Source organism: Micromonospora sp. NPDC049171 (genome assembly GCF_040648275.1).
In the GTDB taxonomy this organism is placed as follows: domain Bacteria; phylum Actinomycetota; class Actinomycetes; order Mycobacteriales; family Micromonosporaceae; genus Micromonospora.
Window position 1 is genome coordinate 1 of record NZ_JBEZDJ010000028.1, and the last position, 56,257, is coordinate 56,257.

51 protein-coding genes, 1 tRNA gene and 2 pseudogenes (1 of these 54 cut by a window edge) are annotated in these 56,257 nt (G+C 71.8%); 32 read left to right on the forward strand and 22 right to left on the reverse strand.

What is annotated here, in order from left to right:
* Positions 1–198 precede the first annotated feature (198 nt).
* A complete protein-coding gene (locus tag AB0B14_RS29290; RefSeq protein WP_357067059.1) occupies positions 199–1,224 on the forward strand; it encodes an aspartate-semialdehyde dehydrogenase in 1,026 nt (341 codons plus the stop codon).
* A 188-nt stretch (positions 1,225–1,412) separates the two neighbouring features.
* Positions 1,413–1,853, forward strand: a complete 441-nt coding sequence (locus AB0B14_RS29295) for a PPOX class F420-dependent oxidoreductase (RefSeq protein ID WP_357067061.1) — start codon at positions 1,413–1,415, stop codon at positions 1,851–1,853.
* A gap of 18 nt (positions 1,854–1,871) precedes the next feature.
* Here the strand turns inward: AB0B14_RS29295 and AB0B14_RS29300 are convergent, their stop codons facing one another.
* Positions 1,872–2,453: a nucleotidyltransferase family protein gene (locus AB0B14_RS29300; RefSeq protein ID WP_357525338.1), complete on the reverse strand. Its 582-nt coding sequence runs from the start codon at positions 2,451–2,453 to the stop codon at positions 1,872–1,874.
* Between the two features lie 362 nt (positions 2,454–2,815).
* On the opposite strand from AB0B14_RS29300, the gene AB0B14_RS29305 reads away from it, so the two are divergent.
* From AB0B14_RS29305 to AB0B14_RS29325, 5 genes are all read left to right on the forward strand, one after another.
* The gene (locus AB0B14_RS29305) at positions 2,816–3,532 is read left to right on the forward strand and encodes a TMEM175 family protein (RefSeq protein ID WP_357525340.1); all 717 of its coding nucleotides are present in this window, start codon (positions 2,816–2,818) and stop codon (positions 3,530–3,532) included.
* 73 nt (positions 3,533–3,605) lie between these two features.
* Positions 3,606–4,022: a CBS domain-containing protein gene (locus tag AB0B14_RS29310; protein ID WP_357525342.1), complete on the forward strand. Its 417-nt coding sequence runs from the start codon at positions 3,606–3,608 to the stop codon at positions 4,020–4,022.
* Between the two features lie 204 nt (positions 4,023–4,226).
* Positions 4,227–4,598: an SCP2 sterol-binding domain-containing protein gene (locus AB0B14_RS29315; protein ID WP_357067069.1), complete on the forward strand. Its 372-nt coding sequence runs from the start codon at positions 4,227–4,229 to the stop codon at positions 4,596–4,598.
* Positions 4,598–6,658 carry a glycogen debranching N-terminal domain-containing protein gene (locus tag AB0B14_RS29320; RefSeq protein WP_357067071.1) on the forward strand — a complete coding sequence of 687 codons (2,061 nt, stop codon included), beginning with the start codon at positions 4,598–4,600 and terminating at the stop codon, positions 6,656–6,658. Before AB0B14_RS29315 ends, AB0B14_RS29320 begins: the two co-directional genes overlap by 1 nt.
* A gap of 78 nt (positions 6,659–6,736) precedes the next feature.
* Positions 6,737–7,489 carry a lysophospholipid acyltransferase family protein gene (locus tag AB0B14_RS29325; RefSeq protein ID WP_357067073.1) on the forward strand — a complete coding sequence of 251 codons (753 nt, stop codon included), beginning with the start codon at positions 6,737–6,739 and terminating at the stop codon, positions 7,487–7,489.
* A gap of 56 nt (positions 7,490–7,545) precedes the next feature.
* Here the strand turns inward: AB0B14_RS29325 and AB0B14_RS29330 are convergent, their stop codons facing one another.
* The 4 genes from AB0B14_RS29330 to AB0B14_RS29345 form a co-directional block, all read right to left on the reverse strand.
* Positions 7,546–8,268 (reverse strand): hypothetical protein, encoded by a 723-nt coding sequence (locus AB0B14_RS29330; protein WP_357525344.1) that lies wholly within the window; start codon positions 8,266–8,268, stop codon positions 7,546–7,548.
* Between the two features lie 72 nt (positions 8,269–8,340).
* On the reverse strand, positions 8,341–9,054 hold the full coding sequence (locus tag AB0B14_RS29335; RefSeq protein ID WP_357067077.1) for a response regulator transcription factor: 714 nt from the start codon (positions 9,052–9,054) through the stop codon (positions 8,341–8,343).
* The gene (locus tag AB0B14_RS29340; RefSeq protein WP_357525447.1) at positions 9,027–10,169 is read right to left on the reverse strand and encodes a hypothetical protein; all 1,143 of its coding nucleotides are present in this window, start codon (positions 10,167–10,169) and stop codon (positions 9,027–9,029) included. Before AB0B14_RS29340 ends, AB0B14_RS29335 begins: the two co-directional genes overlap by 28 nt.
* Positions 10,170–10,224: 55 nt before the next feature.
* Positions 10,225–11,403: an ATP-binding protein gene (locus tag AB0B14_RS29345; RefSeq protein WP_357525346.1), complete on the reverse strand. Its 1,179-nt coding sequence runs from the start codon at positions 11,401–11,403 to the stop codon at positions 10,225–10,227.
* 336 nt (positions 11,404–11,739) lie between these two features.
* Between AB0B14_RS29345 and AB0B14_RS29350 the strand changes: the two genes are divergently transcribed.
* The gene (locus AB0B14_RS29350; protein ID WP_357525348.1) at positions 11,740–12,750 is read left to right on the forward strand and encodes a hypothetical protein; all 1,011 of its coding nucleotides are present in this window, start codon (positions 11,740–11,742) and stop codon (positions 12,748–12,750) included.
* Positions 12,751–12,839: 89 nt separating this feature from the next.
* Positions 12,840–13,247, forward strand: a complete 408-nt coding sequence (locus AB0B14_RS29355; protein WP_357525350.1) for a four-helix bundle copper-binding protein — start codon at positions 12,840–12,842, stop codon at positions 13,245–13,247.
* Positions 13,248–13,307: 60 nt separating this feature from the next.
* On the opposite strand, the gene AB0B14_RS29360 is transcribed toward AB0B14_RS29355, so the two are convergent.
* Positions 13,308–14,246, reverse strand: coding sequence for an oxidoreductase (locus AB0B14_RS29360; protein ID WP_357525352.1), 939 nt, complete (start codon positions 14,244–14,246; stop codon positions 13,308–13,310).
* A 96-nt stretch (positions 14,247–14,342) separates the two neighbouring features.
* Between AB0B14_RS29360 and AB0B14_RS29365 the strand changes: the two genes are divergently transcribed.
* Positions 14,343–14,912, forward strand: coding sequence for a helix-turn-helix domain-containing protein (locus AB0B14_RS29365; RefSeq protein ID WP_357525354.1), 570 nt, complete (start codon positions 14,343–14,345; stop codon positions 14,910–14,912).
* Between the two features lie 684 nt (positions 14,913–15,596).
* The gene (locus AB0B14_RS29370; protein ID WP_357067091.1) at positions 15,597–15,899 is read left to right on the forward strand and encodes a MerR family transcriptional regulator; all 303 of its coding nucleotides are present in this window, start codon (positions 15,597–15,599) and stop codon (positions 15,897–15,899) included.
* 128 nt (positions 15,900–16,027) lie between these two features.
* On the opposite strand, the gene AB0B14_RS29375 is transcribed toward AB0B14_RS29370, so the two are convergent.
* From AB0B14_RS29375 to AB0B14_RS29385, 3 genes are all read right to left on the reverse strand, one after another.
* On the reverse strand, positions 16,028–16,183 hold the full coding sequence (locus AB0B14_RS29375; protein ID WP_357525357.1) for a hypothetical protein: 156 nt from the start codon (positions 16,181–16,183) through the stop codon (positions 16,028–16,030).
* A 295-nt stretch (positions 16,184–16,478) separates the two neighbouring features.
* Positions 16,479–16,859, reverse strand: coding sequence for a VOC family protein (locus AB0B14_RS29380; RefSeq protein ID WP_357525449.1), 381 nt, complete (start codon positions 16,857–16,859; stop codon positions 16,479–16,481).
* Between the two features lie 73 nt (positions 16,860–16,932).
* Positions 16,933–17,973 (reverse strand): GTPase, encoded by a 1,041-nt coding sequence (locus AB0B14_RS29385; RefSeq protein WP_357525359.1) that lies wholly within the window; start codon positions 17,971–17,973, stop codon positions 16,933–16,935.
* 249 nt (positions 17,974–18,222) lie between these two features.
* On the opposite strand from AB0B14_RS29385, the gene AB0B14_RS29390 reads away from it, so the two are divergent.
* Both AB0B14_RS29390 and AB0B14_RS29395 read left to right on the forward strand, forming a co-directional pair.
* Complete coding sequence (locus AB0B14_RS29390; protein WP_357525451.1) at positions 18,223–18,681, forward strand: DUF4304 domain-containing protein; 459 nt, start codon at positions 18,223–18,225, stop codon at positions 18,679–18,681.
* 4 nt (positions 18,682–18,685) lie between these two features.
* A complete protein-coding gene (locus AB0B14_RS29395; protein ID WP_357525361.1) occupies positions 18,686–19,264 on the forward strand; it encodes a hypothetical protein in 579 nt (192 codons plus the stop codon).
* A gap of 10 nt (positions 19,265–19,274) precedes the next feature.
* Here AB0B14_RS29395 and AB0B14_RS29400 read toward each other — a convergent pair whose 3' ends face one another.
* A complete protein-coding gene (locus AB0B14_RS29400) occupies positions 19,275–19,499 on the reverse strand; it encodes a winged helix-turn-helix domain-containing protein (protein WP_053653030.1) in 225 nt (74 codons plus the stop codon).
* 513 nt (positions 19,500–20,012) lie between these two features.
* Here AB0B14_RS29400 and AB0B14_RS29405 point away from each other — a divergent pair.
* Positions 20,013–20,375, forward strand: a complete 363-nt coding sequence (locus AB0B14_RS29405) for a hypothetical protein (protein ID WP_357525363.1) — start codon at positions 20,013–20,015, stop codon at positions 20,373–20,375.
* A 74-nt stretch (positions 20,376–20,449) separates the two neighbouring features.
* Here AB0B14_RS29405 and AB0B14_RS29410 read toward each other — a convergent pair.
* A tRNA-Arg gene (locus AB0B14_RS29410) sits at positions 20,450–20,522 on the reverse strand.
* A 160-nt stretch (positions 20,523–20,682) separates the two neighbouring features.
* Here AB0B14_RS29410 and AB0B14_RS29415 point away from each other — a divergent pair.
* The gene (locus tag AB0B14_RS29415; protein ID WP_357525365.1) at positions 20,683–21,378 is read left to right on the forward strand and encodes a hypothetical protein; all 696 of its coding nucleotides are present in this window, start codon (positions 20,683–20,685) and stop codon (positions 21,376–21,378) included.
* Between the two features lie 298 nt (positions 21,379–21,676).
* Here AB0B14_RS29415 and AB0B14_RS29420 read toward each other — a convergent pair.
* Together AB0B14_RS29420 and AB0B14_RS29425 are read right to left on the reverse strand one after the other, a co-directional pair.
* Positions 21,677–22,615 (reverse strand): annotated as a pseudogene (locus AB0B14_RS29420) (alpha/beta hydrolase); the annotation flags it as partial.
* A 463-nt stretch (positions 22,616–23,078) separates the two neighbouring features.
* Complete coding sequence (locus tag AB0B14_RS29425) at positions 23,079–23,501, reverse strand: HPF/RaiA family ribosome-associated protein (RefSeq protein WP_357067109.1); 423 nt, start codon at positions 23,499–23,501, stop codon at positions 23,079–23,081.
* Positions 23,502–24,023: 522 nt separating this feature from the next.
* On the opposite strand from AB0B14_RS29425, the gene AB0B14_RS29430 reads away from it, so the two are divergent.
* The 3 genes and pseudogenes from AB0B14_RS29430 to AB0B14_RS29440 all read left to right on the forward strand — a co-directional run bounded on the left by AB0B14_RS29430 (position 24,024) and on the right by AB0B14_RS29440 (position 27,886).
* On the forward strand, positions 24,024–24,857 hold the full coding sequence (locus AB0B14_RS29430) for a single-stranded DNA-binding protein (RefSeq protein WP_357067233.1): 834 nt from the start codon (positions 24,024–24,026) through the stop codon (positions 24,855–24,857).
* A 357-nt stretch (positions 24,858–25,214) separates the two neighbouring features.
* Positions 25,215–26,180 (forward strand): annotated as a pseudogene (locus tag AB0B14_RS29435) (cobalamin biosynthesis protein); the annotation flags it as partial.
* A 161-nt stretch (positions 26,181–26,341) separates the two neighbouring features.
* Positions 26,342–27,886 (forward strand): cobyric acid synthase, encoded by a 1,545-nt coding sequence (locus tag AB0B14_RS29440; protein ID WP_357525367.1) that lies wholly within the window; start codon positions 26,342–26,344, stop codon positions 27,884–27,886.
* A gap of 546 nt (positions 27,887–28,432) precedes the next feature.
* On the opposite strand, the gene AB0B14_RS29445 is transcribed toward AB0B14_RS29440, so the two are convergent.
* On the reverse strand, positions 28,433–28,834 hold the full coding sequence (locus tag AB0B14_RS29445) for a rhodanese-like domain-containing protein (RefSeq protein WP_357067235.1): 402 nt from the start codon (positions 28,832–28,834) through the stop codon (positions 28,433–28,435).
* A gap of 275 nt (positions 28,835–29,109) precedes the next feature.
* Here AB0B14_RS29445 and AB0B14_RS29450 point away from each other — a divergent pair, with 275 nt between their 5' ends.
* The 5 genes from AB0B14_RS29450 to AB0B14_RS29470 all read left to right on the forward strand — a co-directional run bounded on the left by AB0B14_RS29450 (position 29,110) and on the right by AB0B14_RS29470 (position 34,404).
* On the forward strand, positions 29,110–29,733 hold the full coding sequence (locus AB0B14_RS29450; RefSeq protein ID WP_357525369.1) for a hypothetical protein: 624 nt from the start codon (positions 29,110–29,112) through the stop codon (positions 29,731–29,733).
* 175 nt (positions 29,734–29,908) lie between these two features.
* Positions 29,909–31,054, forward strand: coding sequence for a M48 family metallopeptidase (locus AB0B14_RS29455; RefSeq protein ID WP_357525371.1), 1,146 nt, complete (start codon positions 29,909–29,911; stop codon positions 31,052–31,054).
* Between the two features lie 36 nt (positions 31,055–31,090).
* Positions 31,091–32,434, forward strand: a complete 1,344-nt coding sequence (locus AB0B14_RS29460; RefSeq protein WP_357525453.1) for a dipeptidase — start codon at positions 31,091–31,093, stop codon at positions 32,432–32,434.
* Between the two features lie 78 nt (positions 32,435–32,512).
* A complete protein-coding gene (locus tag AB0B14_RS29465) occupies positions 32,513–32,719 on the forward strand; it encodes a hypothetical protein (RefSeq protein ID WP_357067117.1) in 207 nt (68 codons plus the stop codon).
* A 92-nt stretch (positions 32,720–32,811) separates the two neighbouring features.
* Positions 32,812–34,404, forward strand: a complete 1,593-nt coding sequence (locus AB0B14_RS29470; protein WP_357525373.1) for an ATP-dependent DNA ligase — start codon at positions 32,812–32,814, stop codon at positions 34,402–34,404.
* A gap of 93 nt (positions 34,405–34,497) precedes the next feature.
* On the opposite strand, the gene AB0B14_RS29475 is transcribed toward AB0B14_RS29470, so the two are convergent.
* Both AB0B14_RS29475 and AB0B14_RS29480 read right to left on the reverse strand, forming a co-directional pair.
* Entirely contained in the window at positions 34,498–34,908 is a 411-nt protein-coding gene (locus AB0B14_RS29475; RefSeq protein ID WP_357525375.1) for a hypothetical protein, read from the reverse strand.
* Between the two features lie 545 nt (positions 34,909–35,453).
* Complete coding sequence (locus AB0B14_RS29480) at positions 35,454–36,275, reverse strand: SURF1 family protein (protein WP_357067123.1); 822 nt, start codon at positions 36,273–36,275, stop codon at positions 35,454–35,456.
* Between the two features lie 182 nt (positions 36,276–36,457).
* Here AB0B14_RS29480 and AB0B14_RS29485 point away from each other — a divergent pair, with 182 nt between their 5' ends.
* A complete protein-coding gene (locus AB0B14_RS29485) occupies positions 36,458–37,861 on the forward strand; it encodes a cobyrinate a,c-diamide synthase (protein ID WP_357525377.1) in 1,404 nt (467 codons plus the stop codon).
* Between the two features lie 33 nt (positions 37,862–37,894).
* On the opposite strand, the gene AB0B14_RS29490 is transcribed toward AB0B14_RS29485, so the two are convergent.
* A complete protein-coding gene (locus AB0B14_RS29490) occupies positions 37,895–40,024 on the reverse strand; it encodes a transglycosylase domain-containing protein (RefSeq protein ID WP_357067127.1) in 2,130 nt (709 codons plus the stop codon).
* 121 nt (positions 40,025–40,145) lie between these two features.
* Between AB0B14_RS29490 and cobC the strand changes: the two genes are divergently transcribed.
* The 4 genes from cobC (at position 40,146) to AB0B14_RS29510 (ending at position 45,229) form a co-directional block, all read left to right on the forward strand.
* Entirely contained in the window at positions 40,146–41,213 is a 1,068-nt protein-coding gene (gene cobC, locus AB0B14_RS29495) for an Rv2231c family pyridoxal phosphate-dependent protein CobC (protein WP_357067129.1), read from the forward strand.
* Positions 41,213–42,349 (forward strand): nicotinate-nucleotide--dimethylbenzimidazole phosphoribosyltransferase, encoded by a 1,137-nt coding sequence (locus AB0B14_RS29500; protein WP_357067239.1) that lies wholly within the window; start codon positions 41,213–41,215, stop codon positions 42,347–42,349. Before cobC ends, AB0B14_RS29500 begins: the two co-directional genes overlap by 1 nt.
* A 40-nt stretch (positions 42,350–42,389) precedes the next feature.
* Positions 42,390–43,682, forward strand: a complete 1,293-nt coding sequence (gene cobA, locus AB0B14_RS29505; protein ID WP_357525379.1) for a uroporphyrinogen-III C-methyltransferase — start codon at positions 42,390–42,392, stop codon at positions 43,680–43,682.
* Between the two features lie 260 nt (positions 43,683–43,942).
* Entirely contained in the window at positions 43,943–45,229 is a 1,287-nt protein-coding gene (locus AB0B14_RS29510) for a hypothetical protein (RefSeq protein WP_357525381.1), read from the forward strand.
* Between the two features lie 51 nt (positions 45,230–45,280).
* On the opposite strand, the gene otsB is transcribed toward AB0B14_RS29510, so the two are convergent.
* Positions 45,281–47,845 carry a trehalose-phosphatase gene (gene otsB, locus AB0B14_RS29515; protein ID WP_357067241.1) on the reverse strand — a complete coding sequence of 855 codons (2,565 nt, stop codon included), beginning with the start codon at positions 47,843–47,845 and terminating at the stop codon, positions 45,281–45,283.
* 41 nt (positions 47,846–47,886) lie between these two features.
* Positions 47,887–49,287: a trehalose-6-phosphate synthase gene (locus tag AB0B14_RS29520; RefSeq protein WP_030488230.1), complete on the reverse strand. Its 1,401-nt coding sequence runs from the start codon at positions 49,285–49,287 to the stop codon at positions 47,887–47,889.
* Between the two features lie 431 nt (positions 49,288–49,718).
* Here AB0B14_RS29520 and ettA point away from each other — a divergent pair, with 431 nt between their 5' ends.
* From ettA to AB0B14_RS29540, 4 genes are all read left to right on the forward strand, one after another.
* On the forward strand, positions 49,719–51,395 hold the full coding sequence (gene ettA / locus AB0B14_RS29525) for an energy-dependent translational throttle protein EttA (protein ID WP_357067136.1): 1,677 nt from the start codon (positions 49,719–49,721) through the stop codon (positions 51,393–51,395).
* 12 nt (positions 51,396–51,407) lie between these two features.
* On the forward strand, positions 51,408–51,854 hold the full coding sequence (locus tag AB0B14_RS29530) for a thioesterase family protein (protein WP_357067139.1): 447 nt from the start codon (positions 51,408–51,410) through the stop codon (positions 51,852–51,854).
* On the forward strand, positions 51,851–52,582 hold the full coding sequence (locus AB0B14_RS29535; RefSeq protein WP_357525383.1) for a hypothetical protein: 732 nt from the start codon (positions 51,851–51,853) through the stop codon (positions 52,580–52,582). Before AB0B14_RS29530 ends, AB0B14_RS29535 begins: the two co-directional genes overlap by 4 nt.
* 132 nt (positions 52,583–52,714) lie before the next feature.
* Complete coding sequence (locus tag AB0B14_RS29540) at positions 52,715–53,299, forward strand: YbjN domain-containing protein (protein ID WP_357067143.1); 585 nt, start codon at positions 52,715–52,717, stop codon at positions 53,297–53,299.
* A gap of 22 nt (positions 53,300–53,321) precedes the next feature.
* Here the strand turns inward: AB0B14_RS29540 and AB0B14_RS29545 are convergent, their stop codons facing one another.
* The 3 genes from AB0B14_RS29545 to AB0B14_RS29555 form a co-directional block, all read right to left on the reverse strand.
* Positions 53,322–53,750: a globin gene (locus AB0B14_RS29545; RefSeq protein WP_357525384.1), complete on the reverse strand. Its 429-nt coding sequence runs from the start codon at positions 53,748–53,750 to the stop codon at positions 53,322–53,324.
* A gap of 166 nt (positions 53,751–53,916) precedes the next feature.
* Positions 53,917–55,296: an MFS transporter gene (locus AB0B14_RS29550; RefSeq protein WP_357525455.1), complete on the reverse strand. Its 1,380-nt coding sequence runs from the start codon at positions 55,294–55,296 to the stop codon at positions 53,917–53,919.
* Positions 55,297–55,530: 234 nt separating this feature from the next.
* A protein-coding gene (locus AB0B14_RS29555; protein ID WP_357067244.1) for a mechanosensitive ion channel family protein crosses the window boundary here: on the reverse strand, positions 55,531–56,257 show its 3' portion. The gene runs 284 nt beyond the window's last position; the window shows 727 of its 1,011 coding nt (coding positions 285–1,011); its start codon lies off the right edge, out of view; it ends in the stop codon at positions 55,531–55,533.

The window sequence follows — 56,257 nt, forward strand, 5'->3', positions numbered from 1 at the left end:
CCCGGTTGATCATGGAGTTATTGCCCGTCCGACCGGCGTGTCGCGGCAATAACTCCATGATCAACGGAGGGTTTGGGGGTGGGAGGGGGTGGGACGGGTTGGGGGTTGGGGGGTTCGGGGTGGGTGTGGGTGTGATGCCGGACCCGGGCGTGGGAAAGGGGTGCCGGGTTCGGGGGTGGGGTCGGTAGCCTCCGGGGCATGAGGATCGGCATTGTGGGGGCCACCGGCCAGGTCGGTGGCGTGATGCGGCAGGTGCTGGCGGAGCGGGAGTTCCCGGCGGAGCAGGTGCGGTTGTTCGCCTCGGCGCGGTCCGCCGGGCGTGCGCTGCCGTGGCGCGACGGCGAGGTGACCGTCGAGGACGCCGCGACCGCGGACTATTCCGGGCTGGACATCGTGCTCTTCTCGGCAGGTAAGGGCACTGCCCGGGAGTTGGCGCCCCGGGTCGCCGAGGCCGGGGCCGTGGTGATCGACAACTCCTCGGCGTTCCGGATGGACCCGCAGGTGCCGCTGGTGGTCGCCGAGGTCAACCCACACGCGGCCCTCGACCGCCCGAAGGGCATCATCGCCAACCCCAACTGCACCACGATGGCCGCGATGCCGGTGCTCCGCCCACTGCACGCCGAGGCAGGGCTGATCGGTCTGGTCGTCTCCACGTACCAGGCGGTCTCCGGTGCCGGCCTGGCCGGCGTTGCCGAGCTGGACGAGCAGGTCCGCAAGGTCGCGGAGCACGCCGCAGGGCTGGCCTTCGACGGGTCGGCCGTGGAGTTTCCCGCGCCGCGCTCGTTCGCCCAGCCGATCGCCTTCAACGTCCTCCCGCTCGCGGGTTCGATCGTCGACGACGGCTCGTTCGAGACCGACGAGGAGCAGAAGCTCCGCAACGAGAGCCGCAAGATCCTGGAGATTCCCGATCTCAGGGTCTCCGGCACCTGCGTCCGGGTGCCGGTCTTCACCGGCCACTCGCTCCAGATCAACGCCCGGTTCGCCCGGCCGCTCACGCCGCAGCGCGCCCACGAGCTGCTGGCCGACGCGCCCGGGGTGGCGCTGACCGACGTGCCGACGCCGTTGCAGGCCGCCGGGCAGGACCCGACCTACGTCGGCCGGATCCGCGCCGACGAAACCGTGGAGTACGGGCTGGCCCTGTTCTGCTCCAACGACAACCTGCGCAAGGGCGCCGCACTCAATGCGGTACAACTTGCCGAGTTGGTTGCCGCCGAACGACGCTGACCGGCACGGTCACTCCGAGCCCTCGCCGACGACCGGCGAGGGCTCGGTCGTGTCCCGGCGAGGCGGCGGTCGGCGGGGGCTCGGCCACGTCCGGGCGAGGCGGTCGGCGAGGCTGGGGTCGTGTTCGGGCGAGGCGGTGGCCGGCCGGGCGTGCTTGGATGGGATGAAGCCGACCCCTGGAGGAAACCGTGCCGGATGACCGCACGCAGCAGGCGCTGACCGACCTGATCTCTGCCCGTCCGATGGGCGTGCTGGCGACGATCAGGCGGGACGGGCGGCCACAACTGTCCACGGTGGTCCACGCCTTCGACCGAGACGCGGGCCTGATCCGGGTGTCGGTCACCGACGGGCGGGCCAAGACCGCCAACCTTCGCCGGGACCCGCGGGCCACCTTCCACGTCAGCAGCGAGGACGGCTGGGCGTACGCGGTGGTCGACGGGCGCGCCGAGCTGACCCCGCCCGCCGTCGAGCCCGGAGACGCGACGGTCGAGGAGTTGGTGGCGCTCTACCGGGGGCTGCGCGGCGAACACCCGAACTGGGACGAGTACCGCCAGGCCATGGTCGACGACAGGCGGCTGGTGTTGCGCCTGCACGTGGAGCGGATCTACGGAATGTCGCCCCAGAGCTGACGCGCCCGGCTCTGCTGGTCAGCCTGGTTCGATCACGGTCACCCCGGGCCAGCGCCGGGTCGGGCGCAGGCGGGCCAACCGTTGTCGAGACGCGGCAACGTCCACCCGGGCCGGGTTGTGCCGCCAGATCCCGCCCAGCAGATCCGTCAGACCGTACGGGGCGCAGACCTCCAGCCGATCGGCCGAGTCCAGGCGGACGGCCACCGCGGTCGCGTACTCCGGCCAGGTGGCGATCGCCTCGGCCACGCTGCGGTACGGGCTGATCGGGTCACCGCCGAACTTCGCCGCGTACCAGGTGTGTACCGCCGCCTGGTTGCGTGCCTCCCACGGTGGTTGCGGCCACGCCCGCGCGAGGAGGGCGGTGGCCTCCTGGTCGTCGTCGCGGGTCAGCCTCGTCGGGTCGAAGAAGACCACGTCCACGTCCCGGACCGTCGTCGGGTCGAACCCGTCGCCGTAGCGCTCGCCCCAGACCAGGTCGCGCAGTGCGCCCGCGCCGATCCAGGCGTCCGGCAGCCCGGGGTCACGCACCACGCCCAGCGCCCGGGTCAGCCAACGGCTGCCGATGACCAGTTCCCGCAAGTCCTCCTCGCCCGGCATCATCCGCCCACGGTAGGCAGCGGAGCCGAGGCTATCGCCCACGGGTGGGTGTGCCGGCCGGCGACGGGTATAACGCGCTGCCGCGCCGACCCGCCAACCCGGCGGCCGGGGGAGGGGGAGGCCGTGAACCCGGCGGCCGGGGGACGGGGCGGCCGTGAACCCGGCGGCCAGGGCACGGGGCGGCCGTGAACCCGGCGGCCACGGGACGCGGGGGCCAGGACCGTAGGAAGGCAGGTCCGTAGGAGGCCAGGACCGCAGGAAGGCAGGACCGCAGGAAGGCAGGACCGCAGGAAGGCAGGACCGCAGGAAGGCAGGACCGCAGGAAGGCAGGACCGCAGGAAGGCGGGAACGCGGGGAGGAGCGGGATGGGTGCCGACACGAGCAGCGACGAGGCCCGCCCAGGCGGCCCGCCCCTGCGCCGGGAAACGTCCCGTCTGCTGTCGTTCAGCGACGGTGTCTTCGCCATCATCATCACGCTGCTGGTGCTCGACCTCCAGCCACCTCGGGTCGGACGCGGTCAGCTGCTGGCCGCGTTGATCGAGCAGTGGCCGGCGTACCTCGCCTACGTGACGTCGTACGTGTTCGTGGCGGTCAGTTGGATCAACCACCGGGCCACCTTCAACCGGGTGACCAGCAGCGGTAAGGGCCTTCAGTGGTACAACCTCGGGGTGCTGTTCAGCACCGCGCTGCTGCCGTTCGCCACCTCGGTGCTCTCGCAGGCGCTGCGGGAGGGGGACCGGGCGGACCAGCGGGCCGGCGTGGTCCTCTACGGCCTGGCCGGCGGGTTTCTCTCGCTGACCTGGCTGGGGCTGTACCACTACCTGGCCCGAAACCGTGATCTGTTGGACGAGGCCGTCGCGGATTCGTTCTTTCCCAGCGAACGGGCGCGGGCCGCGGCCGGTGTCCTGGGGTACGGGCTGGCGGTTCTCGTCGGATACCTGGCCAACCCGCTGCTCGCACTGGTGATCTTCCTGCTGCTGCCGATCTTCTTCTCGCTGACCAGCAGCGGCCTGTACGAGTTGCGGCACCTGCGGCACCCACGGCACCTGCGGCACCCACGGCACCCGCACTCGCGCGGATAGCCACCGGCGGTCGGCGTTACCCCCTCCCGGGCGGCGGGTAGACGGGTCGTGCCGACACCGAGAGGGGAGCACCATGACAACGGTCGGAGAGTTCATGACGACCCGGTTGGTGACGATGGACGGCAACGAGACGCTCATCGCCGCCGCGCAGGAGATGCGCGACAGTGCGATTGGTGACGTAGTGGTGACCGATGGCGACAACGTGGTCGGCATCGTGACGGACCGGGACATCACGGTCCGGGGTGTCGCGGAGAACATGGAGCCGGGCGCGACCCGGCTGGGCCAGATCACCACCCGCGACGTGATCACCGTGAGTCAGTACGACGACGTGGTGGCCGCCGCGGACCTGATGCGCACGTACGCCGTACGCCGGCTTCCGGTGATCGACGATGGGCGCCTTGTCGGTCTGATCTCGATGGGTGACCTCGCGGTCGAGCGTGAACCGCAGTCGGTGCTCGCGGACATCAGCGCCGACGACCCGAACAACTAGTTCTGCGCCACCCGGTGCGCCGGCTCTCCCCTCTGGGGAGGGCCGGCGCTGCCGTGCCGGGACGACGCCGCCGCTCACCCGATCCGGGCGAGGTTGACCGGGGGACCGGCGGGGACCCGTGCGGGGACGTGCCACGCCGGCCGTCCGCGCGACGTGAGCGCGGTGCGGAATCCCGGGGCCTGGCAACTGGGAGGAGTGGACCCGATGGTGGACGCGACCACGAGGTTCTTCGAGGACCTGGACCGGCGGGGGTACGAACCCCTGCTGGCGAAGGCCTCCGGGACACTGCGGATAGACCTGCACGAGGGGGCGCAGACCCGGCACTGGCTGCTGAGGATCGACCACGGTCGGCTGAACGTGAGCCAGGAGGACCGGGAGGCCGACACGGTCATCAACGCCAGCCCGATGCTCTTCGACGACATCGCCGCGGGCCGCGAGCACGGCCTGGCCGCGCTGTTGCGTGGCGACATGACGGTGACCGGTGACGCCCGGCTCGTGGTGCAGGTGGAGCGGATCTTTCCGAGTTCGCCGGACGCCCGCGGGCCCCGTCGACGCTTCGCGGGGGAGGGGTACTGATGGGGCAGAGCAACACGGTCCGGATCCTGGACGGCAACACGTTCGTCGTCTGCGAGGACACCGGCGACATCGAGGCGACTCCGAGCGAACCGACCGGGCTGTTCTCCCTGGACACCCGGTTTCTGTCCACCTGGGTGCTGACCGTCAACGGCGAGCGGCTCAACTCGCTCTCCTACGACGACCTGCAGTACTTCGAGTCGCGGTTCTTCCTCGTCCCGGGGGTGGCCACCCACTACGTGGACGCGAAGTTGTCGATCATTCGGGAGCGCACGGTGGGTGGCAGCTTCCGGGAGCAGCTCACCATTCTCAACCACGACGAGAAGCCTGTCGATCTGGAAATCCGGATGGAAGCGGCGTCGGACTTCGCCGACCTGTTCCAGGTCAAGGACGAGGTGCTCAACAAGAAGGGCGAGATCTACACCGAGGTCGAGTCGGACCGACTTCGACTGGGTTATCGGCGCGGCAACTTCCAGCGCGAGACGAGCATCTCCTCGTCGATCCTGGCCCGGTACGACAACCGGGGTTTCGCGTACACCGTCCACCTGGAACCCAACGAGCAGTGGGAAACCGCGATCGACGTCGAGACGCACGCGGTCGGGCCGGGCGGTCGCGACCTGCGGTTCGGGCTGCGGATGCACGGCACCGAGCGGCTCGCCCTCCAACATGACCTGGAGCGGTGGATCGCGGACGCGCCGAAGGTCAACAGCCAGCACGGTCGGGTGGCCAGCACCTACCGGCGCTCGCTGATCGACCTGGCCGCGCTGCGCTTCTCGCCGCTGTCGCTGGGCGGCGCCACCCTGCCGGCCGCCGGCCTGCCCTGGTTCATGACCATGTTCGGTCGCGACAGCATCCTCACCTGCCTGCAGACGCTGCCGTTCACCCCGCAGTTGTCGAAGACGACGCTGCGCATCCTCGCCTCGCTCCAGGGCAGCCGGTTCGACGACTTCCGGGACGAGGACCCGGGGCGCATCCTGCACGAGATGCGGTACGGCGAGACTGCGGCCTTCGAGGAACAGCCGCACTCGCCGTACTACGGCTCGGTGGACGCGACGCCGCTGTTCGTCGTGCTGCTCGACGAGTACGAGCGGTGGACCGGGGACGTCGCGCTGGTCAAGGAGTTGGAGCAGGAGGCCCGCGCGGCGCTGCGGTGGATCGACAACTACGCCGACCTGGTCGGCAACGGCTACATCTGGTACGAGCGGCGCAACACCGACACCGGCCTGGAGAACCAGTGCTGGAAGGACTCCTGGGACTCGATCTCCTACTCCGACGGCACGCTGCCGCCGTTCCCGCGAGCCACCTGCGAGGTGCAGGGGTACGCGTACGACGCGAAGGTCCGCGCCGCCCGGATGGCCCGCCTGTTCTGGGGTGACCCGGAGTTCGCCGACCAGTTGGAGCGGGAGGCCGCCGAGCTGAAGGAGCGGTTCAACCGGGACTGGTGGGTGGCCGACGGCGAGTTCTACGCCCTGGCCCTGGACCCGGACGGCCGGCAGTGCGACATCCTCAGCTCCAACATCGGCCACCTGCTGTGGAGTGGGATCGTCGAACCGGAGCGGGCGGAGAAGGTCGCCCAGCACCTGGTGGGGCCGAGGCTCTTCTCCGGCTGGGGGGTGCGGACGCTCGCCGAGGGGGAGGCCCGGTACAACCCGATCGGCTACCACAACGGCACGATCTGGCCGTTCGACAACTCGTTCATCGCCTGGGGTCTGCGCCGGTACGGCTTCGCCGAGGAGGCCGCGACCATCGCCAGCGGCATCCTGGACGCGGCCACCTACTTCGACGGCCGGTTGCCGGAGGCGTTCGGCGGCTACCCGCGGGAGTTGACCAAGTTCCCGGTGGAGTACCCGACGGCGTGCAGCCCGCAGGCCTGGTCGACAGGTACGCCGCTGCTGCTGCTGCGTACCATGCTCGGCCTGGAGCCGCACGACGGCCACCTGGCGGTCGAGCCACGGCTGCCGGTGGGGATGGGCCGCATCGAGGTGCTGGACATCCCGGGTCGCTGGGGCCGGGTGGACGCGTTCGCCCGGGGCCGACTGGACCTGGACAAGTCCGCGGACTGACCCGCTCGACTCCGGCGGCGGCGCGCGAGCCGCGCCGCCGCCGGCCCGTCACGCAGCCTGACAGGGTAGATTCTGCGGATGCCGGAGCTCGTGTACCCGCCCGTTATCGCCGCCGCCAAGACGATGTTTCGAGTCCTCGATCTGAAGATCACCATCGAGGGCGCCCATCACGTCCCTCGGACCGGCGGGGCGGTGTTGGCCGGCAACCACGTCAGCTACCTCGATTTCATCTTCGCCGGCCTGGGCGCGAACGCGTCGGGCCGGCTGGTGCGGTTCATGGCCAAGGAGTCGGTCTTCACGCACCGGATCTCCGGCCCGCTGATGCGCGGGATGCGGCACATCTCGGTGGACCGGGATGCCGGCGCGGCCTCGTTCCGCGCCGCCGTCACCGCCCTCAAGCGCGGCGAGATCGTCGGTGTCTTTCCCGAGGCGACGATCAGCCGGTCGTTCACCGTCAAGGAGCTGAAGAGCGGCACCGTCCGGATGGCCCGCTCGGCGAAGGTCCCGGTGTTGCCGGTGGCGCTCTGGGGGACCCAGCGGCTCTGGACCAAGGGCCGTCCGCGCACGCTCACCCGCCGACACACGCCGATCACCATCCTGATCGGTGAGCCGATCGACCCGGCGGACTTTTCGGACCCGAACATGCTGGCCACCGAGCTGACCACCAGGCTCAGCGCGCTCGTCGAGCGGGCCCAGCGGGAATATCCGGACGCGCCGGCCGGCCCGGACGACACCTGGTGGCTGCCGGCGCACCTGGGCGGCAGCGCCCCCACGCCGGAGGAGGCCGCCGCCCTGGACGCCTCCGACGAGCAACGCGCGCCCAGCGTCTGACGTCGACACGACCGGGTGCGGCGCCACCAGGCACGCAGTGGCGTGGGTCGTCGGGCTTAGCGATGCCCGGATGCTGCTCCGCCCGCGAGCCCATCCCAGGGGGCCGGTTCCGGCCCCGACCGGTAGTAGTCGTCCCGGGAGTGGAACTCCACCGGCAGCGAGCCGGGCAGCGTGACCCGGGTGTCCCCGGCGAGCAGGCCGGGGCCGGCCCGCAGTAGCAGCACGTCGCGCTCCTGGGCCGAGAGGTCGACAAGCTGGGGGCGGGTGAGCCGGAACATGGCCACCGCCCGGCGGACCTGCCGGGCCAACTCCACCACCGCGGCGGAGGCTCCGCCCAGGGCCAGCGCCGGCTGCTGGATGGTGCGCAACGCGTCGCAGACGATCAGCAACTGCGCCGGCGCGCCCTGCTCGACGGCGGGCAACTCCAAGCGGGACGGCCACTGCCAGCGGATCTGCCCGCTCATCAGGCCGTTCAGTCGAGCGGGTGGCCGTGCCCGGGGCGCGTCGTCGACCACAAGCGACAGTTGCGCGCCGCTGCCCACCCAGCAGATCCGTTGGTCGGTGACGGTCACCGAGACCGGCCCGGGCAACTGCCAGCGGTGCCGCGCCTCGCTCGGCCCGAGCAGGTAGCCCGCGACGAACAGTTGGTGCCGCCCGAGCACCCGCTCACCGGGCGAAGGGCGCAGGTTGTAGCGGCGATCCAGGGCCGGCCCCACGTCGTCGTCCGGAGCGTCGAACCGGTGGGGACCGATGAAGAAGGGGGACGTGTCGGCGTGCATCGTCACGACCTTCCGGTCAGCTGGCTTGTGGATGAAGCCTGTCGGATCGGAGGGCCGCTGTCATGACGCCTGTTAGGGGGTCGTCCGGTCGTGTGTCGCCTGTGACCGGTAGATGCCGATCTCCTCCGGGCGAACGAGTCCGTCCTCGATCGCGCGGGCGAGTAATGCCGCCTTTGTGGCGGCTGGCCGCCCCGCCCGGGTGTACTTGATCCGCGCACGGTCGACGTACTGCTTCACCGTGTGCTCGCTGATCTGCATCCGGCGGGCCACCGACGCCTTCGACATCGACTGGAACCAGAGCAGCAGCGCCTCACGCTCCTTGTCGGACAGCATGGGCCGGTCCGGTCGTGGGTCGCCGACCATCGCCCCGGCCAGTGCGGGTGGGACGTACGGGCGGTCGCTCGCGGCGGCCAGCACAGTCGCCACGCAGTGCTCCCGACCCTCGTGCTTGGCCAGGAAGGCCACCGCCCCGGCGTCCAGCGCGGCGAGCATGGTCTGCGGGTCGGTGTGCTCCGAATAGACCACCACCCGCCGCCCGGTGGCGCTCAACTCGGCCAGCTTGTCCAGTGCCATCCGACCGTGCAGCCGCAGGTCGAGCAGGACGACGTCGGCGTCCGGTGCCGCCCGCAGCACCTCGTCCGGGTCGTCCCCGGTGGCCAGTACGGTCAGCCGCGGCTCGCTGGCCAGCCAGGCGCGCACACCCTCGACCACCACCGGGTGATCATCGACGATCGCCACCCCGATCGGCCGGTCACCGGTCACCGCCGCCACTGGGTCTGCGCCCATCTGATGCTTCCGTCCCGTTCGTAGAGGTGCTCTACCTGCCCGTCGTCGTACTCCCCGGAGGGCGGGCCGGTGCCGTCCGGCCCCTCCCGGTCCGGTGTGACCAGGCTGACCACCACCCCCTCCGGGCCGGAGACCACGGTCAGCCGGGCCCAGCCCTGGGCGTCGGCGAGGACGCCGGTGAGCGGCTCGGCCAGCCGACGTCGGATCTCCACCGGCAGCGGCGGCGGGGTGCCGATGGTGACCAGGTCGATCGGCAGGCCGTTGCGTTCGGCGAGGTCGGCGCCCGCCCGCAACTCGTGCAGCAGCGGGTCGGGCACGTCGTCGGACTCGGCGATCAGTCGACGCAGCCGGGCGGCGGCCAACACGCAGCGGCGCTGGACCTCCGGGTCGTCCGGGTCGACCTGGCCGGCGGCCAGCTCCCCGAGCACGTGCCCGGCTGCCGAGCTGACCAGGGCGAGCCGGTCCCGGCGTTCCCGAAGGCCACGCTCGGCGGCAGCGCGCTCCGCCGCCATCGCGTGGGCGGCAGCGGAGACGGCGGCCCGCTTCCGAGCCAGGCTCACAATCGTCGCGCTGCCCACGAACACCGCCACCGGGAGTGAGAACGTGCCGTAGACGTACATCACGTAGCGGGCCACGTCGGCCGGGTCGGGGCCGTGGCCGAGCACCGCGACCAGCGCGATTGTCGCGTGCGTGCTCAGCAGCACGAGCAGCCCCACGACCCGGCGACCCCACAGCGCCAGCACGAAGAACCAGCCGAGCGTGCCCCACACCCAGTTGGCCGCGGTGAACAACTGCTCCTCGCCGACCGCGGCGAACACCGCCACGTCGACGGCCAGCAGCAGCCCGGCCAGCAGCCACGGCGGTAGCGGCGAGCCGCGCAGCAGTTGCACCCCGGCGACCGCGCCGGCCACCGCGACAAGCGCCCAGCCACCGAGCACCACGGTCGGCGCGGTGAACTGCGCCCGGGCGGCCAACACCGCCGGCAGCCCGATCGCGACGTGCCAGGCCAGTGCGATGGCCACGGCGACGATCCGGGCACCCCGGTCGGACGCGTGCGCCACCGCGGCCGGCGCGGCGAGCCCCGCCGTGGACGCCGGCTCCCGGGGGACGGGCACGCCGACCCCCTCCGGTGCCTCCGTCGTGACGGTGTGCGGCGCCGGAGCGCCGAGATCAGCCGACACCGGGCCACTCCAGTCGGATCCGGGTGCCGGCCCCGATCGCCGATCGCACGTCGGCCCGCCCGCCGACAGTTGCCATCCGGCCGTGGATCGACTCGCGCAACCCGTACCGGTGGGGTGGGACGGTGGCCGGGTCGAAGCCGGGGCCGTCGTCGGCGACCTCGACCACGACGCCGACCGCGTGCCGGCTCAGCCGCAGCGTGACCTGCGCGCCCGGCGCGTGCCGGACCACGTTGGACAGCGCCGCGTAGGTGCTCTCGCCAATCGCGTCGGCCACCCCGGCGGGAACCGCGCACGGCGCCAGAGCCAGCTCCGCCGACAGCTCGGGCAGTCGGCCCGCCACGGCCCGCAACCGACCATCGAGCGGCACCGGGCCGTCGCCGGCCACCGGGCCGACGTCGGTGAGTGCGACGAGGGTACGCAGGTCGGCGCCGCACCTGTCGCGAAAGGTGGTCGAGGACCCCTGCACCGCACCGAGCCCCACCATCGTGAGGGTGCCGAGCAGCGTGTCATGCAGGTCGCGGTTCTGCTGGCGTTCGGCGTCGCGGGCGGCCCGCGCGACAAGTGCCTGCCGGGTCAGCCGCTGATGTTCGACGAACGCCCGGTCGGCGCGACCGATGCGTCGGCGCATCACCGCCGCCATCATCGCCGTGCAGGCGGTCTGCACCAGCAGGGTGGTCGCGTGTGCCCGCGCCTCGGTGGGGTTGCCGGCCGTCTGCGCGCCGGTCGCGTACGTGACGGTGACGAGCAGCCCGGCCGGGATCGACCAGCGCGCCGGGGCGGTGGCCTGTGCGTTGATCACCGTGGTGCTGGCCAGCACGGCGATCCAACTGCCCTCGCCGGGCAGCACCCCGGGTGCGACAAGCACGGGGATGAGCAGACAGGCCAACGCGGTGACCGTGACGTCGGCGGCGACCAGGATCGGGGTGATCCCGTGGCGTATCGCGCGGTACGCATACCAGACCGACCAGCCGGTGAGCGCTGCCACGCCGGGCAGCAGCACGGCTGGGTCGACCGGCGGGGCCTGCACCGACAGGGCCACCGCCCCACCGATCACACCGCAGGTGAGGCGCAGCAGTGCCGGGATCGTGGTGAAGATGAGGACGAGCGCACCACCGGCGGGATTGTCCAGCGTGGGCGGCGGCCCGGCGGGAGCGGCAACGGCCGGCATCGGAGGTGTCCTTCCGACAACGACCCGGAAGGGGTCCGCGCGGCAGAGATCGACATCGGAGAATAGCATGGGTGATGCCGAGCGTAACCCAATGTGCGCACGGTGTCGCTAATGCGTCACGGTGTGCTGCGCGGCGCGACGTTCGGGCCGGCGGCCGGCGGCCGGCGGCCGGCGGCCGGCGCATGATCCACTCGGGTTCGCGGAGGTCGGGGTGTCCGGGGCGGTCTGACACCGCGACATCACGAAAGCCGAGTCGATCACCGGGTTTGGGTGCCGGGACCGCCCGGCCGGAACCGGGCGCGCCCGCCGTTCGTCCCATCCTCGGATGGAGAGGTGGTGAGCCGGATGCGCTCGGGTCGAACGGCACTGGCGGTGGCACTGCTCGGCGTGGCGCTGGGCGGCTGCGGTGGCACGGGCAGCGGTCCGGGCGGGGCAAAGGATCCCGGCCCGGCCGAGATCGTCGACGCGTGGACCTCCTGCGCCAAGGCCGCGCCGCAGGCCGGGGCGATCCTGTCGGTGCCGAACCCGGGGGCGCCGACACCGGCCGGGGTCGAACCGAAGATCGGCCGCATCGACCCCGCCTTCACCCCGGTCGCCGCCGTGCTCTGCGGGCGGACCATCACTCCGGGCCCCAACGGAGGGCAGGAGCAGGTCGCCACCGAGCGACGCGCCGAGCAGATCGCGCCGCTGCTCACCGCGCTACGCCTGCCCGACCAGGAATCGGACGGGGACGTCGCCTGCACACTCGACCTGGTCGTCCCGCCGTGGTTGGCCCTGCTCGACGACCGGGGGCGCTGGCTGCGGCCGTACGTGCCGACGGACTCCTGCGGCAAACCCCGCCCCGAGGTGCTGACGGCGCTCGCCGAGCTGCCGATGACCACCGTGGACACCCGTACCATCGGGCAGGTCGAAGCCCCGGCGGCCGAGGCCGCCGGATGCTCGCAACGGTGGACGGACATGGTGGCGGTGGAGACCACCATCGGCCGCGCCGGGCCGCCCGCGCCGCCCACGTCGGCGACCGCCGAGCCGCTGCGCCTGTGCGTCTACCAGGTGCCCGCGACAGAGCGGGGCAGCGGCAAACCGGCGGGTGATTTCGTGTACGGCGGACCGCTCCCGGCCGAGCGCCAGGCGGGCGTGCTCCGGGCGTTCGCCAACCGTCGGGCGGTGGCCGACTGTGCCACGCCGGCCTCCCGCTTCGCGGTGCTGCGGCCGCTGGACGGCACCGGCGGCCCCGACCGGTACGTGGAACTCGACGGCTGCCGACGCTTCCTGGTCGCGCCGCCGAGCGGCGGGGCGCAGCTCGGCCAGGGCGACGACGCGCTGGCCGCCCTGCTGGGGCCGGTCTGAGCCGGTGACCGGGGGATCACCGCGCGGGGCGAGGTGTGCGGGGCGAGACTTCGGGTAGGGCCGGGGGGACCCGACGAGAGGACTCCCCGATGCCGAGCACCACGATGTCGATGCTGGAGACGTACCCGAAGTCGATCAACCTGGACCGCGCGAAGCTGGCGGCGACGATCGACGCCCTCAACGACTGCGCCCAGGCCTGCACCGCGTGCGCGGACGCCTGCCTCAGCGAGGACATGGTCGCCGACCTGACCAAGTGCATCCGGACAGATCTGGACTGCGCGGACATCTGCGCCACCACGGCCCGGGTGCTGTCCCGACACACCGGTTACGACGCGAACCTCAGCCGGAGCCTGCTGGAGACGTGCGCCACCGCGTGCAGGTCGTGTGGTGACGAGTGCGCCCGGCACGCCGACCAGCACGAACACTGCCGGATCTGCGCGGACGCCTGCCGGGCCTGCGAGCGGGCCTGTCGGGACCTGCTGGCCACGATGAGCTGACCGCTGCCCTACTTCGACAGGGCCCGCTCCAGCTCCGCCTTCGCCGGCCGGCGGGGGTCATCAGGCGGCGGTGTCCGTGTCGGGCCGGCTGGTGAACGAGTACGTGACTCCGGTCAGCCGCTCGGACTCCGTCCACAGCCAGCGCTGGGTGTCGACGTCGTGTGACGCGGAACTCGAACGAGCCGGGACCGGGTGACCCGAGGCGTTCAGCAGCCGACCGTCCGGGGCGTAGTAGTCGGCGCCCCTGACCGTGGGATCGGTGGCGGCGCGCAGGGTCGCGAGCGCGCCGGCCGCCGGAGTGGATTGGCCGATCAGCTTCCCGACGACCGCGATGCCGGCGGCCAGCGCGCCAGTGACGTGGCGTTGGAGGCCGGTCGAGATGATGCCGGGTTCGAGTGCGACAGCGATGGGCTCCGCACCCGCCGCGCTGAGGCGACGCTGGAGTTCGTACGTGAACAGGATGTTGGCGAGTTTCGACTGACCGTAGGCGGTTGTCGGCCGGTAGGTGCGGCGCTGGAACTGGAGGTCGTCGACGTCGATCGCGCCCTGGCGGTGCGCCGAGCTGCTGACGGTCACGATGCGGGAGCCGGGGGTGGCCAGCAGTCGGTCGAGGATCAGCCCGGTCAGGGCGAAGTGGCCCAGGTGGTTGATGCCGATCTGCAGCTCGAAGCCGTCCTCGGTGCGACCCAGCGGGGGCATCATCAGGCCCGCGTTGTTGATGAGCAGGTCCAGCCGAGCGTGGCGCGCTCGCAGCTCCTGCGCCGCGCGGCGGACCGAGGCGAGCGAGCCCAGGTCGAGGTCGACGATGGTGACGCGCCCGCCGGGCAGGGCGGCGGCCGCTGCCGTGGCCTTGTCGCGGTCGCGGCAGGCCAGGACGACCGAGGCTCCCCGGGCCGCGAGCACCCTGGCCGTCTCGAAGCCGATGCCACTGTTGCCGCCGGTGATGACGACGGTGCGGCCGTGCTGGTCACCGACGTCGGCGGCGGTCCACGTAGCCATGGTGTTCCCCCTGATCCCTACAATCGGGACCAGTGTCCCGGATGGAGCGAATATACGGGACGGTCATCCCGTTTGAATAGAAGGAGATGACCCGCGATGACGGGAAAGCCCGTGCGGGCACCACGCGCCGACGCCCGACGCAACCGGGCGGCGGTGCTGCGGGCGGCGGCCGAGACGTTCGCCACCGAAGGGCTCTCCGTGCCCGTACACGAGATCGCGCGACGTGCGGGGGTGGGCACCGGCACCGTCAGTCGCCATTTTCCGACGAAGGAGGCCCTGTTCGCGGCGGTTCTGCTCGATCGCATGGCGTTGCTGACCACGCGGGCGGATTCCCTGGCGGCCACCGAGGACCCGGGGACGGCCTTCTTCACCTTCTTCGCCGCGCTCATCCACGAGGGCGCCGATCACCGGGGGCTGGCGGAGTCGCTGGCCGGTGGCGGATTCGACATCGAGTCGGCCGCCATCGAGGCCGGCAGTGACGTGTCAGGTCGACTGCACACCATGCTGAAGGCCGCCCAGCAAGCGGGCGCGGTTCGGGGCGACATCACTTTCGCCGACGTCAAGGCCCTGATGAGCGGCTGCCTCGCCCGGGAGGTCGACCCGGCCGACACTGGCGCCCGCGACCGGGTCATCGCCGTCGTCCGCGACGGTCTTCGCGCCAGCTAGGCGGCGGTGCCACGGCCCTGACGGCCGGCACGCCCGCCGGGTGTTTCTGTGGGCTGCACAGCGTCCGCCCGGCTCGCCGGCGTCGCTCTCCGCCGCACGGCCGGCGGGGTTGCTCCGGCTGGCAGAGAAAATCTCTGTGCGAAAAGCTAGATATCCTTGCCGCCGTGAGCTAACGTTCCTGAGGTCAAAGACGGAGCAAGTAAAGACGCTGACGTGACCGCCCCACCCGAGGGCGAGGGAGTCGGGCCGGGAAGCTCTCGGGCCCACTCGGTTCTGTCGCAGTTGGTATTACGCACGAGAAGTTGCGGGTGAGGCCGAGGCTCGTTCAGGGCTTCACCCGAGGTAAGCAAGGTTCGTCGCCGTGTCAGGGCCATGAAGTCGCGTGGGGCTCGGACACCGACGGACAGCACGAGGAATGGCAGAGGAAATCAGAGGCAAGGGAGGGCACTACACCGTTGGATCGCCCGCTGCCAGCCGCAGTCGTGGGCTGGGCGCGGACACCGCAGTATCCATCGAGCGAGAGGTGGTCTCCGGTCACGCTTATGCGATCCTCGCACCCGATGCCGTCGTTGACGGCCGGTGCGGACAAGACAAGCCGACGTTCCGTCGGCAGATGGTGTTCCTGACCCACAACCCTTGGGCCCCGGTGCTTCCGAGCACCGGGGCCCTCGTGATGGAGGTTTCATGACCCAATCCGACGACATGCTCGACGACGAGGACTACCCCGCCTACACCATGGGCCGTGCCGCCGAAATCCTCGGCTGCTCACAGGACTTCCTCCGTCGGCTCGGCGACGCCAAACTGATCGACCCGCAGCGTTCCAGTGGTGGGCACCGCCGCTACTCCCGCTATCAGCTGCGCCTGGCCGCGCGAGCCCGGGAGATGTGCGACCAGGGCACCGACATCGCCTCGGCCTGCCGGATCATCATTCTCGAGGACCAACTCGAAGAGGCCCTTCGACGCAACGAGCGCTACCAGCAGGGCTGAACTCACCCCACGCGTCGGCCCCCGCACCTGTGACGCCGAGCGCCACACGGTCCCTCCCGCCAGGGCAGGGACCGTTCGTCATCTACCGGGCTGGACCTCGTTGGCATCAGGAGGCGTGCAACCCGCCTCTAATTACTGCCGGGAAGGACACCTCTCGGGGTGTACCGCTCGCCGTCGTCGCCCTGAAGGTGTGCCTGAAAGTCCTCGGCGAGGCTCCCGAATTCCCGGTAGGCGTCGCCGTCGAAGTGGCCCTTGATGTCGATGGCACCCTCGAACCAGGTCAAGGAGACAACGCTTCCATCGGCGCAGGTGAACACATAGAAGGGGTGGCGGTCCTCGTCCCACCAGATCCTCCACCCTGGGTGAGCGTCGGACTGCGTTCGGCGTAGGAGAGCCATTCGTCCAGAGCGATCGGGTGCTCTTCACTCTCGTAGTACTCCGCAGCCCGGGTGACGTGCAGTTCGTACCCCATGTTTCCTCCCACGCAGTCGGCTCGCGTCCCTGGCGGAGCGTCGCCTCGGGCCGATTCTCAGACGGAGGTACGTCGGTGGCGGAGGGCGTGGCTCGATGATGGATGCGTCAGAGCCGTTGGACGATCTGGATCGGGTTGCCGTCCGGGTCGGCGGTCCACGCGATCAGCAGGTGGTCGAGCCACCGGTGCGGTGCGGCCAGGGCGGGGGCACCGCTCGCCGTGAGGTCGGCGTACGCGCCGGCGGTGTCGTCGGTCCAGAGGATTACCGCGGCTCGCTGCCCCTGGGGTACGGGGTCGAGCCCGTGATCGGCGCGGCTGGAGGCCGCCGAGGCGATGCCGATCTTGTAGCCATCGAGCACGAGATCGATGTGGATCGGCTCACCCTCGACCGGCACCCGGAAGGTCTCGGTGAAGCCGAGGCCGGTGTAGAACTCGGCGGCGCGTGGCACGTCCTCGCTGAACAGAATCACCTGAGGGCTGCGGAACATCGACACGGCGCGACCTTATCAACGCGGCAGCCTGCGTCGGGGCGGCACAGCGGCGCGGGGCTCGGGCGGACCGCTACTGTCCCAGGATCTTGATGACTCCGGCCACGATTCCAGAAACAATCCAGGAGCCGGCCGCCTTCAGTTTGTCCAACAGGCCCGTCGACGCTCTCGTGGCGATCACGGCCTCAGTCTTGGCGCTCTGCTGAGTGGTCACGGTGATGTTGGCGACGCCAGACCCGACGTTGATCGTCGTCTGGTGAACGGGCACCCCGTCGGAGACATACGAATGGGTCGTCGTGCGTGGGGTGGACGTCGGGCGCCGATCGACGGGCCGGACAACGGCAGCCGGCGTCGCGGCACCCGGCGTGGTCGCCCGCCGCGGAGTTGGAGCCGGAGCGGGCGTCGGCGCCGGGGAGACGGCGGTGCCCTTGCGGCGCCGGGGTGCGGGGGGTGTCGGGGTGGCCTGTCGTGGCGGGTCAGGGTCGCCCTCCTCGGAGTCGGTCTCGCTGGTGACCCGGGAGATGGTCGACAGCACGAACGCGTCGAACCCAGGCGCGCTCACCCGCTCCAACATGGCGAGCCACAGCCTCGCCATCCACCGTGACCGATCAGGGTTGCGTTCCCGGGTGTTCGTCACCGGGACGAAGGGGATCCGGTGGGCGCGGTCGCCGATCACCTTCACCATTTCTTCGCGCAGCGCCGCGCTTCGCTGGGCCAGTTCTTCGGGGTAGTCGCGGCGGGTGAACTTGTCCGCGCGGGTGAGCACAACGACGGCACGGTCCCACAGCTCGTGGCCGAATTGCTTCGTGAGCGCCCCGAGCGTGTCGTATTCGCTGCGCTCGACCCGGGTGTCGTCGAGCTTGGTGACGAACAGGACAAGATCGATTTCGCCGGCCTCCTGCTCGATCAGCGCCAGATAGCGCTCGTCGTTGGACCGGTCCCACCCGGCGTCACCGAACCCGGGCGTGTCGATGAGGACCATTGTCGACTCGCGATACTTGGCGTCGTACCGCTCGATCTTGGCGGTCGTCGGTCGGTATTTTCCCGTCTCGGCGACCGTGGTGCCGACCACCGAGTTGATGATGCTCGACTTGCCCACGCCGGTCCGGCCCACCACCAGGATCCGGGTCGAGCGCTGCTTGGGGGCTTTTGGGCTCACCAGGCTCCTGTCTGTGCAACGGGATCCCTACTGATGGTGAGCGTCCCACACCCCGTCAAGCGCGACAGGCCGATCTTGGGCGCCAACCGATGTGCCGAATGCCGCACCGTCCGAGACGTCGTACCGCCCTGCTCTTGCCAGGTCGTTCATGCTTGGCGTCAGGTTCCGGCTCTCCGACCACGAGCGGGTGAGGACTTGGGCGTCGTGCAGGCCACCTATCGAGCGATGCTGCGCGACGATGTCGCTCCCGCGCTACGCGCCCTCGGCTGCACCGGGTCGGGCTCGCGGTACACCCTGCCGGACCCGGAGTCCTGGGCACTGCTGGGTTTCCAGTCCTCGCGGTTCAACACCAGAGAGCACCTGACGTTCACGGTCAACCTCTGCGCCGTACCACGGATCGTCTGGGAGTCCCGCAGGCGTGCGCAGAGCCAGCTACCCCTGAAGCCCTCGCCGGGCACCTACTACGGTGACTTCGTGTGGTCCTGGCGGCTCGGCCACCTGATGCCGGTGGACCAGGACGTCTGGTGGGACCTGAACGAGGACGTCGAGGCCACGGACGTCGCGAGCGAGGTCGTCGCCGCCATCGGCGCGTACGGCCTTCCCGCTCTCCGCGAGCACCTTCGAACAGGGGCGGCCGGCCGGCCCCGGAGAGCCCTAGGCTGACGCGATGTCGGCCGAGCACCACGTGATTGACCTCGTCGAGAACGACCCCCAGCCTGCCCGCCTTGCGGCCAGCCGGACGTGGAACGTACGGCTGGTGGCCGCCTTCGCGGTCGGCATCGTGCTCGGCGGTGCCGGTGTCGGTGTGTTGCGTTCGTCGCGGGAGGAGCGGCAGCGCAACGCGGCAGTCTCCCTTGTGGCCTTTCCGGTATCCAGCGGCAGTTTGGGCGCGGACACCGACGTCGTCCAGATGGACGGGCAACTGGCGGTCATCAACGCCGGCCCCGCGCCCATCACGGTAAAGTCGGCCACCGGTCAACGACCTGGGGTCCAGGTCCAGGACACCGGCCAGTCTCGACTGGTACGCCCCGGCGGCACCACCTGGATCAGTGTCAAGGTGCGCATCGAGTGCGCACTCGCCTTCGGGAGCGAGCCGCTGTCGCTACGGTTCTCCGTCGAGACCGCCGACCGGCAGGTCAGGGAGGTCAGCTATCCCGTGGCGGTAGCGGGAAGTGCCTGGCACCAGGGGGCCGAGCGTCCCTGCACGATCCTCGCCGAACTGGCGAGGCGTCACGGCCAGCGCTGACACCGCGAGCCTATTTCTCCCCTGCGACATAGACCCCGCGCCCCGGCTGTCCCACGACAAGATCCCGGTCGTGGAGGAGCGAGACGGCACGGTACGCGGTGGCCACACTGACGTCGAACTGGTCGGCAAGCTCGCTTGTGCTGGGCAGCTTCGTCCCCGGCGTGAGCTCGCCGCTCTTGATCTTCGCGGTCAGTTCGTCGGCAATGCGTCGATATTCGGCAGGTGCGGAGGGCATTGTTCGTTCCCCTTGGTTCGGCCCTGCCATCTGAACACGCACCAACCATCGTCAGCAAGTGATGCAAGAGGATCACGCGCCGTGGCCTTACCTACGTCAGATAGTGACGTATGTTGCTCATGGCTGCCCTTGGTTCGGCAAACGAAGGTCAGCCCCGTCAGGGCGGCGTGGATCCCGTCGCCCTGACGGTCCACAGTGGTCTGACCGCCTGGAGCGCTGATGAACCGGATCTGCTATGACGACTACCTGATGGCCACCGCGCTGACGCTAGCCCGCCGGCACCGACCGGTCTGGAGTTGGAAGCGCTGGCGCAGGGTGTGCCGCTGCGGCGGGGAACTGCCCTGCCGGGCCCGCCATCGCATCCCGATCAATCGTGGCATTGGCCCGGCGGTGAGTCGTGATCGATGACCACCACGTGAAGCCCTGCCACCGCTGCCACCCGGACGGCTGGTGCCCACGTCATGCGGCAGTGCGTGCCGGGTTGATGGCTTGGCGGCTGGCCGGTGATCCCCGATGAGCCCGCAGCTACCGAAGGCCGGCGACCTGGTGCACGTGACCCGCTCGGCCAGCGTGCAGTTCATCAAGCCGATCATGTTCCGAGTCATCCGGGTGCTCGATGACTGGACCAAGACCACCTATGACGAGTGGTGTTGGCTCGACGGATACGAACTGGACGCCAAGGGTGACGCGGTGGCCCGCCGGTCGATCTTCGTGCAGCCGGCCGGACTGCAGATACAGGGCCCCGCTCCCGCGCCCCGCAAGCCGACACGGTCGGCTGCCATCCCCAACGTGCGCCAAGATCGCCGCTCCGCTGGGGTGCCGGCCACCCCGAAGCGCCAGGCCACGCAGGCTCGGCATACGGGTGGCCACGGGTGACGTGGTGGGGTCGAGGTGGGTCCGGGACGGGTCGGAGATCAGAGGCTGGGGGTGATTCCCCTGGCAGATATAGGTGCGCCCGGCAGGATTCGAACCTGCGGCCTTGGGATTAGAAGTCCCCTGCTCTATCCGCTGAGCTACGGGCGCGTGTGGCGTGGATGTCGCGCCCAGAGGGTACCGCCGCCCCACTGCCCGGCGGCGAAAAGGGTGCCCGCGTCCACGTTGCCGAGCAGGGTCTCACGTTGGCCCCGTGGCGGGCATCTGGGTTCCCGCGGACCGGCGTGGCCTCGGACCGTACCTTTGGCTGGTGCTGCTGGATCCCGACGCCGAGAGCGACGTCGCCTACGAGCTGTGCCAGGTCGTCGGTCGCGCCATCCTGCCGTACCGGTCGGACGACGACTGTGGCACCGCGTTCTTCTTCCAGGGCGGCGGCGACCCGGTGGGGGAGTCGCTGCTGACGGCGGCCGACCTGGTCGGCGCGTCGGGTGGTGAGCTGGGGCTGCGGACGAGCGTCACCGAGCCGGCGGGGGTCGCGCCGGCCGCCGTCTCCGCGGCCGAGATCGTGCCCGGCTGGGCACAATTTCCGGGCGACGGGGTTGCGGTGTTGCCGACCGCCGGCCTGCACCGGTACGCCGGCGACGGCGGCTGGCGGTGGCGGGTCCAGCCGGTGCCGGCGGGGATCGCCGCCGGGCCCGAGGTGGTCGCCCGCCTCACCGCCGACGCCGGTTCCGCTTTCGTGCTGGCCCATGGGGTACGCGAAGACGGGTCGCGTCCGCTGGAGGTCGCGGTCGAGCGGGTGGTCCGCGACGGGGACGCCGTGCGGATCACCACCGAACTGCCGCAGGGGTACGTCGGCGCACCGATCTTCGTCGTCCAGCCCGACGCCACCGGGGAGCTGTCGCCGTACTGCCTGGGCCTGGTGCTGCCCGGCGTCGGCGAGCACCCGGTAGCGACCTTCGACCGGATCCGAGCCGTCCTTCTGGCGACGCCCGGCGACGTCTGAACGCGCCCGGCGACGCCCTCCGGAATGGTCAGCCGCCGGCTGTCGCCGCACCCGCCGTGTCGGTCGCGGAACGTCGGCTCTCCGGTAGGCCAGCCTCGACAACTGTCGAGTCGCCGCCGGTCGAGGCCCCGGCAACCGTCGGCACGTCGGCTGGTGCGAGGTCGGGCGGAACTCCTTCGGTGGCAGCCCGTGCGGCCGGCACCGCGCCTGCCGGGGCTGTGTCGGTCAGCGCGGAATCGGCGCTGACGGTGTCGACCGGCGCGGGATCGGCGCTGGCCGGGGCGGTGGGGCCGGCGGCGAGGAACGCCTCGGCCCAGCGGCCGACCTCGTCGAAGACCTTCTTGCGTACGGCGGGGCCGGAGAGCGTGAGGTCGTGCATCCCGCCGTCGAAGCGAGCCAGGGTGACGTGGCGGCCCAGGCGGGGTGCGTAACGGACCATGTGCTCGACGTCCAGCACGGCGTCAGCCAGGGTCGCGTTGTCGTGCCACCTGGTGCCCCGGAAGGAACGGGTCGAGCAGGCCAACAGCACGGGCACCTGGATGTTCAGACCGGCGCGTAGCCGGCGTTGACCGGTGCGGATCGCGTTCAGCCAGCCGGCCCGAACCGGGAACCCGGCCAGCGGCTTCCACGCCAGGTCATACGTCCACTCGCCGCGGTGGTCGGCGTGGAGGCTCTCGCCGTACACCGTGCCCAGCCCGAGCGGCAGGACGCGGTGCGGCGCCCTGCGGCCCAGCCGGGCGACGGCGGCCGCGAGGGGTCGGCGCACCGCCCAGGGGGCGTTCAGGTCGAAGAACGGGCTGTTGAGCACGAGACCGTCGACGGTGCCGGTGTCGCGGCGGGCGTCCGCCCAGAGCGAGATGATCAGGCCGCCGGTGGAGTGGCCCATCGTCAGGAGGGTGTCGTGCCCGTCGTCCTGACGGATGATCGCGGCGGCGGCGTCCAGCTCGGGGAAGTAGTCGCTGATGTCGCGGCAGAAGTTCGGGGTCTGACCCGGAAGCAGGCTGCGACCATATTTGCGCAGGTCGAGCGCGTAGAAATCCCAGCCGCGCTCGGCGAAGAAGTCGGCCAGGTGGGTCTGGAAGAAGTAGTCGACGAACCCGTGCACGTAGAGCACGGCCCGCCCGGTGGGACGCGCGGCCCGCCGCCGAACCAGGGTCGCGACGACGGGGCCTTCATCGTCGGTGCCCAGGTCGATCGTCTGCCGCTCGTACGGCGGCCCCAACACGTCCGGTTCCACGAACGCGACGCTACGCCGGCAACCTACCCAACGGTAGCCCCGGCCCTTGTCCTCGTCCTGGTCCCTGGTCCCTGGTCCCTGGTCCCTGGTCCCTGGTCCCTGGTCCCTGGTCCCTGGTCCCTGGTCCCTGGTCCCTGGTCCTGGTCGCTGGTCCGTGGCCCCTGATCCTCGTCCTCGTCCCTGGCCGGTGGGCCTCGTCCTCGGCCCTCGCCCGTGGTCCTGTTCCGCCCTGCCACGTCCTGGCCTGCCACGTCCTGGCCTGCCACGTGCTGGCCTGCCACGTGCTGGCCTGCCACGTGCTGGCCTGGCCCCGCCCCTACCCTGCGCCCGCGTCGCCCTTGCCCCGCGATCTTGCACCTTCTGTCGCGGCAATAACGTGCAATAGCCGTGTTTCAGGGACAGAAAGTGCAGGATCGCGGGGCCAAATCGGGTCGGGACGGGTCGGGGGCGGGCGGCGCGTGGGTCAGGCTGTTTCCGCGTCCGCTCGCGTGGGGTCCTGGTCGTCGGTGGGGTCCAGGTCGGCCTGGGGCTGCGGGATGTCGCGCAGGTGCTTGTTGTGCCGGGGCTCCTGGCGGGTCTTGGCGTCGTTGAGCCGGCGGCGCAGGTCGTCGCGGACGTCGTTGAGCGCGGCGTGCAGGTCCTCCTCGGCGGAGGTGGTGACGATCTTCTGCCGGCCAGCGATCCAGCACTCGAGGGTGACCTTCTGGCCACGCGCTTCGCGATCCTTCACCGACACCTCCAGCTCGGTGGCGTCGGCGTGGAAACCGGCCAACCGGGCGTCGAGGGTGGCGAACTGCTCGGCGATCCAGTTGCGGTCGCCCTGCGAGAACCCGGCGCCCACCCGCAGGCATTCGGCGACGGTGGCCGGGTTCGCCGCGGCGCTCATCGCCGCGCCTCGGAAGCGATCGCGGAGCCGATTCTGGTGATCATCATGACGCTGACCTCTCATCGACGTGGAGCTGTCGGTGGTGCGTTGATCAAGTGCTTACCCAATCTGGTCGGCCTCGGAAACCGCCGACGCCCAGCCGGGCGGGTCGGCCGTACCACAGCAACGCCGTTGCGTTAGGTGGAACGGCTGTTCGTCAACCAGCACTGCCTCGCCGATCATGGAGTTGTGGTGGGTAACAAAACGCCCGTAAACCCCCAAAATCGGCACCACAACTCCATGATCGCCAAGCCGAGCCCAACCCGCTCCCCGATCGGGCACTTCCTGTCCCGGGGTTGACCCGCCGGCTACAGCCCTAACGCAACGGTGTTGCGTACCACATCGGGGCTTGATCAGGGCGTTGTCCACAGGTGGGTTCGTTGTCCACAGGTTCGGGGGTGGGCGCTGGCGGTGCTCAGGCGCAGCGCCGAGGCTCGGTGTCGAGTCGACTCGCGTTGGCAGGCCCGATCCCCTGGAGGGACGATGTTCGATACGTACGTAACAATTGTCGGCAATGTGCTGACTTCACCCGAGTGGCGGCGCACCACCCAGAGCAACACGCTGGTGGCCAACTTCAAGGTCGCCTCCACCGCCCGCCGACTCGACCGGGACAGCGGCCGGTGGGTCGATGGCAACTCGCTCCGCGTTCGCGTCAACTGCTGGCGCAAGCTCGCCGAAGGCGTGGCGGCCTCCGTGATGGTGGGCGATCCGGTGGTGGTCTGCGGTCGGCTCTACACCCGCGACTGGACCGACGACGCCGGCAACCACCGCACCCTCTACGAGCTGGAGGCGGTCGCCGTCGGCCACGACCTGTCCCGGGGCCGGGCCCGCTTCCTGCGTAACCGGCCGAGCATGACGACCAGCACCGTGGAGGACGCGGAGGCCGAGAGCCGGGTGCACGGCGAGCCCACCGAGCCGGTGCCGGCGGGGGACGAGCCCGTGCTGCCCGACGACCGGCCGCTGGACGACGACTTCGAGCTGCCCGACTACGGCGCACTGCGCACCAGCCCGTTCATCGAGGATCCGATTGGCGACGCTGTCTCCCCGGTCGGCGGGGTTCCCCTTCCCGGCGGAGTCTTCCCGGCCGGCGGAGCCGCCGTGGCCAGCGGGGTTTCCCCGGCGAGTGGGCAGATCGGGCAGGCCACCGTTCCGCCGGGTCTCGACGACGAGCTGGCGCTCTCGCCCGAGGCGACCGACGACAGCACCGACCGCGACCCGGACGACGAGTTGGGGCCCGTGCCGGACGAGGGGCAGCCGGAGCCGACGCAGTCCGGTCGGGGACGGCGCGGTCGAGGCCGGATCCCGCAGCCAGCCTGACCGATCGGCTCGGCGAGCGTGCCGGTTCGGCGAGCCTGTCGGCTTGGTGAGCGTGCGGGTCCGGCGCTGGTGCCGGCTCGTCGATCGTGTCGGTTCGGCGATCGCGGATCGGGCGGCGGTCGAGCGGTACGAGGTCCTGTGCTGGTCGCCAGTGCTGCGGCGGCACGGCACACGTGGCCTGGCACGACGGGGGTGGGGTGGCGTCGCGACCAGCGTCGTCACCCCGCGTGCCAGCAGCGGCGGAATTGGGGGACAGTGGTGGCTGCGGCCTTCCACGAGGCCCTGACTGCCGGAGCACCGTGGGTCGGGCTGGTTCCCGGGATGCTCGTCTAGGCTGGCCGGCCGGAGGTGGTGCGGGTGCGACGGACAGCGCCGGTGGCGAATGCGGTGGGCTTGCTGGCCGGGTACGCGCTGGACCGGCTGCTCGGTGATCCGCGCCGGTGGCATCCGGTGGCTGGTTTCGGGCAGGCCGCGGGTGCGTTGGAGCGACGCCTCTACCGGCCGGACCGGACGGCGGGAACGACGTTCACCGCGCTGGCCGTGGGCGGGCCGGTGCTGCTCGGGGCGGTCGCCGCAGCGGCTACCCGGCATCGGCCGGTGACCCGGGCGGTGCTGGTGGCCGCCGGCACGTGGGCCGTGTTGGGCGGCCGCACGCTGCGCCACGAAGCCACCGTGATGGGCCGTACGCTGCGTGCCGGTGACCTGCCCGCCGCCCGCCGACGCCTCGGCCACCTCTGCGGGCGGGACCCGTCGACGTTGGGTGAGCTGGAGTTGGCCCGCGCCACCGTCGAGTCGGTCGCCGAGAACACCTCCGACGCGGTCGTCGCCCCGCTGGTCTGGGGAGCGATAGCCGGCCTGCCCGGCCTGTTGGGCTACCGGGCGGCGAACACCCTGGACGCGATGGTCGGCCACCGGTCGGAGCGGTACGCCCGGTTCGGCACGCCGGCCGCGCGGCTGGACGACCTGCTCAACCTGGTGCCGTCGAGGGTGACCGGGCTGCTCACCATCGCCGTCGCGCCGGTGGCCAACGGGGATCGGCACCGGGCCTGGCGGGTGTGGCGGCGTGACCGCAACGACCATCCGAGCCCCAACGCCGGCCAGTGCGAGGCGGCGATGGCTGGCGCGCTCGGCGTTCGCCTCGGCGGCCGTAACGTCTACTACGGGCGCTCCGAGGTACGGTCGTTCCTCGGCGACGGCCCCCGCCCGGAGGCACGGCACCTCAAGCGGGCCGCCCGGATCTCCGGCGCGGTCGGGCTGGCCGCGGTCGGGTTGACCGCCGCCTACCCGGTGACCCTGGGCCGCCTGGTCGGTGCCCTTGGTCGCCATGGGCTCGGTGCCGTGGGTCGCCTCGGGCTCGGTGTGGTTGGTCGCGGTGGGTCCGCAGCCGTGGATCGTGGGCTCGACGTTGTTGGGCGCCGTGGGTCCGCTGGCGCGGACCACCGTGGGCTCGGCGTTGCTGAACGGGTGCGGCGGGGGAGCGGGCGGTGAGCGGCGGCGGGCTGCTGGTCGCCGGCACGACCTCCGACGCCGGCAAGAGCGTGCTCACCGCTGGCATCTGCCGCTGGCTGCACCGGCAGGGCGTGAAGGTGGCGCCGTACAAGGCGCAGAACATGTCGAACAACTCGGCGGTGGTCGTCGGGCCGGACGGGCGTGGCGGCGAGATCGGGCGGGCCCAGGCCATGCAGGCCGCTGCCTGTGGGCTCGCACCCGACCTGCGGTTCAATCCGGTGCTCCTCAAGCCGGGCAGTGACCTGGCCAGTCAGGTGGTCCTGCTCGGCGAAGCGGTCGACACGATCACCGCGGGCACGTTCCGGCACCTGCGACCCCGGCTCGCCGAGACCGCGTACGCGGCGCTCGCTGAGCTGCGCGACACGTACGACGTGGTGATCTGCGAGGGTGCCGGCAGCCCCGCGGAGATCAACCTGCGGGCTGGCGACTACGTCAACATGGGGCTGGCCCGGCACGCCAACCTGCCCACCATCGTGGTCGGCGACATCGACCGGGGTGGCGTCTTCGCCTCGATGTTCGGCACCGTGGCCCTGCTCGACCCGGCCGACCAGGCGCTGATCGCCGGCTTCGTGATCAACAAGTTCCGGGGTGACCTCGGGCTGCTCCAGCCGGGGCTGGACATGCTGCGTCACGTCACGGGTCGTCCCACGTACGGGGTGCTGCCCTGGGCACTGGACCTGTGGCTCGACGCGGAGGACTCCCTCGCCTACGGCCGGGTGCTCGGCCGCCCCGCCGCCCCGCACGGCACCGAGTGGTTGGACGTGGCCGTCGTCCGCCTACCCCGGATCAGCAACGCCACAGATGTGGAGGCGCTGGCCACCGAGCCGGGCGTTCGCGTACGCCTCACCATCGAACCGGCCGAGTTGGCCGCCGCCGACCTGGTCGTCCTGCCCGGCTCCAAGTCCACAGTCGCCGACCTCGCCTGGCTGCGCGAGACGGGCCTCGCCGACGCGGTGGCCACCCATGTGGCGACCGGTAAGCCACTGCTCGGCCTCTGCGGCGGTTTCCAGATGCTCGGCCGCGCCATCCACGACACGGTGGAGAGCCGACGGGGCAGCGTACCGGGGCTCGGCCTGCTGCCCATCGAGATCACCTTCGATCCCCGCAAGACCGTCCGGCAGTCGGTGGGCACCGCCCACGGCGGCGTCGCGGTGCGCGGCTACGAGATCCACCACGGGTACGTCTCGCAGACCGACCCCGGTCTGAGCCCACTGTTGACCGGCGACGACGGTGCCGGCGAGGGGGCCGTGCTCGGCGCGGTGCACGGCACGCACTGGCATGGGGCGTTCGAGTCCGACGGGTTCCGCCGGTGGTTTCTGACCGAGGCGGCTCGTCTGGCCGGCCGCACCGGGTTCCGGGTCGCGCCGACGACCAGCTTCGCCGCCGCTCGGGAACGTTCACTCGACCTGCTCGGCGACCTGGTCGAGGAACACCTGGACACCGACGCCCTCTGGCGTCTCATCGAAGCCGGCCCGCCCGCCGGTCTGCCGTTCATCCCACCCGGCCCCCCACCGTCCTGACCCTCGTGGCCGGCCCGCTGGGCGGCGCTGCGTCGTGGCCTGTTCACCGTCGTGGCCGGCCCACTTGGGCGGCGCTGCGTCGTGGCCGGCCCACCTTCCTAGCCGGGCACCGTCCCATGCGGAGCTTGCGGGCGGGGCAGCGAGGCGTCTTCTTGATCCGGCCGCGTGCCGGGGACCCGCCGGGGGTCACTACCTCCCGCGTGATCGTGCTCGATCCTTGTTGTCAACGCCGTTGCGTTAGGTGGAACGGCTGTTCGTCGACCAGCACTGCCTCGCCGATCATGGAGTTGTGGTGGGTCACAGAACGCCCGTAAAACCCCCAAAGTCGGCACCACAACTCCATGATCGCCAAGCCGGGTCCAATCCGCTCCCGATCGGGCACTTCCTGTCCCGGGTTGACCCGCCGGCTACAGCCCTAACGCAACGGTGTTGTCCTTGTTGTGGTGGCCTCGTCCGCGCGAGGAGGGGCCTATCTCCTGGATCGAGCGCGATCTTGAGGCGGCCGGCCGGCCGGGCGGGGTGGCGGCGGGGCGGGGTGGTGCGGGATCAGGGGCGGATGTCGGCGGGGCGGTCGCTTGTGGGGAGGCCGGCGGCCAGCCAGGCGTCGACGCCGCCGATCATGTCGGTGGCCCGGCGCAGACCGAGGGTTTGCAGGCTGGCGGCGGCGAGGCTGGAGCTGTAGCCCTGCCGGCACACCAGCACGATCTCCCGGTCGTACCCGGTGGCTTCCGGGATCCGCCAGGCGCTGGCCGGATCGAGCCGCCATTCCAGCACGGTCCGGTCGATGACGACCGCGCCTGGCAGATCGCCCTGTTCACGGCGCTGCAGGTCGGTACGGGTATCGACAAGCAGCGCGCCGCCGCGGACCGCCTCGACGGTCTGCTGCGGAGTCAGTCGGTGCAGCCCGGCGCGGGCCTGTTCGAGGAGGGCGTCGATGCCGGGGCTCATCACGTCTCGGAGCACCACCCGATCATGCCGACTTGGCAGCACGACGGGCGGCGAACGGGCTGCCCGTCACCCGTCACCGCCCCAATTCCCTCGGACGTGACGGTGCCCGGCCGGGGCGGTCAGCCGGACGGGTCAGCGTGGCCCACGTCGACCGCGGTAGCCGGGTGATCGACTCGGTTTTGCTGATGTCGCGGTGTCCCGCTGGCAGGGATAGCGCGACATCAATGATCTGGAGTCGATCACGCCTGGACTGCGGTCGGCGGCATACTTTGGTCATGCCCGTGGCGGTCGTCGAGGCGTACGCCGAATTGGCTCGTCGGGTGCTCGCGGGCCCGGCGCGGTTGGGGCGGACCCGGCTGGTCGCGGTCGACGGGCCGAGTGGCGCGGGTAAGAGCCGGTTCGCCGCGCACCTCGCGGATGCCCTGGGGGCGCTGCTCGACGGTGACCGGCCGCCGGTGGTGCACACCGACGACCTGCTCGACGGTTGGGACGACCAGCTCAGCTTCTGGACACGCCTCGACGAGTGGGTGCTCAGCCCGCTGCGGGAGGGGAAGGCCGGCTCCTATCGGCGTTACAGCTGGGTGCGGCGACGCTTCCTGGTCCGGCCGGTGCCGGTGCCGGTGACGCCGGTGCTGGTGGTGGAGGGAGTCAGCGCCGCTCGCGCGGTCGTCCGGCCGGAGTTGACCCTGGCGGTGTTCGTCACCGCGCCCGCGTCGTTGCGGCTGGCCCGCGCGGTCGCCCGGGACGGGCCGGAGATCCTGCCCGAGCTGCGTCGCTGGCACGCCGGGGAGCGGGCGCACTTCGCCGCCGACGATACGGCCGCCCGCGTGGATCTGCTGGTCGATGGCGCGCCCGCACTGCCGTACGACGCGGACCGGTACTACGTGCGCGTCCGCTGAGCGTGCCCGGCCAGTGGACGAGCGTCACCGGCTCCGGCACGATGCGTGCAGGGAGCAACGCGAGCAAGCACGACGCGAGCAAGCACGACGCGAGAACGACGACGCCAGCAGCACGACGATGCGAGCAAGCACGACGCGACAGCGCTCAGGGCGCGCGGCGAACGGGGGACTCTTCATGTCGGCATCGGACGCGCCCGCGCGGCGCCGGATCACGCTCACCGGCATCAGCTCGCGGGCCTGGGAGCATCCGGCCGACCGGGGTGCGCTGGTCGCGCTGCGGGAGCTGCGCGGTTTCGACGACGTGGTGCGGTCGTTCTTCGGGATGTGGAACGAGCGCGGGTTCCGGCTGTCCGTGCTGGCCTCCGGCATCCGCGTCGACCACCGGCAGTATCCGGCGGTGTGGCAGCGCTACACCGAGGCCGGGGCGGCGCTCGACGTGGCCGACCTGCCCGAGCTGTACGTGACCCAGTCGCCGTGGCTGGGCGCCGAGGCGGTCGGGCTGGAGCGGCCGTTCATCGTGCTGAACTCGGGCTGCGTGCAGCAGCTCGACGAGGACGAGCTGCGCTGCCTGCTCGGCCACGAGTTGGGGCACGTGGGCAGCGGGCACGCGGTCTACAAGACCATGCTCATGATCCTCACCCGGTGGGCGGCCAACCTGAGCTGGTTGCCGGTGGGCGCGATCGCGCTGCGGGCCATCATCGCGGCGATGCTGGAGTGGTGGCGCAAGGCGGAGCTGTCCGCCGACCGGGCCGGCCTGCTCGCCGGGCAGGACCCGGCCGCCGCGTTGCGGCTGCTGATGAAGCTCGCCGGCGGGGGTGACCTGTCGCAGATCGACACGACCGCGTTCCTGGAGCAGGCCGCTGAGTACGCCGGCGGCGGCGACCTGCGCGACAGCCTGCACAAGATCCGGATGACGGCGTGGAGCACCCACCCCACCCCGGTGGCGCGGGCGGCGCAGCTGCGCCAGTGGATCGACTCCGGGGCGTACGGGCGGGTGCTGGCCGGGGACTATCCGCGTCGGGACGACGACAGCTCGACAAGCATCTCGGAGGAGATCAAGGCGGCTGCCGACTCGTACCGGGAGGAGTTCGGCCGCTCCACCGATCCGCTGGTCGGGTTGCTGCGCCGCCTCGGCGACGGCGCGAGCGACGTCGGCGAGTGGGTCGGCGGCACCGCCGGTCGGGCCCGCTCCTGGATGGATGCCGCCACCGAGGCCGCCGGCCGCGCACAGCGTGCCGGCCGGTCGGCCCCCGGCGCGCGGGCGGGCGCCGGCCCGGCGGGCGACGGTGACGGTACGGGCTCCGCCGGCACGCCCCGGTAAGGCCGGCATACGATGCCGGTCATGACCTCACCGATCATGTCCGAGTCCGAGGTGCGGGCCGCAGTCGAGCGGGAGATGCCCGGCGTGCGGGCCGACCTGGAACGCCTCGTCCGCATCCCCGGCATCGCCTTCGATGGCTTCGACCACTCGCACGTGGAACGCTCCGCCGAGGCGGTCGCCGAGTTGCTGCGCGGGTGTGGCCTGGACGTCGACATCGTGCGTTCCGGTGGCCAGCCGGCGGTGATCGGCCGTCGGGCAGCCCCGCCCGGTGCGCCCACCGTGCTGCTCTACGCCCACCACGACGTCCAGCCGGTCGGCGACCTGTCGCTCTGGGAGTCCGACCCGTTCGAGCCGGTGGAACGCGACGGTCGGCTCTACGCCCGGGGTGCCGCCGACGACAAGGCCGGCATCATGGCGCACGTCGCGGCGCTGCGGGCGTACGGGGACGCGCTGCCGGTGGGCGTGGTGCTCTTCATCGAGGGTGAGGAGGAGTACGGCTCCGACTCGCTGGAGCAACTGCTGATCGAGCACCGCGACGAGATCACCTCGGACGTCATCGTGATCGCCGACTCCGGCAACTGGGACATCGGCGTACCGGCGTTGACCACCTCGCTGCGTGGCATCGTCAACTGCTTCGTCGAGGTGCGCACGCTGGACCACGCGGTGCACAGCGGCATGTTCGGTGGTGCCGTGCCGGACGCGCTCACCGCGCTGGTCCGACTGTTGGCGACGCTGCACGACGATGCCGGCGACGTGGCGGTGGCCGGGCTGGTCGGTCGGGAGGGCGCCACCGTCGACTACCCGGAGGACCGGGTCCGCGCCGAGGCCGGGCTGGCCGACGGCGTGCGGTTCATCGGCACCGGCCGGATCACCGACCGGCTCTGGACCAAGCCGGCGCTGGCGGTCCTCGGCATCGACGCCCCGGCCACCGGTGAGGCGCCGAACGCGCTGGTCCCGGCCGCGAAGGCGAAGCTCAGCATCCGGCTCGCCCCGGGCGACGACCCCAAGCGGGCGTACGCGGCGGTGCGCGCCCACCTGGAGCAGCACGCGCCGTGGGGCGCCCAGGTGGCGGTCAGCTTCGAGCACGACGGCTTTCCGTGCGTGATCGACGCGTCCGGGCCGATGTTCGACGCCGCCCGTTCGGCCTTCCGGGCCGCCTGGGATGGCACCGACCCGGTGGACATCGGCGTTGGCGGCTCGATTCCGTTCATCGCCACCTTCCAGGAGATGTTCCCGAAGGCGGCGATCCTGGTGACCGGCGTGGAGGATCCGCACGCCCGCGCCCACGGCCCGAACGAGAGTCTGCACCTGGGGGAGTTCGCCAGGGTCTGCCTCGCCGAGGCGCTGCTGCTGGGCAAGGTGGCCACGGCGGAGCGCTGAGGAATCTCGACGGCGATTTCGGGCCTGATCTGCGAGTTTACGGCGTGTCGGATCGCTCGTTGTTATAGCCTTTCGAACATGAGTACGAACGAGGTGATGGCCCGGTTGGGGGCCGCTGTCAGCGCACTGGGAGATGTCGACGTCTCCGCGTGGTCCGACGACACGCTCAACGAGCAGCTCGGTGAGCTCTCCGCCGCTCTGGTCGCCCTCGACTCGGTGCTCTCCCGGGTCGCCGGCGAGGTCCGTGCCCGGGGGATGCGCATCGAGGAGCCCGTCAGCGCCTAGGCCCTGATCCGTCGTCCGCTCAAGCGGGCGGCACCCTGCCGACACCGCCCGGGCACGGCAATGCCCGGGCGGTGTCGGAGGGGACTGGCAGGATGGGCGACGTGCGGTTCCTCGACCTGGCAGCCACGTCCGCGGCCGTCGGCGCCACCAGCGGCCGGCGGGCCAAGGTGGAGCTGCTCGCTGACGCGCTGCGCCGGCTCGATCCGACCGAGGTCGAGCCCGGCGCCGGCTACCTCGCCGGTGAGCTGCGCCAACGGCAGACCGGGGTGGGCTATGCCAGCCTTCGGGACCTGCCGCCACCGGCAGCCGAGCCGACGCTGACCGTGGCCGCCGTCGACGCGGCCATCGAGCAGATCGCCGCGGTGCACGGCACGGGCTCGCAGACTCGGCGTCGGGCGTTGCTCGGTGCCCTCTACGCGGCGGCGACCACCGACGAGCAGCGTCTGCTCACCGGTCTGTTCAGCGGCGAGCTACGGCAGGGCGCCCAGGCCGGGCTGCTCGCCGACGCGGTGGCGCGGGCCGCCGACGTGCCGGTGGCGACGGTCCGCCGGGCGCTGTTGCTCGCCGGTGACCTGCGCGCCGTGGCGGTCGCCGCGCTGGCCGGAGGAGCGGCCGAGTTGGCCGGGTTCGGCCTGCAGGTTGGCCGGCCGCTGGCGCCGATGCTCGCGCAGAGCGCGCCCTCGGTCGACGAGGCACTCGCCGCGACGGGCACACCGGCGGTGGTCGACGTGAAACTCGACGGCATCCGCATCCAGGTGCACCGCTCCGGCGCCGACATCGCCGTCTTCACCCGCAGCCTCGACGAGATCACCGGCCGGGTGCCCGAGGTGGTCGCCGCGGTCCGTGCCCTACCCGGCCGCGAGCTGGTGCTCGACGGCGAGGCGATCGGCCTCGACGAGACGGGGCGTCCACTGCCGTTCCAGCAGACGTCGAGCCGGGCCGCCCGACGCACCACCCCGAGCAGCACCGGGCGCACCCCTGTCGCCCCGGCGGTGCTCGCGGCGGCCGCCAGCGCGGGCGCGACGGTGCTCACTCCGTATTTCTTCGATCTGCTGCACCTCGACGGTCAGGATCTGATCGATCTGCCCGGTCGGGAGCGGTGGGCCGCCCTGGCCGGTGCGGTGGACGCGTCGCTGCTGGTCGGGCGCATGGAGGTCGACGGCCCGGAGCAGGCCGCCGCCGCGTTCGCCGCCGCGCTCGACGCGGGGCAGGAGGGCGTGGTGGTCAAGGCGCCGGACGCCCCCTACGACGCCGGCCGGCGCGGTGCCGCCTGGGTCAAGGTCAAGCCCCGGCACACCCTCGACCTGGTGGTGCTCGCCGTCGAGTGGGGCAGTGGCCGGCGCAAGGGCTGGCTGTCCAACCTGCACCTGGGTGCGCGCGACCCGCGGACGGGTGGCTTCGTCATGCTCGGCAAGACGTTCAAGGGGCTCACCGACGAGCTGCTGCGCTGGCAGACCGAGCGGTTCCTCGACCTTGCCGTGGAGCGTGGCGACTGGGTGGTGCGGGTCCGCCCCGAGCAGGTGGTGGAGATCGCCTTCGACGGGGTGCAGACCAGCTCGCGCTATCCCGGGGGGATGGCGCTGCGGTTCGCCCGGGTGGTGCGCTATCGCGACGACAAGTCCGCCGCCGAGGCGGACACCATCGACGCGGTCCGCGCCATCCACGCCGGCCGGGTCACCGGCTGACGGCTGGTTCACCGACTGACGGCTGGTTCACCGGCTGACGGCTGGTTCACCGGCTGACGGCTGGTTCACCGGCTGGGGCGGGGCCAGCGCCGGTCACCTGCCGGACAACGACCGGGCGTAGTTGACCTGGTTGTTGACGTGCTGCACCTGGCCCTGGTCGCTGACTGGGATCCGGGCCACGTACTGCTGATGGCCGTTGGTGACGGTGACCTGCACGGTGCCGTGGTGCCGGGTCTCCTTGACCAGCAGGAAGAGCAGGCTGAAGAAGGCCAGGCAGAAGAAGCCGACGATCGCGCAGACCAGCGCCCAGGTCGCCACCTTCTCCTCGCGTTGCCAGTAGTCGGCCACGTGCCAGGTGGCACCGGCCAACGGCAGCACCCCGGCGGGCGTGCGGATGACCGGCGGGCACACCGCGATCTCGGCGATCTGCACCGCGACCGCCTCTGGCCCGGCGGGACCGGCCGGTGCCGGGTGCGCCGACACAGGTGGGTACGGCCCGGACACCGGCCACGCCCCGCCGGGCGGCGTCGAGTGCGGCGCGGGCGGGCCGGAGAACGGCGGCGCCGAGAACGATGCCGGCGGTGCCGAGAACGGCGGTGCCGGCGGTGCCGAGAACGATGATGCCGGTGGCGTCGAGAACGGGGGTGCCGGTGGCGCCGAGAACGACGCCGTCTGCGCCGGGATCGGCGGTGCGGGTGGCGCGGGGAACGGCGGTGCCGATTGCGCCGGGAACGGTGCCGGTGACGCCGAGAACGGCGATGCCGGTGACGCCGATGCCGGTGACGCTGGGAAGGGCCGTGTCGGAGGCGGTGTGTCCTGCGGCGGCGCGCTCGGGAAGGGTGCCGTCGGCGGGGTGATCGGCAGCGCCCCGGTGGCGGAGGTGGCGCTCCACGGATCGATCGGCGGTTGCGGCTGGGTCGGCGGCTCGGGCACCGCGGCCGTGGGATCCGAACTCACCGAGACCTCCAACGCGGGATCGACACGTGGCGCAGGCTACCGGCTGCCCTGTCGTCCCGCATGCCCCGGCGAGTCTGTGTGGGACGCCTCGGTCAGGCGGACGCGCTCGGCGTCGGCTCGGCCGCGCGGTCCAGCGGGGCCGGGGTGACGCCGATCCCGGCGGCGCGGCGGGCCTCCCGGCGCGCCACCCAGCCGTAGCCGAACAGGGACATCACCGCGAAGAGCCACCACTGCACGACGTAGCCGAAGTTCTGCCAGTTGTTGGCGTGCCCGACGGGCACCGCCTTGAACACCGGGTCGGCCGTCGGGGTCTGCTCGTCGAGCAGCAGGTAGGCGCCGTAGACCGGGTAGGGCAGCTCGCCGGCCAGCCGCGACACACCGATCCGCCGGATCTCCAGCCGCCCGTCGCGGCGGGCCACCGCGCCGGCACCACTCTCGGTCTCGTGCACCCGACCGACCACCGTCACGTCGCCGGTCGGCACGGCGGGCACCGACGGCTGGGCGGTCGCCCCACCCGGAGCCGGCGGGATCCAGCCCCGGTCCACGAGCAGCGCCGTGCCGTCCGCGAGCACCAGCGGGGTGAGCACCTCGAAGCCGACCCGGCTGTCCACCGTCCGGCCGCGGACCAGCACCGTGTTCGTCGGGTCGTACCGGCCGGTGACGGTGATCCGGGTCCAGACCTTGTCCTCGGCGGGGGCGGGGCCGACAGTGCCCGCGCCGCCGGTGGGGGCGCGCAGCGCGTCGGCCAGCGGCGTCGGGGCCATCCGCTGACCCGCGTCGATCCGTTCGTTGACCTCGGTACGACCCCGGTAGCGGTCCAGCTGCCAGTTGCCGAGGAACACCATGACGGCGGCGGCGACCAGGGTCAGCGCGAGGGCGCCCAGCCAGCGTGGGCTCAGCAGGAACCGGTACACAGCACGAGGCTACTCGTATGACCGGCGCCACTGACCTGGACCGGGGCGGGAGGAGGCCCGGAGTGTGCCGCCGGCCCCGGTTGGCGGTGCTCGCGCCGCCAGCCGGGCGGGTATCGTCACGCCGACGGATCGGCCCCGGTCGTCCCCGTCGCGTACCCGCCGCCGCTCGCGAGGAGTCGATGATGACCATCGTGCCGCGCCTGGTGCTCAGCGCGCCGTCCTCCGGGCACGGGAAGAACGCGCTGGCGATCGGGCTGCTCGCCGCCCTGGCCGAGCGTGGGGTCGACGTCGCCGGGTTCAAGCTCGGGCCGGACCACGTCGACGCCGCCTACCTCGGACTCGCGTCCGGTCGGCCCGGCCGGGTGATCGATCCCCGGCTGGTCGGCACCGACCGGCTCGCCCCGCTGGTGGCGCACGGCGCGGCCGGTGCCGGGCTCGCCGTGGTGCAGGGCAGCATGGGGCTGTACGACTCGGTCGGTGGCCGCCCCGAGCAGGAGTCCACGGCAGCCGCGGCCGCCGCGCTGCGCAGCCCGGTGGTGCTCGTCGTCGACGTGGCCGCGATGGGTCAGTCGGTGGCGGCCCTGGTGCACGGTTTCCGCTCGTACGACGAGCAGTTGTGGCTTGGCGGGGTGATCCTCAACCGGGTGGCGTCCTCGCGGCACGAGGGCATGCTGCGCGAGGCGTTGGACGACGTGGGCGTGCCGGTCTACGGCGCGTTGCGTCGGCAGGACCTGCCGGCGGTGCTGCCGTCGCGGCGGCACGGGGTGGCGCCGGTGGTCGACGGGTCCGCCGACGCCGTCCGAGCGGTTCGTCGGCTGGGCGAGGCCGTCGCCGCCACGGTGGATCTGGAACGGCTCCTCGGGCTGGCCCGCTCGGCCCCGCCGCTGCCGGCACCGGCCTGGTCTGCCGAGGAGGCCCTCGGCGGGTTCACCGCCCCGGCGGAGCGCCCGCTGGTGGCGTTGGCCGGTGGGCCGGGCGGCAGTTTCAGCCATGCGGAGACCGCCGAGCTGCTGCGGGCCGCCGGCGCCGAGGTCGTCACCGTCGATCCGCTGCGCGACGAGGCGCTGCCGGTCGGCACCCGCGCGCTTGTCGTCGGCGGTGCGTTGCCCGAGGCGTACGCCGAGCAGTTGTCAACCAACCGGCGGCTCTGCATCGCGGTGGCCGAGTTGGCGCGGACCGGGCGTCCGGTGATCGCCGAGGGCACCGGGTTGCTCTGGCTGGCCCGCGAGCTGGACGGCCTGCCGATGTGCGGGGTCCTCGACGCGGTCGGTGTCAGCCGGGACGGCCTGGTGGCCGGTTACCGGGAGGCGACCGCTCAGACCGACAGCGTCGTGGCCGCCAGCGGCACGGTGTTGGTCGGGCACAAGGCGCACCGCGCGGTGCTCACCCCCCGCGCCGGTCAGCGCCCGGCGTGGAGCTGGGAGGGCGGCACGCCGGAGGGGTTCGTCTGGCGCAACGTGCACGCCTCGCAGCTCACCCTGCACTGGGCCGGTCATCCGGCCACGGCCGCCCGGCTGGTCGCCGCGGCGGCGGCCGACCCGACGGCCGAGGTGGTGCCCGCGCAGTCCGGCGGCGTGCCGGCGTGACCGCTCGGCTGGCGGTGCGCCACCGGCGCCGGGTCAGCCGACGATCGCGTCCGACGGTGGGGTGAACTGGCGGGCCGGTGTGCCCTTCAGGCCGTCGCGGAGGGTCTCCGCGACCGCCTTGATCGGGATCTGGGACTGCCCGTCACCGACGGCGTTGAACGGGTTGTCCGGGTCGGAGATGAAGCTCGCCGCGGCCAGTTCCGGGGTGTAGCCGACGAACCAGGCGGACCGGGTGCTGTCGGTGGTACCGGTCTTGCCGGCCACCGGCCGTCCGACCGTGCCTCGCACGCTGTCGGCGGTGGACCAGCCGCCGCAGCTGCCGCGCGCCGGGGTGTCCCCGGTCGGGCAGCGGGCGGCGTCGGTGGCCGCCCGAGCGGCGTCCGCGCTGACCACCTGCCGGCAGCGGGGCTTGGCCACCTCACGGTGCAGGCCGCCCGGGGTGGCGTACGTGGCGGGTGTGCCGTCCCGGTTCATGATCGCCTGCACCGGGATCGCCTCGCAGTAGCGCCCGTCGGCCGCGATGGCGGCGTAGGCGTTCGCCATCTCCAGCGGGGTGGCGTCGGAGACGCCGAGCGTGAACGCGCCCCACTTCTTCGCCTTGGTCGGGGACGCCTGTTCCCGGTCGACGTCGGTGCGCCACCGCAGCCCGAGCTGTTCGGCCAGTCGGACCGCCCGGTCCGCGCCGACCTTCTCCTCCAGCCACACGAAGTACGTGTTGACGGATTTGCCGAAGCCGGACCACATGGTCTGTTGCCCGGTCATGGCACCGCTGGCGTTGGACGGCGCCCAGCCGTCGTAGACGGCCGACTTGTAGCGGTACGGGGCGTTGAACGAGGTGGAGAGCGTCATCCCCGAGTCCAACGCGGCGAGCATCGGGAACATCTTGAACGTCGAACCGGCCTGGTAACCCGCCAGGCTGCCGCCGCCGAGCAGCGGCGCCACCGTGTTCGGGTAGTTGGCCTTCACCTTCGGCCCGGCCTCGGGGTTGGAACTCTGCGGGTTCTCGCTCAGGTCCAGCGAGTACGTCCGGTTCACCGCCATCGCCTTCACCCGGCCGGTGCCCGGCTCGGAGACCACGATCCCGTTGGCGAACGGGCTGCCGGTGGCCTCCTTGCTGCCGACGTTCTTCTCCGCCGCGGCCTGGATCTTCGGGTCGAGGCTGAGCACGATCCGGTAGCCGCCCCGGCGCAGCTTGTCCATTCGTTCCAGCGGGTCCGCGCCGAAGGCGGGCTGCGCACTCCACCAGTTCTTCAGGTAGTCGCAGGCGAAGCCCCAGCCGTTGTACGTCTCCGCGACCGCGACACAGTCGTGCGGCGGGTTCGTGAGCTTCAGCCGGATCGGCTCGGCCTTGGCGGCGGCGGCCGAGTCGGGGGAGAGGTAGCCGAGCTGGCTCATCCGGTCCAGCACGTAGTCCCGCCGGCCGGTGGCCTCCTTCTGGTCGGAGTCGGCCGGGTCGTACTCCGAGGGGGACTTGACCAGCCCGGCGAGGGTGGCGGCCTCCACCGGGGTGAGGTCCTTCGGGGTCTTGGAGAAGAAGATCTCGCTGGCCGCGTAGATGCCGTACGCCCGGTGCCCGAAGTACGCCGAGTTCAAGTAGCGCTCCAGGATCTGCTCCTTGCTCAGCTCCTTCTCCAGGTCCAGCGCCATCCGCATCTCCTTGACCTTGCGCAGGCTGGTCTGCTGGGTGGCTTCCTGGACCTCCTTGGGCGTGGTCGCGCTGTCCCGCAGGGCCATCCGGACGTACTGCATGGTCAGGGTCGACGCACCCTGGGAGCCGCCGGAGCGGGCGTTGGACACGAAGGCGCGGGCCACGCCCTTCGGGTCGACGCCGTGGTGCTGGTAGAAGCGGGAGTCCTCGGCGGCGACGATCGCCTGCTGGATGTTCGGCGACATGTCCGACAGCTTGGTGTACTGCCGGTACTCCTCGTAGAACATGGTCAGCACGGTCTTGCCGTCCGGGCCGTAGACGTAGGAGGTCTCGGCGGGCAGGGCGGTGGTCAGCACCCTGGTCTTCTGCTCCACGGCGTGCGCGGTGGCCTTCGCGCCGAGCCCGGTGAGGGCGACCAACGGGTACGCGGCGGCGGCGATCACGATTCCGGCGATCAGTCCGGCGCGAAGGAGAGGGACGAGTCGACCAGCGGCAGCAAGGGGTCGGTTGCTCACATGGCTAAGTTATGACATTTCCGATTCGTACCTGAGAAGAACTCTTAAACCGGCGAGTGGTGACGCGGCTTACGCCGTGATCGACTGTCCCGCCGGCCACCTTCCCGGCAGGATCGCGGACATGCCCGTGCCGATCGTCGCTTCCGAGCCCGACCTGGCGCACCACGGTGACGTCGAGGTCGGCGACGGGCTGATCGACCTCGCGGTGAACGTCCGGCAGGCACCGGCTCCCGCCTGGTTGGCCGGCCCGATCGCCGCCACCCTGACCGACCTGGCCCGCTATCCGGACCCGACGCCGGCCCGGGCGGCCGTCGCCGCCCGACACCGCCGTCACCCGAACGAGGTGCTGCTCACCGCCGGCGCCGCCGAGGGCTTCGTGCTGATCGCCCAGGCGCTGCGCGGCGTCCGCCGGCCCGTGGTGGTGCACCCCCAGTTCACCGAGCCGGAGGCGGCGCTACGGGCCGCCGGGCACCCGGTCGAGCGGGTGCTGCTGGACGCCGCGGACGACTTCCGACTCGACCCGTCCCGGGTGCCCGCCGACGCCGACCTGGTGATGATCGGCAACCCCACGAACCCGACCTCGGTGCTGCACCCCGCGCGGACAGTGGCCGCGTTGGCCCGCCCCGGCCGGGTGCTGGTGGTCGACGAGGCGTTCGCCGACGCCACGAGCGCCCCCGGCCACCCCGGCGAACCGGAGTCCCTGGCCGAGCGACGCGACCTGCCCGGTCTGCTCGTGCTGCGCAGCCTCACCAAGACGTGGGGCCTGGCCGGCCTCCGGATCGGCTACCTGCTCGGTGCCGCGGACCTGCTGACCCGGCTGGCCGCCGTCCAGCCGCTCTGGGCCGTCTCCACACCCGCGTTGGCCGCCGCGTCCGCCTGCGCCACCGACGTCGCGGTCCAGGCCGAGCGCGCCATCGCCGCCGACCTCGCCGCCGACCGCGACCACCTGGTCGCCCGCCTCGCCGACCTGCCCGGTGTACGCGTCGTCGGCCGCCCCGCCAGCGCGTTCGTCCTGCTGCACCTGCCGGGCGCGACAGCGATCCGGGCCGCCCTGCGCGAGCGCGGCTGGGCGGTGCGCCGGGGCGACACCTTCCCCGGCCTCGGCCCGGACTGGCTGCGGGTGGCGGTACGCGACCGCAACACCACAGACGCGTTCATCGACGTGCTGCGCGAGATCATGGAGGCATGATGCTGGAGACCACGATCGCGGCGATCCGCCCGGCCGACGAGACGGCCATGGCCGCCGCCCGTGAGCTGCACGGCCGGCTGACCAAGCCGGCGGGCTCGCTGGGGGCGTTGGAGGAGCTGTCGGTACGCCTCGCCGGCCTCGCCGGGGCCTGCCCACCACCGCTGCCCGAGCCGGCCGCGGTGGCGATCTTCGCGGGCGACCACGGGGTGCACGCCCAGGGGGTGAGCCCTTGGCCGCAGGAGGTCACCGCGCAGATGATCGGCAACTTCCTGGCCGGCGGCGCGGTGGTCAACGCGTTCGCCCGGCAGGCCGGCGCGTCGGTCACCGTGGTCGACGTCGGGGTGGCCACACCGCTGTCCACCGACCCGGCCGCCGCTGTCGACCCGGCTGTCCTCTCCCCGGCCGCCCTAGACCCGGCTGCTCTCGGCCCGGGGGTGCTCGATCCGGCCGTGCCCCGGCTGGTTGCCGCGTCGGTCCGTCGGGGCACCCGCGACTTCACGGTGACCGCCGCGCTGACCCGGGACGAGGCGCTGGCGGCGGTGCAGACCGGCATCCGGATGGCCGACGAGCTGATCGACGCCGGGGCCGGCATCCTGCTCACCGGTGACATGGGCATCGGCAACACCACCCCGGCCGCCACGCTGATCGCCGCGTTCACCGGTGCCGACCCGCTCGACGCCACCGGTCGGGGCACCGGCATCGACGACCCGACCTACGCGCACAAGGTCGCCGTGGTGCGCGCCGCGCTGACCCGGCACACACCCGACCCGGCCGACCCGCTGGGTGTGCTGGCCGCCGTCGGTGGCCTGGAGCACGCCGCGCTGGCCGGACTGATCCTGGGTGCCGCGGCCCGCCGCACGCCGGTGCTGCTGGACGGTGTGATCGCGGTGTCGGCCGCGCTCGCCGCCGCGGCGTTCGCCCCGGACGCGGTCTGCGCCATGGTCGCCGGGCACCGTTCGGCCGAACCGGGTGCGACGGCGGCACTGCGGCACCTCGGCCTCGACCCGCTCATCGACCTGGGGCTGCGCCTCGGTGAGGGCACCGGCGCGCTGTTGGCGTTGCCCGTGGTCATCGGCGCGGTGCGGGTGCTGCACGAGGTGGCCACGTTCGACGCCGCCGGGGTGGCCGAGAAGTGAGCACGTACGGCGAGCGAACCCTCCGCCTCGGAGGTGTGGCGTGACCTCCAATCCGTACCCTCTCGGTTTGCGGCTCGCCGGGCGGCGGGTGGTTGTGGTGGGCGGCGGCGCGGTCGCCACCCGCCGGGTGCCCGCGCTGCTGGACGCCGGCGCGGACGTCCTGCTGGTGGCACCGGAGCTGACCCCGGCGCTGCGCGCCCAGGTCGACGCGGGTCGGCTGCACTGGGTGCCGCGCCGGTTCGCGGTCGAGGACCTGGACGGTGCCTGGCTGGTCCAGGTGGCAATCGACGACCCGATGGCGGCGGCCTCGGTGAGCGCCCTCGCCGCCGAGCGACGGATCTTCTGCGTCCGGGCCGACGACCGGACGGCCGCCACCGCCTGGACGCCGGCGGTGACCCGGCACGGCCCGGTCACCGTCGCGGTGCTCGGCGGCGGCGACCCCCGCCGGGCGATGACCGTCCGCGACGCGATCCGCGACCTCCTCGCGGTCCGCCTGGCACCGGAGCGGCTCGCCCCGACGCAGAGCGGGTCCGACGCTGCGGCCGCGATGGCCGGGGCGGCCGGGTCCGACGCTTCGACCGCGACGGCCGGCGCGGCCGGGCGGCAGGTTGGGCGGGTGGCGCTGGTGGGGGCGGGGCCGGGGGACCCGGAGCTGATCACCGTGAAGGGGTGGCGGCTGCTCACCGAGGCGGACGTGGTGGTCGCCGACCGGTTGGTGCCGGGGCTGCTCCTCGACGAGCTGCGCCCGGACATCGAGCTGGTGGACGCCTCGAAGATCCCCTACGGACCGTCCCGGGCCCAGGAGGAGATCAACCAGATCCTGGTCGACCGCGCTCTGGCCGGCGCGTTCGTGGTGCGGCTCAAGGGCGGCGACCCGTACGTCTTCGGGCGGGGCGGTGAGGAGCTGCTGGCCTGCGCGGCGGCCGGTGTGCCGGTGACCGTGGTGCCCGGGGTGACCAGCTCGATCGCCGCCGCCTCCGCGGCCGGGATTCCGGTCACCCATCGGGGGGTGGCGCACGAGTTCACGGTGGTCTCCGGGCACGTGGCACCCGACTCACCGGCCTCGCTGGTGCGCTGGGACGCCCTGGCCGGCCTGCGCGGCACCCTGGTGATCCTGATGGGGCTGAAGAACCTCGCCGCCATCAGCGAGACCCTGATCGCCCACGGTCGGCCACCGCAGACGCCGGCCGCCGTGGTGCAGGAGGGCACGACGGGTGCCCAGCGGGTGCTGCGATCCACCCTCGGCGCGGTGGCCGCCGACACGCTCGCCGCCGATGTGCGGCCGCCGGCCGTCGTCGTGCTGGGAGACGTGGTGGGGGCACTCGACGGCTGACCGGCGACCGAACGCGGCGGCGCGACCGTCCGGCGCCGGACCCGAGCCTCATCGAGGTCGCTGGCGACGCCGATCGGGCACGGGAGGGCACCGGCAGGGTAGATCTTGGACAGTTTCCGTTTCCGCGTAACGGAAACTGTCCAAGATTGCCAGCTGCGGCGGGTGAGGCACCGCAGTTTCGCGGGTGCCGGCTTGACCGGTGAGGGCGGATACGGACCGGGGAACCGGGGGTGTCGGTGGTTGTCGACACAATGTCGCTCATGTTCACCGTGAAGGACCCGCACGAGACGTGGCGAACGGACCTGCTCAGACCCGTCGCGCTGCGGTGTGCGGGCCCTGACCTGACCACCACCTTCGAGGACCTCCCCTCGCAGTGGCGCGCCGCCCCGGTCCGGACACTGCGGTGCACGGACGCGGACGGCTCCTGGGCCGCCCTGGTGACAGTGGTCCGTGGTTATCCGCAACAGCCGGGTGACTCGCTCGTCGGCAACGAGTTCGGCCGTGATCCGCACACCGCCTACGACCTGGACTCGCCCGGAAACCTGGTGTACGAGCTGCAGGTGACCGAGGACGACGGGTCCGACGAGCACGAGCTGCTGGAGTTCCGGCTCTTCGGCGACCCGCAGGCCGCCGGGGCGGAGGTGCTGCGGTGGGCGGGGAAGAAGGCGGCGTACTCGGTCCGCCCGTCGGTGGAGCGGGCCGAGACACGGCAACGCCGGGCTCGTCGACAGTTCGACAATCGCCAGGTCAGTGCGGCATCGCCGCAGGTCCGGATCGACGTGGTGGCCGGCGAGGCCGCCGCCGACCTCGACGCCATCGACAGGTCCGCGTTGTGCTGGCACTTCCCGCGCGGGAACACCGGCGCGTACCTGCGGTCCGCAGTGGTCGCACTGGCCGGCTACGGCGAGCAGCGGCCACACCTGCGGGGCCGGTGGCTCACCGCACGGGCCGAGGGCGAGCAGTTGGTCATCGGCATCGACGAGCTGATCCCGGCCAACCAGCGGCACCGCTGGGACAGCGCCCGCTGGCTGTGGGACCGTCGAGCGGCGACCACTCCGGCCGGGCCTCGCTGGCAGGTCGACCGGGTCGAGCAGGCCGCCCCCGCGGTCGCGGCCGTCCACCGTGGCGCGCTGCCCGAGGCGCTGGCCAACGCCGGGGTGCAAACGGATCCGGAGCTCGACGCGCTGCTGACCGGTGTGCCGTACCGGCTCTCCGACGCCGAGCTCACCCCGACCTGGGTGGCGACCCTGCACCGGGGTCTCGCCGACCTCGCGCCCTGGCGGCTGGACGCGGCGTACCGGGGGTGGCGGGACGGCCGGCAGGCACTGGGGCTGCCGGTCCGGGATCCGGTTGTCCTGTTCGGCCTCGGCGGCGTCGGCGCGGTCCGTAAACCGAAGCTCGCGCTCGACCACACCGGCGACGCCCCACTGCTGTGCCTGATCCACACCGGCAGCAGCGCGGTACTGCCGTACGCGCACTGGACGGTGCCCACCGACCTCGGTGCCCGCCTGTACGGGTGGCAACCGAGCCTGCCGTACCCGCACTGACCGACGGGGCCGGAGCGTAAGCGCTCCGGCCCCGTCACACGTGCGGTCGAACTACTGCTTGAGCATGTTGTCCAGCAGCAGGGCACAGCGGATCAGACCGAGGTGGCTGTACGCCTGCGGGTGGTTGCCCAGCCCACGCTCGGCCAGCGGGTCGTACTGCTCGGGGAGCAGCCCGGTCGGACCGGCGGTGAGCACCATCTGCGCGAACAGCTCCTCGGCGTCGGTGCGGCGGCCGGTGCGCAGGTACGCCTCGATCAGCCACGCCGTGCAGATGTGGAAGCCGCCCTCACGGCCGGGCAGGCCGTCGTCCCAGTGGTAGCGGTAGACGACCGGGCCGCTGCGCAGGTCCGCCTCGATGCGCAGGACGGTGGACAGGAAGCGCGGGTCGTCGCCCGGGAGCAGGCCGGAGAGCCCGATCCAGAGTGACGAGGCGTCCATGTCCTCGTCCCCGTACGCGACGCTGTACGCCTCGACGTCGGAGTGCCAACCCTGCTCCAGCACGTTGGCGCCGATCCGGTCGCGCAGGTCCTTCCACTCCGGCCGGTCCTGGCCGCCGTGCTCGCGCATGACGTGCAGCGCCCGGTCGACGGTCATCCAGCACATCACCTTGGAGAAGACGTGGTGCCGTGGTGGCAGCCGCGCCTCCCAGATGCCGTGGTCGGGCTCGTGCCAACGGCGGCGGACCGCCTCGACCATGTTCTCCAGGACCCGCCACTCGTCCTCGCGGACCGAGCCGCGCGCGTCGGCGACGGCCGCGATCAGGTCGGCGATCGGGCCGAAGACGTCCAGTTGGAGTTGGTGGTTGGCGAGGTTGCCGACCCGGACCGGCCGGGAGCCGGCGTACCCGGGCAGCGTGTCGATGACCGCCTCGGCGCCCAGCTCGTACCCGTCGATGGTGTAGAGCGGGTGCAGTCGCTCCGGGTGGCCGCCGGTGCGCTCGATGCAGCCGTCCACCCAGCGCAGCAGCGCCTCGGCCTCCTCGACGGAGCCGAGGTCGACGAGTGCGCGGGCGGTCAGCGCGGCGTCGCGCAGCCAGCAGTAGCGGTAGTCCCAGTTGCGGACGCCGCCCAGCTCCTCGGGGAGCGAGGTGGTCGCCGCGGCCAGGATCGAGCCGGTTGCCTCGTGGCAGAGCCCGCGCAGGGTGAGGGCGCTGCGCGCGACCAGGTCACGGGCGGTGGACGGCAGCCGCAGCGAGGCCACCCAGTCCTTCCACGGCTGCTCGGCCGCGGCCTGCCGTTCGTGGATCGGCACCCGGTGGTGCTCCAGGCTGTGCGTGCCGAAGCGCAGCTCCAGCACGACCTGCCCACCGGCGGCGGAGAGGTCGACGATCGCCTTGGCGGTCTCGTACCCGCCGTCGTTGCCGACCTCCCACTCCACGCCGGGGGCGTAGAGCGCGACCGGCTCGTTGGAACCGAGCACCAGCAGGCCGTCGCCGAGTGGCTGCAACTGCACGGCTACCTGACCGAACTCGGGCCTCGGCGCGAACTCCACCCGGGCCTTGCCACTGCCGGTGAGCACCCGGATCAGTGTCGAGTCGCCGGTGATGACCGCGGGGCTGTCGTCCGGTGTGGTCTCCCGGGCCGGCTTGTCCAGCCAGTCGGTGACGGTGAGCCCGGACCACCGGGTCTCCACGGTCATCGTGCCGGAGCGGTAGCGCTGGCCCAGCGGGATGCCGCCGCGTTCCGGGGCGACGCTGAAGTGACCGGCCGGGCTGCCACCCACCAGGTCGGCGAAGATCGCCGCCGAGTCGGGCTTGGGGTGGCAGAGCCAGCTCACCTTGGCCTCGGGGGTGAGCAGAGCGACGGTACGACCGTTGGCCAGCATGGAGTGCCGCTCGATCGGCACGGCCCGCTCGCCGAACAGCCAGTGCCGCCGGGTCTCCAGCAGCAGCGCCAACGCCCGGGCGGCCTCCAGCGGATCGCCCACCCGGTAGCTGGCCTTGGTGTCCCCGGGGCCGATCTTGATGCCGAGGTCGGGACCGTGCAGGTGGCCGAACGCGTTCTCGTCGGTGATGTCGTCGCCGATGAACAGCACCGCGCTGGAGGCGAGCTGGGTCCGCAGTTGGTCGAGCGCGGTGCCCTTGTGGGTGGCCACGACGGAGAGCTCGATGACCTCCTTGCCCTGGGTCACCGTGACGCCGTCGAAGGTGGCCGGGCCGGTGCGGACCGCCTCGATGGCCGCGGCGGCCACCTGGGGGTCGACCCCGCGGGTGTGCACCGCGACGCTTGCCGGCTTGCGTTCCAACCGGATGCCCGGATGCTTGGCGGCGATCTCGCGTAGCGCGTTGCGAACCTCGGTCCGCACCGCGACCAACTCGGGGGAGAGCCGCTCGACGAAGCCGATGTCGAACTCGGAGCCGTGGCTGCCGACGAGGTGCACCTCGCTGGGCAGTCGCGACAGCGCGGCCAGGTCGCGCAGCGCCCGGCCGGAGACGACCGCCACGGTTGTCTGCGGCAGCGCGGCGAGCGCGCGGACCGCGGCCACCGACTCGGGCAGCGGGACGGCTGTGCTCGGGTCCTCCACGATCGGCGCCAGTGTGCCGTCGTAGTCGCAGGCGACCAGGAGTTGGGGGACCCGGGCGATCCGGCCGATGGCGGAGCGCAGCTCGGGGTCCATCACCCCGGTGGCCGTGGCCGCTCCATCGTTGACGGTCGTGTTCACTCGGCCTCCGCCTCGGGAACTCCGAGCTCGGAGAGGAAAGACTTGGCCCAGTGGCCCACGTCGTGGGTACGCAGGTGACGTTGCATTGTCCGCATCCGGCGGCGTGCCTCGGTTTTCTCCACGTGCACTGCCCGGAGCAGGGCGTCCTTGACCGCGTCCGGGTCGTGCGGGTTACACAGGAAAGCCTGGCGCAGCTCCGTTGCGGCGCCGGCGAACTCACTGAGCACGAGCGCGCCACCCTGGTCGGCGCGCGACGCCACGTACTCCTTCGCGACCAGGTTCATGCCGTCTCGTAGCGGTGTCACCATCATCACGTCGGCAGCAACGTACATTGCGGCGAGTTCACTGCGACTGTACGACTGATGCAGGTAATGCACTGCCGGCACGCCGACCCTGCCGAATTCGCCATTAATCCGGCCAACCTCGCGCTCGACCTTGACCCGAAGTGCCTGGTAGTGCTCGACGCGCTCGCGGCTGGGCGTGGCCACCTGCACCATAACCGCGTCGGGAACTGTCAACTTTCCGTCAGCAAGCAACTCGCGGAAGGCCTTGAGGCGCAACTCGATGCCCTTGGTGTAATCCAGCCGGTCCACGCCCAGGATGATCGTCTTCGGGTCGCCCAACTCGGCGCGGATCTGCTTGGCCCGGGCCTGGATCGCCGGGTCGGCGGCCATCCGCTCCATCTCCTGGGTGTCGATCGAGATGGGGAAGGCGCCCGCCTTCACCTGCCGACCGTCGACCTGGATCATCTGCCCCTCGTAGCGCAGCCCGAGCAGGTGCCGGGCCAGCCGGACGAAGTTCTGCGCGGCCAGCCGCTGCTGGAAGCCGACCAGGTCGGCACCGAGCAGGCCGCGCAGGATCTCGGTGCGGAACGGCATCTGCATGAACAGCTCGATCGGCGGGAACGGGATGTGCAGGAAGAACCCGATCCGCAGGTCCGGGCGCAGCTCACGGAGCATCGCCGGGACCAGCTGGAGCTGGTAGTCCTGCACCCAGACCGTCGCACCCTCGGCCGCGACGTCCGCGGCGGCCTCCGCGAACCGGGCGTTGACCAGCCGGTACGCCTCCCGCCAGCGGCGCTTGTAGGCCGGCGTCTCGACCGCGTCGTGGTAGAGCGGCCAGATCGTCGCGTTGGACTGGCCCTCGTAGTAGCGCTCCAGCTCCTCGGCGCTGAGCGGGACCGGGTGCAGCCGGATCCCCTCCAGGTCGAACGGCTCGGGGGCGGCCCCGGTGCCACCGGCCCAGCCGACCCAGGTGCCCTGGTGTTCGGCGAGCACGGGGTGCAGCGCGGTGACCAGCCCGCCAGGGCTGCGTCGCCACTGCCGGCCCTCGGGTGTGCTCACCTCGTCGACCGGCAGACGGTTCGCCACTACGACAAAGGAGCTACGGACGGTCACGATCGGCCACCTCCGGGTACTGACGGGTCCACCGCGAATGAGCGTACTGAGCGTAGCTGCGGCGTCTTGTGCCTCGTGCCGGAGTCTCCTACCCGCCTCGTACGCGCCGAAATCCCCAGGGTGATCTTGTCGACAGCCCGTCGATCAGAGGTCGATGATCGGCAGGGGATGATCGACTCCGGTTGCATGAAAACGGGTTATCCAGACGCGGGGGACGGCCCGATTTCCATAAAGTCGAGTGGATCATGGGCCGGCGGAGGCGCGCCCGCGTACTCCTGGGGCGGGGTGATGTGGGCGAAGCGCGGCGTACCTGTCAGGATTGACGATGGCGTGCGCGTGGCCGGCTCCCGGCCGGCGGCGGCGGGCGGATCTCACAGCCCGCGCCGCGCCGCCGATCAGGCGACAGCAAATCGACGGAGGTAGCCCGCACCGTGGCCCAGTACATCTACGTCCTGGAAAAGGCACGCAAGGCGCACGGCGACAAGGTCGTGCTCGACAACGTGACGTTGAGCTTCCTGCCGGGGGCCAAGATCGGTGTGCTCGGTCCGAACGGCGCCGGTAAGTCCAGCCTCCTCAAGATCATGGCAGGGCTGGACAAGCCGAGCAACGGCGAGGCCCGACTCATGCCCGGCTACACCGTCGGCATGCTCGCCCAGGAGCCCCCGCTCAACGACGCCAAGACCGTGCTCGGCAACGTCGAGGAGGCGGTCGCCGAGACCAAGGCCAAGCTGGAGCGATTCAACAAGATCGCCGAGCAGATGGCGACCGACTACTCCGACGAGCTGATGGAGGAGATGGGCAAGCTCCAGGAGGAGCTGGACCACCTCGACGCCTGGGACGTCGACTCCAAGCTCGAGCTGGCCATGGACGCGCTGCGCTGCCCGCCGCCGGACGCCGACGTGACCCAGCTCTCCGGTGGTGAGCGCCGCCGGGTCGCGCTGTGCAAGCTGCTGCTGGAGGCACCCGACCTGCTGCTGCTCGACGAGCCGACCAACCACCTGGACGCGGAGAGCGTCTCCTGGCTGGAGCAGCACCTGGCCAAGTACGCCGGCACCGTCATGGCGATCACCCACGACCGGTACTTCCTCGACAACGTGGCCGGCTGGATCCTGGAGCTGGACCGTGGCCGGGCCATCGGCTACGAGGGCAACTACTCCACCTACCTGGAGAAGAAGGCCGCCCGGCTGGCCGTCGAGGGTCGCCGCGACGCCAAGATGAAGAAGCGCCTCACCGAGGAGCTGGAGTGGGTCCGCTCCAACGCCAAGGCCCGGCAGACCAAGTCCAAGGCCCGCCTGGACCGGTACGACGAGATGGCCAACGAAGCGGAGAAGACCCGCAAGCTCGACTTCGAGGAGATCCAGATCCCGCCGGGCCCGCGGCTGGGCAGCACGGTGATCGAGGCGGTCGACCTCAGCAAGGGCTTCGGCGACCGGCTGTTGATCGACAACCTGTCGTTCTCGCTGCCGCGTAACGGCATCGTCGGCATCATCGGCCCCAACGGCGTCGGCAAGACCACCCTGTTCAAGACCATCGTCGGGCTGGAGCAGCCGACCGGCGGCCAGGTCCGGGTCGGCGAGACGGTCTCGCTGTCGTACGTCGACCAGAACCGCGAGGGCCTCAACGGCGACAAGACCGTCTGGGAGGTCGTCTCCGACGGGCTGGACTACCTGATGGTGGGCAAGGTCGAGATGCCGTCGCGGGCGTACATCGCCGCGTTCGGCTTCAAGGGACCGGACCAGCAGAAGCCGACGAAGGTCCTCTCCGGCGGTGAGCGCAACCGGCTCAACCTGGCGCTGACCCTGAAGATCGGCGGCAACGTCATCCTGCTCGACGAGCCGACGAACGACCTGGACGTGGAGACGCTGTCCAGCCTGGAGAACGCGCTGCTGGAGTTCCCCGGCTGCGCCGTGGTCATCTCGCACGACCGGATGTTCCTGGACCGGGTCGCCACGCACATCCTGGCCTGGGAGGGCGACGACCAGGACCCGTCCCGGTGGTTCTGGTTCGAGGGCAACTTCGAGGCGTACGAGAAGAACAAGATCGATCGCCTCGGCGCGGAGGCTGCCCGGCCGCACCGGGTGACCTACCGCAAGCTGACCCGCGACTGACCGGCCGAGAAGGTGTCTGACCGGTTCGTCTACCACTGCACACTGCGCTGGTCCGACCTGGACGCGTACGGCCACATCAACAACTCGCGCTTCCTCACCCTGTACGAGGAGGCGCGGGTGGCGTTGATGTTCGCCGGTGGTCGGGCGTGGGGGGTCGGCTCGTTCGCCAACGGGGTGGTGATCCGCCGCCACGAGGTCGACTACCTGCGCCCGGTCGACTACGCCCTGGGTCGGGCCACCGCGGAGGCCGCGCCCACGGTGCGGATCGAGCTGTGGGTGGAGGAGATCCGGCACGCCTGGTTCACCGTCGCCTACGAGCTGTACGACGGCGAGGTGCTGGCCAGTCGGGCCCGCTCGGTGCTGGTGCCGTTCGACCTGACCCGCCAGGTGCCCCGGCGGATCACCGCGGAGGAACGGGCCTTCCTGAGCACGTACGCACCGCAGGGCGGTCTGGCATGACCCGGCCGGGCACGGCCGAGCCGGGACGGACGGCGACGCACGGTGTGGCCGGGGTGGCGGACGCCGGTGCCTTCCTGGCCCGGCTGGTCCGGTTGGAACCGACCGCACCGGTCCGGCTGCGGCCGGCCGGTGTGCCCGGCCGGATCGCCCTCTGGGCCCGTCTGCCGTGGCAGGTCCTGGTGGTCCGGACGGTGGCCGCCGGGCCGGCCGACGGCACCGCCGGGGACGTGACGGTGGCCGCCGCGGAGTTGCTCGCCGAGCTGGAACGCGGTGGCACCGCCCTGCCGGTACGCCGGGACGCGCAGTGGCGGTGGCCGCTGCCCCCGGCGGGCAGCCGGACGGTGGAGGCGCTGCCCGTCGTCGAGGTGCGCCGGATCGCGGACGCGGCGGCGGGCACCCTGCGCACGGCCACCGAACAGGGCGTGGCCGGCCGTGCGGTGGGCCAGCGGGCGCTGCGGGACGCGCTGCTCGACCACGTGGCGGTGCTCGTCACGCCGGACGGGCCGCCCGCCCGGCCGGTCGAGGTGTCGCAGCGGCTGGTGCAGGGGGTGGTCCGGATGGGCTTCCTCGGTGCCGCCGACCGCCCGGCCGCCGGCCACGACGAAGCCGCCGTCGAGGTCCGGGTGGCCGGACGTTGGGTCGGCCTGGCGGGACCATACGGAGCGGCATGGTTGCAGACGGCTACGGATCTTGCGGTGACGCCCCTCACTCCTCGTCCGAACGGATGACCCCTGCTCATTCTTCTGGGCAGGGGCGGTCGTTGGGGGGGTGCTACAACTCGGCTGTCCGGGTACCGTCCATCCTCGGATCCAACGCACCGTAGGCGACTGGATCCGCTGGGGAGTGAGGTGCGACGAGCGATGCCGTGGTGGTCATGGCGCCCCGGTCCCGCCGACGGCGGCGATCCGGGAACCCGAAGCGGGATCACAGTGGAGAGCGCGGTCCGGGTCGGGCCGCCCAGCCCTCGCCAGCCGGGGGACGACTGCCCGGCCAGCGAGCGACCAGTGCTGAGCGAGATGTTGGCCACCGTCGAGCCGGTGAGTCTGCGCCGCGTCTGCGACGCACTCGACCTGCTCGACGTGCGCTATCTGGCCGATGGCGACGGCAACCTGCTGGCCATGTGGGAGCGGCACGCCGTGCTGGTCACCCTCGAAGGGCCGGAGGACGAGATCCTGGTCATGCGGGCACGCCCGCACGCCACGGTCCCGCCGGACTGGGCCGACCGGGCCTATCGGGTGGTCAACGAGTGGAACCACACCCGCCGGTTCTGCAAGGCGTACATCGGCGACCCGACCGAGCGCGGGCAACTACCGATCTACGCCGAGCTCCAGGTGCCGCTCGGTGCCGGCACCCACGACGCGCTGTTGGTCGAGATGCTCGACTGCGGCGCGGCGGTCGCCACCAGCTTCGTGGACTGGCTGCACGACGAGGGCGCGCTGCTCTGACGCCACGGGTGGTGCGGCCGGGTCAGACGCCGTCGGCCGGGTCGTCCATGACGTTGACCATGAAGTACGCGGCCCGTTCCAGGTAGTCCCAGAGTGTCGCGGCGATCTCCGGCTCGAGGTCGAGCCGGTCCACGGCGCGGCGCATGTTGCGGAGCCAGGCGTCCCGTTCGGCGGCGCCGATCCGGAACGGCGCGTGCCGCATCCGCAGCCTCGGGTGGCCACGCTGGGCGGAGTACGTGTTCGGGCCACCCCAGTACTGCATCAGGAACAGGGTCATCCGCTCCGCGGCCGGCCCCAGGTCGTCCTCCGGGTACATCGGTCGCAGCAGGGGATCGGTGGCGATGCCGGCGTAGAACTCGTCGACCAGCCTGCGGAAGGTGGGCTCGCCGCCGACCGCTTCGAAGAGGGTCGTCGAAGCACCGGGACGCTCGGATTCGCCTGCGGGGTTCACCGTTCCATCCTGCCAGGTGCGCCGTACGCCAGCCCGACCCGCTCGGCGTGCGTCGGATCACGCCGGGCCGATGCGTCCCGCTGGCGGGCGCTCAGCCCGCGCGCGGGGCGGACGGGCGTGTCCCCTGGGCGCTCAGCCCGCGCGAGGCGGACGGGCGTGCCCCGGGTCAGGTGACCGCGTGCCGGCGGTGGCCCTCGCCACTACGCGGCTCGGGAGGGCCCGCGGCCGCGCCGCCGGTGTCGTCCGGATCGTCGGGCGGCGCGGCATTGGCCGCCGTGGCCGCCGCGATCGCGTCGTCGATCGTCTGCCGATCCGGCCACCACAGCGCGGCCACCGCCATCAGCACCACGCCGACCGCGCTCCACACCCCCACCACGAAGGGGATGTTGTTGAAGCGATCGGCGATCAGACCGGTGGCCAGCACCGCGAAACCCTGGATGACCTGGACACCGGTCGCCATCACCCCGAAGGCGCGGGCCCGGAAGCCGTTGGGCAGCGCCTGGACGAAGAGCCCGTTGGCCATCGGCAGCATGCCGGCGACCGCGAAACCGCAGAGAGCGGCAAGCAGTGCCACCGCCAGCGGTGGCGGATCGAACAACGTCGGCACCAGCATCAGTGGGGCGATCACCGCGAGCGGCCGCATCAGCTTCAGCCGGCGGGCCGGGCCGAACAGGCGGCTCACCAGCAATCCGCCAAGGATGAAGCCGACCGGGCCGGCCACCATGATCACCGCCTGGGCCGTGCTCGCGCTCATGCCGCCGCTGCCCTCCTCGTTGGCCCAGCCGACGGCCAGCCCCTCGGGGAGGATCGAGAAGAGCATCGCGCTGAACACCAGCACCGCGATCGCCCGCAGCACCGGTGTGCCGAACACGATGGTGAAACCCTGGCGGGTCTCCTGCAGCAGGTGGCTGCGGTGTGCCGGGTTCGGCACCGCCGGGCGGTCGCGCACGCCGAAGCGGACCAGCAGCGCCGAGACGCCGAACGTGGCCGCGTTGAACAGGAGCGCGACCCGCGGGTCGATCGAGGCGACGGCGGCACCGAGCACGTACCCGACGATCTGGGCCGCCTGCCCCACGCTGGCGTTCAGCGACAGCCCGAGCACCAGCCGGTCTCCGGCGAGCATCTGCGGCATCAACGCCGACTTGGCCGCCTGGCTCGGCGGGTTGGCCAGCGTGGCGGCGAAGATGAGCACCAGTACCGCCTGGTACGACAACAGCGGGATGGCGATGAGCAGCATCAGCGCCATCCGGATGAGGTCACACGCCACCATCACCCGCCGGTACGGGTACCGCTCCGCGAGTGCGGCGAGCACCGGACCACCGAGCAACCAGGGCAGGAAACTGACCGCGAAGGCCACCGCGGAGAGCCCCACCGAGTGGGTCTTCTGGTAGACGAGCAGGGTGACGGCGGCCTTCGCGACGTAATCACCGACCCAGGAGAGAGCGCCCGCCGTGAAAACGGCGCGGAACTCCTGCTGGGCGAACACTTCGCGAAAAGTGGCGGGGTCTTCCGCGGAAGGTCGCTCGTCGGGCACCGTCGCCTCCATCGGCCTCCGAATCGGCCGCTCGTGGCAGCCCGGCCGGAGGCGCTCGTCAGATCTACGGATCAGCGAGGTTGTGATCACGCTTTGGCGGGAACGCGTGCTCCGGATTCTGCCCGATCGTCTGACAACTATCTAGGCCGAACGGGTCATTCGTCGCTTCCCCGACTGAACGAACGGACGATACCTGAGGGGCCGGCTGGCTCGCGACCCCCGAATCCGAGGACAGTGCCGGGTGGGTCAGGTGGCACCGCCCTGACCCGTCTCACCGTCGGGCAACGGCCGGGGCGGCAGCCCGGGATAGATGCGGGCCGCCGCGATCTGCGCGGTGATCCCCGAGTTTTCCAGTGCCTCCGCCAGCCGCCTGCGCAACTCCCGGCCCACCGCGAACTGCCCGTCCGCGGTCGTCTTCACCACCGTCCGGATGACCGCACCGTCCACCGTCACCTGCTCGACACCCAGCACCTCCGGCGCCTCCACGATCTCCGGCGACAGCTCCGGGTCCACCGCGATCGAGGCGGCGGCGGTGCGCAGGACGGCGGTCGCCTCCTCGGTGCTGTTGAACCCGATCGGCAGGTCCACCACCACGAGGGCCCAGCCCTGGCTCTTGTTGCCCACCCGGATGATCTCGCCGTTGCGGATGTACCAGAGCACCCCGCGACCGTCGCGCACGGTGGTGACCCGGAGCCCGACCGACTCGACCACGCCCATCGCCTCGCCCAGGTCGACGTTGTCGCCCACGCCGTACTGATCCTCGATCAGCATGAACAGGCCGGCGATCAGGTCCTTGACCAGGCTCTGCGCGCCGAAGCCCAGCGCGACACCGGCGATCCCCGCGCTGGCCAGCAGCGGCGCCAGGTCGAAACTGAACTCGCGCAGGATCATCAGCAGGGCGATGCCGAAGACGAACGCGGTGGTCAGGCTGCGCAACACCGAGCCGATCGCCTCGGCCCGCTGCCGTCGTCGC

Coding starts and splice junctions, on each gene's coding strand:
- AB0B14_RS29290 (WP_357067059.1), top strand. CDS start 199: ATGAGGATCGGCATTGTGGGGGCCACCGGCCAGGTCGGTGGCGTGATG.
- AB0B14_RS29300 (WP_357525338.1), bottom strand. CDS start 2,453: ATGATGCCGGGCGAGGAGGACTTGCGGGAACTGGTCATCGGCAGCCGT.
- AB0B14_RS29305 (WP_357525340.1), top strand. CDS start 2,816: ATGGGTGCCGACACGAGCAGCGACGAGGCCCGCCCAGGCGGCCCGCCC.
- AB0B14_RS29310 (WP_357525342.1), top strand. CDS start 3,606: ATGACAACGGTCGGAGAGTTCATGACGACCCGGTTGGTGACGATGGAC.
- AB0B14_RS29315 (WP_357067069.1), top strand. CDS start 4,227: ATGGTGGACGCGACCACGAGGTTCTTCGAGGACCTGGACCGGCGGGGG.
- AB0B14_RS29320 (WP_357067071.1), top strand. CDS start 4,598: ATGGGGCAGAGCAACACGGTCCGGATCCTGGACGGCAACACGTTCGTC.
- AB0B14_RS29325 (WP_357067073.1), top strand. CDS start 6,737: ATGCCGGAGCTCGTGTACCCGCCCGTTATCGCCGCCGCCAAGACGATG.
- AB0B14_RS29330 (WP_357525344.1), bottom strand. CDS start 8,268: ATGCACGCCGACACGTCCCCCTTCTTCATCGGTCCCCACCGGTTCGAC.
- AB0B14_RS29335 (WP_357067077.1), bottom strand. CDS start 9,054: ATGGGCGCAGACCCAGTGGCGGCGGTGACCGGTGACCGGCCGATCGGG.
- AB0B14_RS29345 (WP_357525346.1), bottom strand. CDS start 11,403: ATGCCGGCCGTTGCCGCTCCCGCCGGGCCGCCGCCCACGCTGGACAAT.
- AB0B14_RS29355 (WP_357525350.1), top strand. CDS start 12,840: ATGCCGAGCACCACGATGTCGATGCTGGAGACGTACCCGAAGTCGATC.
- AB0B14_RS29360 (WP_357525352.1), bottom strand. CDS start 14,246: ATGGCTACGTGGACCGCCGCCGACGTCGGTGACCAGCACGGCCGCACC.
- AB0B14_RS29365 (WP_357525354.1), top strand. CDS start 14,343: ATGACGGGAAAGCCCGTGCGGGCACCACGCGCCGACGCCCGACGCAAC.
- AB0B14_RS29370 (WP_357067091.1), top strand. CDS start 15,597: ATGACCCAATCCGACGACATGCTCGACGACGAGGACTACCCCGCCTAC.
- AB0B14_RS29380 (WP_357525449.1), bottom strand. CDS start 16,859: ATGTTCCGCAGCCCTCAGGTGATTCTGTTCAGCGAGGACGTGCCACGC.
- AB0B14_RS29395 (WP_357525361.1), top strand. CDS start 18,686: ATGTCGGCCGAGCACCACGTGATTGACCTCGTCGAGAACGACCCCCAG.
- AB0B14_RS29400 (WP_053653030.1), bottom strand. CDS start 19,499: ATGCCCTCCGCACCTGCCGAATATCGACGCATTGCCGACGAACTGACC.
- AB0B14_RS29405 (WP_357525363.1), top strand. CDS start 20,013: ATGAGCCCGCAGCTACCGAAGGCCGGCGACCTGGTGCACGTGACCCGC.
- AB0B14_RS29425 (WP_357067109.1), bottom strand. CDS start 23,501: ATGAGCGCCGCGGCGAACCCGGCCACCGTCGCCGAATGCCTGCGGGTG.
- AB0B14_RS29430 (WP_357067233.1), top strand. CDS start 24,024: ATGTTCGATACGTACGTAACAATTGTCGGCAATGTGCTGACTTCACCC.
- AB0B14_RS29445 (WP_357067235.1), bottom strand. CDS start 28,834: ATGAGCCCCGGCATCGACGCCCTCCTCGAACAGGCCCGCGCCGGGCTG.
- AB0B14_RS29450 (WP_357525369.1), top strand. CDS start 29,110: ATGCCCGTGGCGGTCGTCGAGGCGTACGCCGAATTGGCTCGTCGGGTG.
- AB0B14_RS29455 (WP_357525371.1), top strand. CDS start 29,909: ATGTCGGCATCGGACGCGCCCGCGCGGCGCCGGATCACGCTCACCGGC.
- AB0B14_RS29460 (WP_357525453.1), top strand. CDS start 31,091: ATGTCCGAGTCCGAGGTGCGGGCCGCAGTCGAGCGGGAGATGCCCGGC.
- AB0B14_RS29465 (WP_357067117.1), top strand. CDS start 32,513: ATGAGTACGAACGAGGTGATGGCCCGGTTGGGGGCCGCTGTCAGCGCA.
- AB0B14_RS29470 (WP_357525373.1), top strand. CDS start 32,812: ATGGGCGACGTGCGGTTCCTCGACCTGGCAGCCACGTCCGCGGCCGTC.
- AB0B14_RS29485 (WP_357525377.1), top strand. CDS start 36,458: ATGACCATCGTGCCGCGCCTGGTGCTCAGCGCGCCGTCCTCCGGGCAC.
- cobC (WP_357067129.1), top strand. CDS start 40,146: ATGCCCGTGCCGATCGTCGCTTCCGAGCCCGACCTGGCGCACCACGGT.
- AB0B14_RS29500 (WP_357067239.1), top strand. CDS start 41,213: ATGCTGGAGACCACGATCGCGGCGATCCGCCCGGCCGACGAGACGGCC.
- AB0B14_RS29510 (WP_357525381.1), top strand. CDS start 43,943: ATGTTCACCGTGAAGGACCCGCACGAGACGTGGCGAACGGACCTGCTC.
- otsB (WP_357067241.1), bottom strand. CDS start 47,845: ATGGACCCCGAGCTGCGCTCCGCCATCGGCCGGATCGCCCGGGTCCCC.
- AB0B14_RS29535 (WP_357525383.1), top strand. CDS start 51,851: ATGACCCGGCCGGGCACGGCCGAGCCGGGACGGACGGCGACGCACGGT.
- AB0B14_RS29540 (WP_357067143.1), top strand. CDS start 52,715: ATGCCGTGGTGGTCATGGCGCCCCGGTCCCGCCGACGGCGGCGATCCG.
- AB0B14_RS29550 (WP_357525455.1), bottom strand. CDS start 55,296: ATGGAGGCGACGGTGCCCGACGAGCGACCTTCCGCGGAAGACCCCGCC.